39 protein-coding genes, 2 tRNA genes and 2 pseudogenes are annotated in these 41,475 nt (G+C 71.4%); 27 read left to right on the top strand and 16 right to left on the bottom strand.

Going from position 1 to position 41,475, the window contains the following annotated elements; all coding sequences use genetic code 11:
- Positions 1 to 748: 748 nt before the first annotated feature.
- Both ACIBPB_RS32110 and ACIBPB_RS32105 read right to left on the bottom strand, forming a co-directional pair.
- The gene (locus tag ACIBPB_RS32110; protein ID WP_357329298.1) at positions 749 to 1,003 is read right to left on the bottom strand and encodes an SCO4848 family membrane protein; all 255 of its coding nucleotides are present in this window, start codon (positions 1,001 to 1,003) and stop codon (positions 749 to 751) included.
- 281 nt (positions 1,004 to 1,284) lie between these two features.
- Entirely contained in the window at positions 1,285 to 1,752 is a 468-nt protein-coding gene (locus ACIBPB_RS32105) for a hypothetical protein (protein ID WP_396843033.1), read from the bottom strand.
- Positions 1,753 to 2,032: 280 nt separating this feature from the next.
- Here ACIBPB_RS32105 and ACIBPB_RS32100 point away from each other — a divergent pair, with 280 nt between their 5' ends.
- The 10 genes from ACIBPB_RS32100 to ACIBPB_RS32055 all read left to right on the top strand — a co-directional run bounded on the left by ACIBPB_RS32100 (position 2,033) and on the right by ACIBPB_RS32055 (position 12,167).
- Positions 2,033 to 2,473: a PRC-barrel domain-containing protein gene (locus tag ACIBPB_RS32100; protein WP_396843032.1), complete on the top strand. Its 441-nt coding sequence runs from the start codon at positions 2,033 to 2,035 to the stop codon at positions 2,471 to 2,473.
- A 91-nt stretch (positions 2,474 to 2,564) separates the two neighbouring features.
- The gene (locus ACIBPB_RS32095) at positions 2,565 to 2,732 is read left to right on the top strand and encodes a hypothetical protein (RefSeq protein WP_357329304.1); all 168 of its coding nucleotides are present in this window, start codon (positions 2,565 to 2,567) and stop codon (positions 2,730 to 2,732) included.
- 86 nt (positions 2,733 to 2,818) lie between these two features.
- Positions 2,819 to 3,877: a tryptophan--tRNA ligase gene (gene trpS, locus ACIBPB_RS32090; protein WP_396843031.1), complete on the top strand. Its 1,059-nt coding sequence runs from the start codon at positions 2,819 to 2,821 to the stop codon at positions 3,875 to 3,877.
- Between the two features lie 285 nt (positions 3,878 to 4,162).
- Positions 4,163 to 5,881: an arginine--tRNA ligase gene (gene argS / locus ACIBPB_RS32085; protein ID WP_396843030.1), complete on the top strand. Its 1,719-nt coding sequence runs from the start codon at positions 4,163 to 4,165 to the stop codon at positions 5,879 to 5,881.
- 99 nt (positions 5,882 to 5,980) lie between these two features.
- A complete protein-coding gene (locus ACIBPB_RS32080) occupies positions 5,981 to 9,127 on the top strand; it encodes an FG-GAP repeat domain-containing protein (RefSeq protein ID WP_396843029.1) in 3,147 nt (1,048 codons plus the stop codon).
- 185 nt (positions 9,128 to 9,312) lie between these two features.
- Entirely contained in the window at positions 9,313 to 9,720 is a 408-nt protein-coding gene (locus ACIBPB_RS32075; RefSeq protein ID WP_396843028.1) for a YbaB/EbfC family nucleoid-associated protein, read from the top strand.
- A 4-nt stretch (positions 9,721 to 9,724) separates the two neighbouring features.
- The gene (locus tag ACIBPB_RS32070; protein WP_396843027.1) at positions 9,725 to 10,054 is read left to right on the top strand and encodes a type VII secretion target; all 330 of its coding nucleotides are present in this window, start codon (positions 9,725 to 9,727) and stop codon (positions 10,052 to 10,054) included.
- Entirely contained in the window at positions 10,051 to 10,752 is a 702-nt protein-coding gene (locus ACIBPB_RS32065; protein ID WP_396843026.1) for a WXG100 family type VII secretion target, read from the top strand. The genes ACIBPB_RS32070 and ACIBPB_RS32065 overlap by 4 nt, the downstream gene beginning before the upstream one ends.
- Positions 10,753 to 10,758: 6 nt before the next feature.
- The gene (locus ACIBPB_RS32060) at positions 10,759 to 11,568 is read left to right on the top strand and encodes an EndoU domain-containing protein (protein ID WP_396843025.1); all 810 of its coding nucleotides are present in this window, start codon (positions 10,759 to 10,761) and stop codon (positions 11,566 to 11,568) included.
- 5 nt (positions 11,569 to 11,573) lie between these two features.
- Positions 11,574 to 12,167, top strand: coding sequence for a hypothetical protein (locus ACIBPB_RS32055; protein WP_396843024.1), 594 nt, complete (start codon positions 11,574 to 11,576; stop codon positions 12,165 to 12,167).
- 131 nt (positions 12,168 to 12,298) lie between these two features.
- Here the strand turns inward: ACIBPB_RS32055 and ACIBPB_RS32050 are convergent, their stop codons facing one another.
- Complete coding sequence (locus ACIBPB_RS32050) at positions 12,299 to 14,845, bottom strand: hypothetical protein (protein WP_396843023.1); 2,547 nt, start codon at positions 14,843 to 14,845, stop codon at positions 12,299 to 12,301.
- A 20-nt stretch (positions 14,846 to 14,865) separates the two neighbouring features.
- Entirely contained in the window at positions 14,866 to 15,465 is a 600-nt protein-coding gene (locus ACIBPB_RS32045; protein ID WP_396843022.1) for a VanZ family protein, read from the bottom strand.
- Between the two features lie 253 nt (positions 15,466 to 15,718).
- Between ACIBPB_RS32045 and ACIBPB_RS32040 the strand changes: the two genes are divergently transcribed.
- The 4 genes from ACIBPB_RS32040 (at position 15,719) to ACIBPB_RS32025 (ending at position 18,232) form a co-directional block, all read left to right on the top strand.
- On the top strand, positions 15,719 to 16,297 hold the full coding sequence (locus tag ACIBPB_RS32040; protein WP_396843021.1) for an alpha/beta fold hydrolase: 579 nt from the start codon (positions 15,719 to 15,721) through the stop codon (positions 16,295 to 16,297).
- 71 nt (positions 16,298 to 16,368) lie between these two features.
- The gene (locus tag ACIBPB_RS32035) at positions 16,369 to 16,977 is read left to right on the top strand and encodes a hypothetical protein (RefSeq protein ID WP_396843020.1); all 609 of its coding nucleotides are present in this window, start codon (positions 16,369 to 16,371) and stop codon (positions 16,975 to 16,977) included.
- Between the two features lie 103 nt (positions 16,978 to 17,080).
- Complete coding sequence (locus ACIBPB_RS32030) at positions 17,081 to 17,707, top strand: class I SAM-dependent methyltransferase (protein ID WP_396843019.1); 627 nt, start codon at positions 17,081 to 17,083, stop codon at positions 17,705 to 17,707.
- An 84-nt stretch (positions 17,708 to 17,791) separates the two neighbouring features.
- Entirely contained in the window at positions 17,792 to 18,232 is a 441-nt protein-coding gene (locus ACIBPB_RS32025) for a hypothetical protein (RefSeq protein WP_396843018.1), read from the top strand.
- Between the two features lie 42 nt (positions 18,233 to 18,274).
- Here the strand turns inward: ACIBPB_RS32025 and ACIBPB_RS32020 are convergent, their stop codons facing one another.
- Positions 18,275 to 19,000: a hypothetical protein gene (locus tag ACIBPB_RS32020; RefSeq protein WP_396843017.1), complete on the bottom strand. Its 726-nt coding sequence runs from the start codon at positions 18,998 to 19,000 to the stop codon at positions 18,275 to 18,277.
- Positions 19,001 to 19,140: 140 nt separating this feature from the next.
- Here ACIBPB_RS32020 and ACIBPB_RS32015 point away from each other — a divergent pair, with 140 nt between their 5' ends.
- Together ACIBPB_RS32015 and ACIBPB_RS32010 are read left to right on the top strand one after the other, a co-directional pair.
- Complete coding sequence (locus ACIBPB_RS32015) at positions 19,141 to 20,163, top strand: CehA/McbA family metallohydrolase (protein ID WP_396843016.1); 1,023 nt, start codon at positions 19,141 to 19,143, stop codon at positions 20,161 to 20,163.
- A gap of 278 nt (positions 20,164 to 20,441) precedes the next feature.
- Positions 20,442 to 20,978, top strand: coding sequence for an alpha/beta hydrolase (locus ACIBPB_RS32010; protein ID WP_396843015.1), 537 nt, complete (start codon positions 20,442 to 20,444; stop codon positions 20,976 to 20,978).
- 239 nt (positions 20,979 to 21,217) lie between these two features.
- Here ACIBPB_RS32010 and ACIBPB_RS32005 read toward each other — a convergent pair whose 3' ends face one another.
- Positions 21,218 to 22,150, bottom strand: a complete 933-nt coding sequence (locus ACIBPB_RS32005; protein ID WP_396843014.1) for a GNAT family N-acetyltransferase — start codon at positions 22,148 to 22,150, stop codon at positions 21,218 to 21,220.
- 1,319 nt (positions 22,151 to 23,469) lie between these two features.
- On the opposite strand from ACIBPB_RS32005, the gene ACIBPB_RS32000 reads away from it, so the two are divergent.
- The 3 genes and pseudogenes from ACIBPB_RS32000 (at position 23,470) to ACIBPB_RS31990 (ending at position 25,558) form a co-directional block, all read left to right on the top strand.
- On the top strand, positions 23,470 to 24,609 hold the full coding sequence (locus ACIBPB_RS32000; RefSeq protein ID WP_396843013.1) for a BTAD domain-containing putative transcriptional regulator: 1,140 nt from the start codon (positions 23,470 to 23,472) through the stop codon (positions 24,607 to 24,609).
- A gap of 14 nt (positions 24,610 to 24,623) precedes the next feature.
- Positions 24,624 to 25,069 (top strand): annotated as a pseudogene (locus tag ACIBPB_RS31995) (acyl-CoA thioesterase).
- A gap of 3 nt (positions 25,070 to 25,072) precedes the next feature.
- The gene (locus tag ACIBPB_RS31990; RefSeq protein WP_396843012.1) at positions 25,073 to 25,558 is read left to right on the top strand and encodes a LysE family transporter; all 486 of its coding nucleotides are present in this window, start codon (positions 25,073 to 25,075) and stop codon (positions 25,556 to 25,558) included.
- Here the strand turns inward: ACIBPB_RS31990 and ACIBPB_RS31985 are convergent.
- Both ACIBPB_RS31985 and ACIBPB_RS31980 read right to left on the bottom strand, forming a co-directional pair.
- A complete protein-coding gene (locus ACIBPB_RS31985) occupies positions 25,545 to 25,682 on the bottom strand; it encodes a hypothetical protein (protein WP_396843011.1) in 138 nt (45 codons plus the stop codon). The two genes, ACIBPB_RS31990 and ACIBPB_RS31985, sit on opposite strands and share 14 nt — an antisense overlap.
- A gap of 527 nt (positions 25,683 to 26,209) precedes the next feature.
- Complete coding sequence (locus tag ACIBPB_RS31980; protein ID WP_396843010.1) at positions 26,210 to 27,484, bottom strand: O-antigen ligase family protein; 1,275 nt, start codon at positions 27,482 to 27,484, stop codon at positions 26,210 to 26,212.
- 440 nt (positions 27,485 to 27,924) lie between these two features.
- Here ACIBPB_RS31980 and ACIBPB_RS31975 point away from each other — a divergent pair.
- From ACIBPB_RS31975 to ACIBPB_RS31960, 4 genes and pseudogenes are all read left to right on the top strand, one after another.
- Positions 27,925 to 28,074: pseudogene (locus ACIBPB_RS31975) on the top strand (transposase); the annotation flags it as partial.
- 41 nt (positions 28,075 to 28,115) lie between these two features.
- Positions 28,116 to 28,742 carry a transposase gene (locus ACIBPB_RS31970; RefSeq protein WP_396843009.1) on the top strand — a complete coding sequence of 209 codons (627 nt, stop codon included), beginning with the start codon at positions 28,116 to 28,118 and terminating at the stop codon, positions 28,740 to 28,742.
- Positions 28,743 to 28,797: 55 nt separating this feature from the next.
- Positions 28,798 to 28,965: a hypothetical protein gene (locus ACIBPB_RS31965; protein ID WP_396843008.1), complete on the top strand. Its 168-nt coding sequence runs from the start codon at positions 28,798 to 28,800 to the stop codon at positions 28,963 to 28,965.
- Positions 28,966 to 28,967: 2 nt separating this feature from the next.
- On the top strand, positions 28,968 to 29,246 hold the full coding sequence (locus tag ACIBPB_RS31960; RefSeq protein WP_396843007.1) for a hypothetical protein: 279 nt from the start codon (positions 28,968 to 28,970) through the stop codon (positions 29,244 to 29,246).
- A 107-nt stretch (positions 29,247 to 29,353) separates the two neighbouring features.
- On the opposite strand, the gene ACIBPB_RS31955 is transcribed toward ACIBPB_RS31960, so the two are convergent.
- From ACIBPB_RS31955 to ACIBPB_RS31940, 4 genes are all read right to left on the bottom strand, one after another.
- Entirely contained in the window at positions 29,354 to 29,596 is a 243-nt protein-coding gene (locus tag ACIBPB_RS31955; RefSeq protein WP_396843006.1) for a hypothetical protein, read from the bottom strand.
- Between the two features lie 642 nt (positions 29,597 to 30,238).
- Positions 30,239 to 30,311: transfer RNA gene (locus ACIBPB_RS31950), tRNA-Arg, on the bottom strand.
- A 36-nt stretch (positions 30,312 to 30,347) separates the two neighbouring features.
- Positions 30,348 to 30,438, bottom strand: a tRNA-Ser gene (locus ACIBPB_RS31945).
- Positions 30,439 to 30,557: 119 nt separating this feature from the next.
- Positions 30,558 to 31,982, bottom strand: coding sequence for a pentapeptide repeat-containing protein (locus ACIBPB_RS31940; RefSeq protein WP_396843005.1), 1,425 nt, complete (start codon positions 31,980 to 31,982; stop codon positions 30,558 to 30,560).
- On the opposite strand from ACIBPB_RS31940, the gene ACIBPB_RS31935 reads away from it, so the two are divergent.
- Positions 31,896 to 32,573 carry a hypothetical protein gene (locus tag ACIBPB_RS31935; protein WP_396843004.1) on the top strand — a complete coding sequence of 226 codons (678 nt, stop codon included), beginning with the start codon at positions 31,896 to 31,898 and terminating at the stop codon, positions 32,571 to 32,573. The genes ACIBPB_RS31940 and ACIBPB_RS31935 overlap by 87 nt on opposite strands.
- A 9-nt stretch (positions 32,574 to 32,582) precedes the next feature.
- Here the strand turns inward: ACIBPB_RS31935 and ACIBPB_RS31930 are convergent, their stop codons facing one another.
- Positions 32,583 to 33,356 (bottom strand): CPBP family intramembrane glutamic endopeptidase, encoded by a 774-nt coding sequence (locus tag ACIBPB_RS31930; RefSeq protein ID WP_396843003.1) that lies wholly within the window; start codon positions 33,354 to 33,356, stop codon positions 32,583 to 32,585.
- A gap of 145 nt (positions 33,357 to 33,501) precedes the next feature.
- Between ACIBPB_RS31930 and ACIBPB_RS31925 the strand changes: the two genes are divergently transcribed.
- A complete protein-coding gene (locus ACIBPB_RS31925; protein WP_396843002.1) occupies positions 33,502 to 34,623 on the top strand; it encodes a globin domain-containing protein in 1,122 nt (373 codons plus the stop codon).
- Between the two features lie 134 nt (positions 34,624 to 34,757).
- Here the strand turns inward: ACIBPB_RS31925 and ACIBPB_RS31920 are convergent, their stop codons facing one another.
- Positions 34,758 to 36,284 carry a peptide deformylase gene (locus ACIBPB_RS31920; protein ID WP_396843001.1) on the bottom strand — a complete coding sequence of 509 codons (1,527 nt, stop codon included), beginning with the start codon at positions 36,282 to 36,284 and terminating at the stop codon, positions 34,758 to 34,760.
- 319 nt (positions 36,285 to 36,603) lie between these two features.
- Here ACIBPB_RS31920 and ACIBPB_RS31915 point away from each other — a divergent pair, with 319 nt between their 5' ends.
- A complete protein-coding gene (locus ACIBPB_RS31915) occupies positions 36,604 to 37,386 on the top strand; it encodes an IucA/IucC family C-terminal-domain containing protein (protein WP_396843034.1) in 783 nt (260 codons plus the stop codon).
- 75 nt (positions 37,387 to 37,461) lie between these two features.
- Here ACIBPB_RS31915 and ACIBPB_RS31910 read toward each other — a convergent pair whose 3' ends face one another.
- Positions 37,462 to 39,273, bottom strand: coding sequence for a hypothetical protein (locus ACIBPB_RS31910; protein ID WP_396843000.1), 1,812 nt, complete (start codon positions 39,271 to 39,273; stop codon positions 37,462 to 37,464).
- A 210-nt stretch (positions 39,274 to 39,483) separates the two neighbouring features.
- On the opposite strand from ACIBPB_RS31910, the gene ACIBPB_RS31905 reads away from it, so the two are divergent.
- Positions 39,484 to 40,194: a class I SAM-dependent methyltransferase gene (locus tag ACIBPB_RS31905; RefSeq protein ID WP_357329744.1), complete on the top strand. Its 711-nt coding sequence runs from the start codon at positions 39,484 to 39,486 to the stop codon at positions 40,192 to 40,194.
- A 42-nt stretch (positions 40,195 to 40,236) separates the two neighbouring features.
- Here the strand turns inward: ACIBPB_RS31905 and ACIBPB_RS31900 are convergent, their stop codons facing one another.
- A complete protein-coding gene (locus tag ACIBPB_RS31900) occupies positions 40,237 to 40,770 on the bottom strand; it encodes a YbhB/YbcL family Raf kinase inhibitor-like protein (protein WP_396842999.1) in 534 nt (177 codons plus the stop codon).
- Positions 40,771 to 41,475: the final 705 nt, after the last annotated feature.

The following is a 41,475-nucleotide window of genomic DNA, read 5'->3' as shown; positions in this document are numbered from 1 at the left end:
GCCAGCAAAAACTGACCAGTCCGGGGTATAAAACAATTGGCACTGGCTTTACAAGCACCCTGTTGAGTTCTCAAAGAACAACCACACACCATCGGGAAACCCCACACCGTGGAGCCCCCATCCGGGGCAAGCCATTCAACCGCACCCATCCGCTCTCGCGCCGGGCACTTTTACTACGTTACCTCACCGTCTCTGCCGTGTCAAACCGTGTGTCCCGGTCTGTCGTGCTTCATACGGGTTGGCGCCGCTGACCTCGCGCAGCGCTGAACGTTGCGATTGATCATCGGATTTGGCAGGCCGGCCGCTGCGGTTTCCCGCGGCTCGCCCGTGTCCCTGCCGGTCGACAACCTTACCCGGTCGGTTCCGCTCCGCCAAATCCGCCCCTACGGCGTGTTCGGCGGGCCCCGCCCGCTCCGGTGCCTTGCGAGATCTTACCTCTCAAGGTCCCCGGACCATCAGCGGATCGGGCCTCCGGGATCGTCGTCCCGTTTGCCCCGTTCCGCGCTGGCAGAGAGAAAGTTACGCGGCTGTGGGTTTGATCGTCAAATCGGGGGGTAGCGACCCGCCTCACACCCGCTGCGCAACGACGTCTCCCCTGCTCAACCGCCTGACCGCCGGACAAGCCGACCGAGTCTGAGCGCATTGGCCGCCGCTTGACCGTCCGACAGCCCGCCGGAGCCCGAGCGGGCGGCCCGACCATGCCGGGGCGAGCGAACGTGTTGGCGGCCCGCAGCACGGCCAGCTCAACTCAGTTGCTCCGCCGGCGCCGAGCCGCGAGCCAGCCCCGGACGCCGAGGGCGCCGGTGGTCGTACCGATGACGAGCGACGCCACGATGAGCAGCGCGTGCACCCAGAGGAAGCTGGTGGCCGCGCCCTCGCCGACCGTTCCGGTCGACCAGGCCCGCGGGTCGTTCCAGATGGCGACCGCGAACCTGGGCCAGATCACCCAGGTCCAGACGCCGACGCCCACCAGGAAGAGCGACCAGCCGCGGGAGAGCACCATGGCTGGCCAGTATGCCAGCGGGAGCCGGCGGCTCTCCCCGTCCCCGGCCACGCGCGCAGTACAGCTCACATCGGTTCACGGGCTCCCGTCGCCGACCCGGACACCGCCACCGGCCGGCCGCTCCTTGAAGGAAACGGCCGGCCGGCGCACGGCTGGCGAAGGTCGGCACGGCATGAATGACGATGGCTAGCCCGCACACGGATCACGATGGCCAGCCCACGCAGGGGCAGGAAAGAGGGCGGCCGGCCCGGGCACCGAAGAGAACCGCCCCGAGGGCGGGCTCAGAAGCAGGTCACCGCCCCGCCGATCGCCGGGTTCGCCCGGTCGTGGCGGTGCAGGACCCCGGCCGGGTCGGTCATCGCGCCGCCCCAGATGGCGCAGCCGCCGCGGACGTACCCGCGGACCGGGCCGGCGGCCCAGAGCCGGTGGCCCTCGTCGACGACGGGGGTGGTCGCCTCCGGGTCCAGGTAGACCTGGGTCCGGGTGAGCACGCCGGCGTACGCGGACTTCAGGGTGACCGCGCAGCCGTACCCGGTGAACGGGTTGTGCAGCAGGTGGACGGTGCCGAGCAGCCGGCCGGTGGCGGCGTCGTGGATCGGGTCCTGGTCGACGGCGGTGAAGCCCGGTCCGCAGAGCGTCGCCGCGGGGTACGGGTCGGCGGCCGCCGCTCGGGCCCCGCCGGCCGGCGTCCACGTCAGGACCGCCGCCACGGCCGTCGTGAATCCGATTCGTCGAATGGTCCGCCGCATCTGTGCTTCCTTTCCTCGACCCTGTCCGGATGCCCCAGAATGGTCATCGCCGGGCCGGGGAACGAATGTGCGTGGCGGACACCTTGGCCCGGACCGTGGTGTGCCGGACGGCCGGTGGGCCGTCGCTGACCTGGACGGGAGCCCGGCACGGAATCGGATGCCGTCGATTATGAGGTATCTCGCAGAAACGCGTGTCGATGGCCGCTGAATTGCGTCGGTGTTTCCGCCATCGGGCCGAGGGGCACTGTTTCGGGTGCGACCGACACGACGGAGGTGTGCCATGCAGCCGTTCAATCCGTGGACCTGGCGGGATCCGTCCGCCCTCGCCGGCGGCTACGACCAGACCAGCCCGGACGACGTACCCCGGCAGCGGCCGGCGGGTGACGGCGGCGACGGTCCGGACGCGCCGGGCCCGGGCACCCCGATCGACCTGACCGGCTACCGGGTCGAGGCGACCGACGGTCGGATCGGCTCGGTCACCCGCGCCGACACCGGCGCCGGATACCTCGTGATGGAGACCGGGCCGTGGATCTTCGGGAAGACGGTGCTGCTGCCGGCCGGCACGGTGGCCCGGGTCGACCACCTGGACCGGGTCGTGCACGTGGACCGCACCCGCGAGCAGGTCAAGGACTGCCCGGCCGTCGACCCGGAGGACCTCGACCGGGCCGAGTACCGCGACCGGGTGGGCCACTACTACGCCGAGAGCTACCGGCAGGGCTGAGCCGCGCCGCGCGCCGACCACCGGGCCCGGCGCGCGGCGGAGGGCGGCGGAGGACGGCGGGCGGGCCGGGTGGGCGGTTACCCTGTCAGGCATGGTCCGGCCGAGCACCTGCGCCCCGGAGACCGTCGACGGTCTCCCGGTGGCTGCCGCTCCGGTGCTCCCGGCCCGTGCCGACGACGGTCGGGAGCAGATTCTCGACGTACTCCGTGCCGGTGGACTGCGGTTCCGCGCCGGCGGGCGATGGCGGCGCTCGTTCTGACGAGCCGACTGCACTGATCCGGGCACACCCCGGGTCCTTCCGCGCGCCCGCGCGTCCTCAGCCACCCGCACGAAAGGCGTACCACCATGTCCACGACCCGCATGCTCACCGGGGACCGCCCCACCGGGCGGCTGCACCTGGGCCACCACGTCGGCAGCATCGCCAACCGGGTGCGACTGCACCAGCGGTACGAGAGCTTCTTCATCATCGCCGACCTGCACATGCTCACCACGAGGAATACCCGCGAGGACATCGAGCGGGTGTCCCGTAACGCCCGGGAGATGGTCACCGACATCCTCGCCGCCGGCGTCGAGCCGGACCGGGCCACCTTCTACCTGCAGTCGGCGATTCCCGAGGTCGGCGACCTGAACACCCTGTTCCAGAACCTGGTCACGGTGCCCCGGCTGGAGCGCGTCCCGTCGCTGAAGGAGATGAGCCGGGACGCCGGCAAGGAGGAGATGCCGTACGGGCTGCTCGGCTATCCCGTCCTCCAGGCCGCCGACATCCTCTGCGTCAAGGGGCAGGCCGTCCCGGTGGGGAAGGACAACGCCGCACACGTGGAGGTGACCCGGGAGATCGCCCGGCGGTTCAACCACCTCTACGGCGAGGTCTTCCCGGTGCCCGAGCTGATCATGTCGGAGACGCCCACCCTGATCGGCACCGACGGCCGCGGGAAGATGAGCAAGAGCAGGGGGAACGCCATCGCCCTCTCCGACGACGCGGCCACCGTCCGGCGCAAGGTGCTGGGGATGTACACCGACCCGAACCGGGTTCGCGCCGACGTGCCCGGCACGGTGGAGGGCAACCCGGTCTTCGCGTACCACGACGTGTTCAACCCGGACCGGGCGCAGGTCGAGGAGCTGAAGGCGCGGTATCGGGCCGGCCGGGTCGGTGACGTCGAGGTCAAGGAGGCGCTGGCCGGCGCGCTCAACCGGTTCCTCGACCCGATCCGGGAGCGGCGGGCCCGGTTCGAGGGACAGCCCGGCCTGGTCGACGAGCTGATCTTCCAGGGCACCGAACGGACCCGGGCCGAGGTGCACCGCACCCTCGTCGAGGTTCGCCGGGCGATGGGCCTGACCAGCGCGTACACCCAGCTGCGCCGGCGGGCCGAGCGCTACCGCAAGGCGGTCGCCGCGCCGGCCTGAAGTTTCCGGGTACGCCGGCCGGCCGGTCCGGGTACGCGCTTGCGCCACCCCCGGGCCGGCCGGTTAGGCTGCTCCACATGACCAGCTCGCACGCGTTCCCGACGGCGTCCCCCGACGTCCTGTTCGGCGCGCTGCGACGCCGGCGGTCCCGCGACCGCCTGCGCTGAGCATTCCTCACCTGCGACCGGCGGATCGAGCCGCCGGTCATCGCCGATCGTCCTCGGTCCGCCCGCATCCCAAGTCCGTGATCCGCCGGAGGCGGATCCGAGCGAGATCGGCGTACCCATGGATCTGGAGAAATTGCTGACCGACCGGCTCGCGCCGGCCTTCGCGACGGTGGCCGGTGGGCCGGTCGACCCGGTCGTGCGGCGCTCCCAGCGCGCGGACTTCCAGTCCGACGCCGCGCTGGCGCTGGCCCGGCGGCTCGGCCGGCCGCCCCGGACGATCGCCGCGGAGGTGCTGGACCGGGCGGACCTGGCCGACCTCTGCGCGGCGGCCGAGGTGTCCGGACCGGGGTTCCTCAACCTGACCGTCGCCGACGGGGCCCTGGCCGGACTCGTGTCGGGGCTCGCCGCCGACCCGCGGCTCGGCGTGCCGCGGATGGCCACGCCGGACACCGTGGTGATCGACTACTCGGCGCCGAACGTGGCCAAGGAGATGCACGTCGGTCACCTGCGCTCGACCGTGATCGGTGACGCGGCGGCCCGGCTGCTGGAGTGGCTGGGGCACCGGGTGGTGCGGGCCAACCACCTGGGCGACTGGGGGACGCCGTTCGGGATGCTGATCGAGCACCTGGTCGACCTGGGCGGCGCCGAGGCGGCGCACGAGTTGTCGATGGGCGACCTGGACTCGTTCTACAAGACGGCCCGGGCGAAGTTCGACGCCGACGAGGCGTTCCGCGAGCGGTCCCGGCGGCGGGTGGTGGCGTTGCAGGGCGGCGACGAGGCCACGCTGCGGCTGTGGCGGCTCCTGGTCGAGCAGTCCGAACGCTACTTCCTGACCGTGTACGACCTGCTGGACGTCACTCTGACCGAGCGCGACTTCCAGGGGGAGAGCAGCTACAACGACCTGCTCGCCCCGGTGGTGGAGGAGCTGGACCGGCTCGGGCTGCTCCGGACCAGCGACGGTGCGGCCTGCGTCTTCCCGCCCGGGCAGGTGGGCCGGGACGGCGAGCCGCTGCCGCTGATCGTGCGCAAGTCCGACGGCGGGTACGGCTACCCGGCCACCGACCTGGCCGCGATCCGGCACCGGACCGGGACGCTGGGCGCCACCCGGCTGCTCTACGTGGTGGGGCTGCCGCAGCGGCGGCACTTCGAGATGGTGTACGCGGCGGCGGCGCAGGCCGGCTGGCTGGTGGCGCCGGTCCGCGCGGAACACGTCGGGTTCGGCTCGATCCTCGGGCCGGACGGGCGGATGCTGCGCAGCCGGGCCGGCGAGTCGGTGAAGCTGGTGGGCCTGCTCGAGGAGGCGGTGGCCCGGGCGACCGCGCTGGCCCGGGAGCGGAACCCGGAGCTGGGCGAGGCCGAGGCGGCCGAGGTGGGCCGGGCGGTCGGCATCGGCGCGATCAAGTACGCCGACCTTTCCAGCGATCGGCACAAGGACTACGTACTGGACTGGGAGCGGATGCTGTCGCTGGACGGCAACACCGCCCCCTACCTCCAGTACGCGTACTCCCGGATCCGGTCGATCTTCCGGCGGGCCGGGACGGCGGCCCGGCCGGACGCGCCGGTCAGCCTGGCCGAACCGGCCGAGCGGGCGCTCGCGTTCGAGCTGGTCGGCTTCGCCGCCGTGGTGACCGAGGTGGAAGGCAGCCTGGAGTTCCACCACCTGGCCGGCTACCTGTACCGTCTCGCGGCCGCGTTCAGCGCCTTCTACGAGCGCTGCCCGGTGCTGCGGGCGGACGGTCCGGTCCGGGAGAGCCGGCTGGTGCTCTGCGACCTGACCGGGCGGGTGCTGCGGCAGGGCCTGCACCTGCTCGGGATCCGGTCGCCCGAGCGGCTGTAGCGGATCAACCGTTCGGCGGCACCTCCCGTCGAAGATCATCGAGGTACGCTGCCGCTGCTTGCGCTGCGTTCCGCGCGCACCTGTTCCAGGAGGACCTCTTTGGGTCGCAGTCTTCGGGCCGGCTTCCTGGCGAGCACCCTCGCCCTCGGCCTGCTGGTCGTTCCGGCCGCACCGGCCGTCGCCGCCGGCGCCACCGCCACCCCCACCGCCACCGCACCACGTGAGATCGCCGTCTTCCCGGCGAACGAGCCGACCGCGCCGGCTCACGAGGCGATCATCTTCGCCGGGACGACCGGCTTCCTGCGCCGCCACGACGCGTCCACCGACTACCTGTGGACCCGCTACGACACCGGGGCGACGGTGGTCGTCGGGGACCTCGCCGGACTGGCCCCGACCGCCCTGAAGCCGGCGGGCGGGGACCTGATCTCCATCCGCACCCAGGTGCCGGCGAAGCCGGCGCCCGGCCGAGTGAGCGTGCTCGACCTGTCGGACCAGACCTGGCAGCAGTGGGCGGTGCCGACCGGCTCCAACGGCTACACGATCGCCGGCATCTACGGCGACATCATGATCGGCCAGCAGTGGGTGAACGGCGCGCTGGGCGGGCCGCGGCTGCTCACCTTCGCCGCCGACGGCACGATCGCGAGCAGCACGCCGGTCACCGTGCCCGAGGGCGCCCGCCCGAGCAGCGTCAACGTCGCGGTCGCCGGCGACCTGACCTCCGCCGTCGTCGGGTACCAGGACGGCACGGGGAGCCACTGCGGCCTGCTCGACTTCGCCACCGCCCGGATCGTTCCGGTGCCCGGGTCCCCGGCCGCGAACCTCGGCGGCATCGTGTGGCGGCTCACCGGCGACACGCTCGGCTGGGCGTCCTACTCGACCGACGGCGGCAGCTACTCGCTCTACTCCCGCAGCGGCCTGGCGGACGGCACGAACACCGGCGCGCGGACGCTGTCCGCCCCGTACGACACCATCCAACGGTCGGTGATCGTCGGTGACGGCTTGGTCGTCTCGCGATACGCCAGCGGGTGGGGAGCGACGACGGAGCCGGCGGTCGCCGTGCCCGCGGACGGTGGTGCCGGCACGACCGTGCTGCCCCGGGTCGACGCGGAGAACACCGCCCTGGTCCAGGCCCCCGACGGCACGGCCCTGGTCGTGGGCGGCACGGGGCCGCGGGACTGGGCGGTGCGCCGGATCACCGGGCAGCCGGGCGGGACGCCCACCACCACACCGCTGCTGCCGGTGCGCAACCCGGTGACCACCGCCGGCCTGCTCTACCACCAGGGCCTGGTCCGGCACGTGCAGGCTCAGGTCGTGCCGCCGTACACCGCCGCGAGCCAGTACGCGATCTACAACCACCCGATCGTCACGGACCGCTCGATCATGGCCATCGGGACGACGATCCCGCATCCTCCGGCGTCCTGCGCGGCCGCCGCCTCCTGCGTCCGGCTGCTGGAGGGCAACGGGGAGGGTGCGGTCTATCTCGCCTCGGCGAGCGACGGCAGCACGGACAAGCTGTACAGCTTCGAGAACCTTCCGTTCAGTTACAGCACGACCGAGCTGCCCACCCATCGCGGGCAGGTCGTCGACGTCGGCAACCGGCTCATCGTGGTGAACGACGGCACCACCAAGGACCAGTACCTCGTCGACCGGATGTACGGCACGACGACCCGGCTCGGGTCCGTCACCGGTGCCGCCCTCTGGTTCGACACCCTGTGGCGGTCCACCGGCACGGCCGGCCAGCTCACCTCAGTCGACCGGAAAACGCGCGCCGCCCGCACCGTCGCCACCGGCGCGCAGTGCGTGCCCACCGAGTTGCAGACCAGCGTGCACTGGCTCTACTGGTCCTGTGGGGCCACCGGGCCGGCCGGCGTGTACGACCTCGACACCAACCGCAACCTGAGCCTGCCCGCCGGGCCGGTGCTGCTCGGTGACGGCTTCGTGGTCCGGCACGACGGGGCGGGCCTCCAGCTCACCGACTTCCACGACGGCACCGTGCACGCGCCGGTGAAGCTGGCCGACCTTCCCGCCGGCAGCCTGAGCGACGACCGCCGGGTCAGCTGGGCGGTCGACCGGCACGGTTCCGGGGTCGCCTACGCCGACGCCGGCAACGCCGTGCACGTACTCGACACCGGCGTGCCGGCCAGCCGCGTCCGGGTGGGCTCCTTCTTCGTGAACGGCGCCGTCCTGCCGCGCGATCGGACCTCCGGGTTGAACGGTTCGTTCCAGCTGACCCGCCCGATCAACGGATGGCTCCTGACCGTCACCCACAAGTGGAGCCGCAAGGTCGTCTACACCCGCAGCGGCGGCGCGGTCCGGGACCGCCTCGTGGCCGACTGGGACGGCCGGCTCGCGGACGGCACGCCGGCGTTGAACGGCCCCTACCGGTACACGTTGACCGCCACCACGCAACCCGATGCCGGCGCGGTGCTCCTCGCGTCCCGGGGGATCGCCGTCGGCTGCGGCACCTTCCCCTTCCACGGGTACGACTGCTACGGCGGCTCGGCGCTGCTCGCCGTGAAGGCGGACGGCGAGGGTCACTGGTACGGCACGCGGCAGGACGGCGTCGTCCCGGGCCGGTTGAGCGACAACGGCCAAACCGAGACCTGGTGCGTGAGTTGCCGGGGCACGCTCATCGTGCCGTTCGGTGACTACAACGGCGACGCCCTGCCGGACCTGCTGGTCCGCGACGAGAACGGGTACCTGAGGGCGCATCTGGGCATCGGCCAGCTCAGCTTCGGGAGCAGGACGACGAAGAGCCTGGGCAGCGGCTGGGGGTCGTACCGCTCGATCCTGGCGCCCGGTGACGTGAACAGCGACCGCCACGACGACATCCTGGCCATCGACGGGTCCGGCCGGCTCTGGCTCTTCACCACCACCGGCACGGGCGGCTTCGCGGCCCGGGTGCAGGTCGGCTCCGGCTGGGACAGGTACGCGCGGGTGGTCGGCGCGGGCGACCTCAACGGCGACGGCCACGGCGACCTCGTCGCCATCGACGGGACCGGGGTCATGTACCGGTACCTCAGCAACGGCAGGAAGGGCTGGAGCAGCGGGGTACGCGTCTCCAGCGGCTGGAACGGCTACAACGCGGTGATCCCGATCGGCGACCTCAACGAGGACGGCCGCAACGACCTGCTGGCCCGGGACCCGTCCGGCTACCTCTGGCACTACGCCGGCCTCGGCAACGGCACCTTCGCCGCCCGGGTCAAGGTGGGCACCGGCTGGAACATGTACAAGACGATCTTCTGAGGCGGATCGTGCCCGCCGGCATCCCGGACCTCCCGCCGTCCGGGGTGCCGGCGTACGGTCGGTGTCTCACTGATCGATTATGGACAGGAGCCAGGCTGGCAATATGTTAGTCTGCCTCGGCTATTGATGATCACGATTAGTGACCGAGGGGACACATGGCTGCCGGCATTCCAGACGGGGGCGGCTTGCTGGACCCGGACGGCGCCCGGGACCGGCTCGCGGCCTGGAAGGGCCGGATCGACCAGCTCGCGGCCGACACGAAGGCGATGAGCGACCGCCTCCAGGCGCTGCGGGTCACCCACGCCGACGGCAACGGCCTGGCCGAGGTCACCGTCGACTCCGTGGGCGCCCTGGTCGACCTGCGGCTGGGCCCGCGGATCCAGCGGGTCGCGCCGGACGTGGTGGCCCGGACCATCATGGACACCATCCGCGAGGCCAAGCGCCAACTGGCCGACCGCTCGCAGGAGATCATCGCCGACACGGTCGGCACCGATTCGGCGGCCGGGCGGGCGATCGCGGAGCGGGTCGGCCAGCAGTTGCGTACGGAGGACACCGACGCGGCCGGCCCCGACGACCGGTACGGGGGTTGGTGACCGGATGAGTGACGGTTTCGAGGTCGACGCGGAAGAGATCCGCACCCATGCCCGCAACGTCGACGCGGTGCGCAGCGGCTTCGACGCGGTCAAGACCGCCAGCGCGCACATCGCCCAGGACGACTCGGCGTACGGGCTGCTCTGCGGCTGGATCTCCGCCGTGCTGGAGGGCCGGCACAAGCGGCAGGACGAGCTGATCGCGTACGTCGAGGAGAACCTCACGCTGGTCTCGGCCGGCCTGCGGAAGACGGCCGACAACTACGACCACGCCGACAGCCACGCCGACGCGGTCATCCGCAAGGCGGGTGGCGGCCTGACCGGGGTGACGCCGTGACCGACACCTCACTGATCGCCGGCGTCGAGTCGACCCGCAAGCCCTGGACCGGCGCCGCCCTGGCGGACAGCTTCCAGGGCCTGGTCGACGCGATCAAGAGCGAGGGCTGGGTCGACGACCTGATCGCGGGCGCGGCCTTCGGGGTCGAGGTCGCCGCGTCGGTGATGGACCCGTTCAGCGCCCTGCTGGCCAACGGGCTGGGCTGGGCGATGGAATACTTCGAGCCGCTGCGGCAGGTGCTGGACGAGCTGACCGGCATGCCGGACGTGGTCGCCTCGCACGCCGCCACCTGGAACAACATGGCCGGCGCGCTGCAGAGCCTGGCCACCGACCTCAAGTCCTACGTCGACGGCGACATGCCGCACTGGCAGGGGCGGGCCGCCACGGCGTACCACAACCTGATGGAGCACAACGTCGAGGCGATCAACGGCCTCGGCGGCATCTCCGCCGCCATGGCGGTCGCCACCCAGGCCGCCGGGAACCTGGTCATGTTCACCCGGGACATCGTCCGCGACCTGATCGCCGACCTGGTGGCGCGGGTGATCGTCTGGGCGGTGGAGGCGATCTTCGTCGTCACCATCCCGGTCATCGCCTCGCAGATCGCGGCGGCCGTGGTCAAGTGGGCCGGCCGCATCCTGACCTACGTGATGGCCCTGATCACCAGCCTGACCAACCTCTCCGAGCTCCTGGACGGCTGACCCGAGATGGCGAAACCGAAGACCCCGCCCGGGGGCGGGGGAAACCCGCCCAACCCGCACGGTGGTAACGGCGGGAACAGCGGCAACGGGGGCAACGGCGGGAACGGCGGTGGCGGTGGGCGGCCGCACGGGAGTTCCGGCGGCGTACCGCGCAATGTCAGCAGCGCGCAGAACACGGTCGCCGCACAGGCCCAACAGGGCCGCCCGGGCGGTCCGGGGCAGGGCAACACGCCCGGCCGGCCCAACCAGCCGAACCAGCCCGGCCGGCCGAACACGCCGCCCGGGGCCAACGACATCCACCACAGCGACACGTCCCGGGAACACATCCTGCACGGTGACGGTGGCCGCCAGGGCGGTCACCTCGCCGGCACCGGCTTCTCGAAGAAGACGGAGTTCCCCGCGGACTGGGACGAGGCGAAGATCCTCGACGCGGCGCACCAGGTCACCCAGCAGGGCCCACCGTCCAAGGGGCCGTACCTGACCAAGGACGCCAACGGCAATCCCGCCTGGGCGTACGACTACACCGGCCGGGTGGACGGCGTCGAGGTCAAGACGATCGTCCTCGCCAACGGCGAGATCCGCACCGCGTACCCGCCGAACGGCAACGACCCCGGCGTCATCACCAACCCGCCCGCGCCGAACCCGGCGCCGAAGGGCGTCCCGCAGAGCGATCCGCCCCACTACAGTCACCCTGACGTGGGCGGCGACGGCAGCTGGACGTGGGAAGGCCCGAAGGGCAACAAGATCATCAGAGTGGTGCAGGACGCCCAGGGGAACGTCACCACAACCGTGCTCGGCGACTACAAGAAGAGGTGAGCGCCATGGACGCCAAGACCTACGCGGCGGTCACCGACGTGTGCGCGCGGCTCGCCGGCCGCCTGCCCGACGACACCCTCAGCACGCTGCGCGAGCACTACGCCGCGGGCGAGTGGGACCTCGCCGACGGCACGCTCCTGCTCAACCTGGCGTACGAGCACGTGGCGGTCACCCGCGAGGAGCTGGAGCTGATCCGCTCCTTCCTCGGCGACCCGGACAGCCCCGAGCTGAACGGCCTGCTGGTGGTGGCCGAGGCGCCGCTGCCCGCGTACCAGTTCAGCCCGAACGGGCCGGCGGGCGCGGCCGACCCCAGCCGGGCGGACCACCTGCTGGCCGCCGAGGCGCGCGGTTTCGGCGGGCAGGGCCTGCGCCGCACCTGGCGGACCCCCTTCGACGGCGCGCCCGACGGCGCGGCCTGGGTGTACGTGGTCCCGCTGGCCGCGGACGCCGACGAGCTGAAGGCGTACTCCGGGCTCAGTTCCCGGCTCTGGAGCACGCTGCGGGAGAAGTGGCCGATCGAGGTGATCGGCGAGGGGCGGGCCCTGCCGCCGTACCAGGCCGCCGCCCTGGCGGCCGCCCGTCCGGTCCCGGCTGCCTGAACTCACGCAGGCGTACCTGATCTCCGGGCCGTCCCCCGGCGGCACCGCCCGGGTCACCACCACCCGAGCCCAGCGGCTCGCCTGACGCGACGGGGCGCGCCGTCGGGTGGCGGCGCGCCCCGATCCGGGCCCTAACCGACCTTGACGTACGCGGTGCCGCTGGTGACGGGCGCGGCGGTCGAGGAGCCGCCGTAGACGAAGCGCCAGTAGCCGCTCACGGAACTGGTGACCTTCACCGTGGCGGTGCCGTACTGGTCGACCGTGGCGGTCTTGACCGCGACGTAGTCGCTGGTGCCGGCCTTGCGGAACTGCAGCGTCACCACCTGACCGGGGTAGCCGTCGTATCCGCCGGTCTCCCAGTTGCCCTGGGTGAGGGTGCCCTTGACGGTGATCGTCTGGCCCTTGGCGACCGCGCTGGGGGTGGCGCCGGCCGTGAGCTTCGCCTGGCGCCGCACCGGGACGGTCAGCGCCGTGTGCCGATCGGCGAGGCTCTTGCGGTCCTTGCCGAGGGCGCGGATGCCGACCTGCCACTCACCCGCCAGCGCGTTCCGGCCCAGGCTGAGCCGCGGATCGATCCGGAAGGTCACCTGGCAGGTCGTGGTGAGCGTGGTCGCCGGGGTGCATTCCGCGGGGGACTCGCTGACCAGCACCGCCTCCGGGTTGGCGTACGGGCCGCGGTACAGGTAGACGTCCCCACCGGCGACGCCGGCGGTCGTGGTGGCGGTGAACCGGGTGGTGAACTGGCCGGCACCGGACGGGGCCACGGTCAGCGGCGCGCCCCCGTTGACCAGCACCTGAGAGATCTTGATCCCGACGGTCTCGTCGTACTGCGACGCCGGACCGGCGAAGGCCCGCAGCACCGTACGCCGGAGGCTGCCGCCGGAGTCGTCGGCCGCCGTGCCGCGCAACGACACGAAGGCCGCGCCGGCCGGCACCGCCAGCTCGACCGAGGTGCCGTCCGCCGACGCGCCGACCGGCAGCGCGACCCAGGTCCGGCCGTCGTCGGTGGAGTACTCCAGTCCGGTCAGCGTCGGGGTCGCCCCGTAGCGGCGCGAACTGGCCCGGGCGTCGATCCGCACCGGCGCGGACCAGGCGGCGTTCTGGGCGTCCAGGCCGGCCACCGAGAAGTCGATGTCGAGCAGGGGAAGCGGATCCTGGTACCGGATGCCGGCGGAGACGAACTGCCACTCGCTGCGCACCTCGGGGGAGAGCCGCGACCAGGACGAGGCACGGGTGACGGTGTGCGTCAACCGGTAGGTCGCCGACGCGCTCGGCACCGTCGCGTTCACCGACTGGTACGGGGACAGGCCGGTAACCGAGGCGAGGGTCTGCGACCCGGACGTCAGGTTGACGGCGACCGTGGAGCCGTTGTCCAGCCCCAGGTTGCCGGCGGCGTCGCTCAGCGCCGGGTACTCGTAGATCGACATCCGGTTGATGTCCCGGGTGGACGCCGCGGCCGCGGACCGGCGGGGCGCGAAGGGCGCCACGCCGACCGTTTCCCCGGGCGCCTGGCCCGCCGGCAGGGATCTCTGCGTCAGGGTGAGGTCGTGCGTCGGCTGCCGGTAGTGGACGAGGCGCCAGAACGACTGGCTGGGCGTCACGTACTCGGTGACGTTGCTGGGAATCGCCACGGGCGACGGGAGGTACACGCCCGAACTGTCGCTCGTGCTGGGCACGCTCAACAGCCAGCCGTTGGTGGCCCGAGCCTGGCTCCGGATCGAGGTGACCGTCCTGGCCAGGCCGGCCGTGGCGACACTCACCACCGGGTTGCTGGGTACGGTGCCGTCGAAGCTGTGGTAGAGGTCGTACCGGTACGGGCTGCTCGGCACGTGGTCGGAGGTGCCCCGCCGGAGCAGGATCTCGTGCAGGCGCAGCGAGACCCCGGGGAGGGCGAAGGGCGTGACGTACACCTTCTCGGTGCCGCCGCCGGCGAAGCCGGCCAGGTCCCCGCTCGGCACCGAGATCCACACCGCGGAGGTGTAGCGCCCCGCGGTGGTGTCGTCCACGGCGATACGCGTCTCCTTCGCGCTGCTCTGGTCGAACCGGACCGCCGCGCCGCCGTTGGCGATCTGGAAGGTCCGGCTGAGCAGGTAGCTGCCGCCGGCGTACGGGTCGCTGTACAGCGCCACGGCGAAGTAGTCGCCGTTCGGAAGCTGCACGTTGCCGTTCGGGGTGTACTCCTCGTCGGTGACCGGGTGGAAGGTCCACGTCTGGCGGTTCCAGACGTAAAGGATCTTGAAAGCGACCGTGCCCGGGCTGTTGATGGTGAGCCTCACCGGGTAGACGGCGGCGGTGGAGGTCAGGGACGCGCGCTGCGCCCCGCTCCCCGACTCGATCGTCTGGGCCCGGTGTCCCTTGGGCTGCACCGCCAGCGTCCCGCCCACCGACGCGTACGCGTAGCGCCCGGCGCGGGCCGCCTGGCCCGCGGGCAGCACCCGGAACCGCGGACCCGATCCGGTGCCGTCGCGCATCAGGTCGACCCGCTCGCCGGTGGCGAGCCGGACACTCTTCTGCGGGCCGTCACCGGTCCTGGTGGCGACCTGGCCGGCCCGCGGGCCGTCGGCGGCCCGACCGGCGGCCCTGCCGTCCGCGGCGGGGGCCGCCGCGCAGACCGAGCCGGGCAACGCGACGACCAGGGTGGTCAAGAATGTGGTGGCGAGCAGCCGATACGACCGCAAGGAACGCTCCCGTGGGTGATCTACCGGGTACGCGCGCGGAGAGCCCGGCGCGGGGCCTCACCGTAGCATCGATCACCACTCGTAACGTGCCACCAATGACGCGACGCCAGCGCGGCCAGCCCGGCGCCGGCCGCGCTGAGCAGCACATCGTCCACTGAGGACACCCGGTCCAGCCGTAGGACGTACTGCGCGACCTCGACCAGGACGGAGCAGCCCCCCGCGAGCAGCAGGATCCGCGGCACCGACGCCAGCGCCGGAAACCGCAGCGGGACGAGGAACCCCAGGGCCGCGAAGACCAACAGGTTGCCGACGATCTGGACCGCCACGGTCAGCGGCCCGCCGGAAAGGATGGTGAGCAGATCCCGCAGCGGTACCAGGCTCACCCGGCCCGCGACGGCGCCGGCCCGGTCGCCCGGCAACATGATCATCCATACCCAGGGCACCGTCCCGTAGACGATGCCGACCTCGGCCAGCGACACCCGCCACGGCCGGTCGGCGCCGGTGGCCCTCCGACGGCGGGCCAGTACCCAACCGGCCAGCGCGGCCACCGGAAGGGCGGCCAGCGTGCTGAGCGCGACGCCGTTGAACGTGCCGAACCAGCCGTGCCACCCGTGGACCATGCCACCCCCGCCTCCGTCCGACCGCGGAATCTACCGGTCCCGGGCCGGGCGTTCCACGCCCTGCCACCGGCAGGCGAAGCCGCACGGCCGGAAACCGGCACCTTGCGCTTGGCGAGATGCCGTGCCCCCTCACCCGGTCGAGAGCCGCATAGGGTGGAGACACGGCCACGGCCCGGCGGCTGGCCCGGGGCTTCGCACGGGCCGGCAGCGGGTTCCGAACGGCACCGGCACAACGGCGCGAAGGTGGATCGTCATGGCAGGGAGCCGGCAGATCCTGTTCATCCAGGGCGGCGGCGCGGGCGTGCACGACGAGTGGGACGACAAGCTGTGCGACAGCCTGCGGCGGGAACTCGGCGACGGGTACGAGGTCCGCTACCCGCGGATGCCCGCCGAGGACGACCCGAACTACGCCCGGTGGAGCGCGGCCATCCGGCGTGAGCTGACCTCCCTGGACGACGGCGCGGTCGTCGTCGGCCATTCCGTCGGCGGCACCATCCTCGTCAACGCGCTCGCCGAGCGGCCACCCGAGGCGAAGCTCGGCGCGATCGTGCTGATCGCCGCCCCGTTCGTCGGTGCCGGCGGCTGGCCGGGCGACGAGTTCGAGCTGCCGGACGACCTCGGCACGCGGCTGCCGCAAGGCGTGCCGGTGCATGTCTTCCACGGACTCCAGGACGAGACCGCCCCACCCGCGCATGCCGACCGGTACGCTCGCGCCATCCCGCAGGCACACCTGCACCGGCTACCCGGGCGCGATCACCAGCTGGGCAATGACCTGAGCGAAGTGGCCCGGACGATCGGTCCGGACGACCACCGAACCGTCACCCACGGATAGCCGACAGCCGACAGCCCACAGCCGCCGGCGACCGTACCGTCGCAGGCTTCGCCGTCCAGGGGGTGACGCGCGTGCGCAGGACCAGCCGCAAGGTGTGCTGGCCGCTCAGCACCTGCCTGGTGGTGACGCTGGCGGCCTGTACGTCCTCCGGACGGTCCGACCAGGGCGCGGCCCACGAGCCGGGGCCAACCGCGTCGTCGAAGGCCATCCCCAGCGCGCCCCCGTCGATCGACGGCAGCGCCCCGGAGCCCTGCACCGCACCGGTCGACGTGCTGCCGGAACCGCCGGCGGGCTACCGGCTCGTGGGTGAGGACGTCGCGGTACCCGACCGGGCGGTGCTTCAGGCCCAGGAGTCGGGGGAAGCGGATCCGGCAGCCCGGCTGTTCGCCAAATGGGGACTGGTCGTACGCGGCGGGGCAGTGATCGATCTTCGAGTGGCGCCGGGATGGGAGGACCGGGCACGAGTCGGCTGGGGCTCGGCAACGGTGCCGGCGGTGACCGCTCACATACGTGCCTGCGCACCGGTCGGCGCCGAACCTCGGTGGCTGGCCTTTGTCGGCGGCACCTGGGTTGCCCGGGCAGCCTGCCTACCGCTGACAATCCGGTCGCGGGGGCAGGCGGTGCAGGTGCGGCTGGGTGTCGGGATCTCCTGCGAGAGCACCGATCCGCCGCGTTCCTGACCAAGGCTCGCGGGAAGACAGGTCAGAAGCCGAACGAGTTGAACGGTTCGGGATCTCGATAAATGAGTCGGCAGGCGGCACCGGCGCTCGTAGCCTCCGCGGGATGGGCGGCAATGACGAGCGTGACCTGGTCCGACGCGGGTACGACGCGCTCTCCTACCACTATCGATCCGACGATGCCGAGGACGGTCAGTACGGTCCCTGGCTCGCCGGCCTACATCGCCGGCTACCGGCCTCAGCAGCGGTCCTCGACCTCGGATGCGGCTGCGGCGTGCCGGCCGCCCGCTTCCTCGCCGACGCAGGGCACCAGGTCACCGGCGTCGACATCAGTGACGTCCAGATCCAGCGGGCCCGCCGCCTGGTGCCCACCGGCACCTTCCTGCGCGCCGACGCCAGCCAACTCCATCTGCCGCCGGCCTCGTTCGATGCCGTGATCTGCCTCTACGCCCTCATCCACCTGCCGCTGGCCGACCAACCGCGGCTCATCGAGAGCATCGCCGCCTGGCTACGCCCCGGCGGGTGGCTGCTGGCCACCGTGGGCGACAGCGCCTGGACCGGCACCGAGGACAACTGGCTCGGCGGCCCCGCCACCATGTGGTGGAGCCACGCCGACGCCGCCACCTACCGGGCCTGGCTGCAACAGGCGGGACTGACCATCACCGGGGAGGACTTCATCCCGGAAGGCACCAGCGGCCACACCCTCTTCTGGGCGCAGCGCCCAGCGAGCTGACCGTGATCCCTCGGCGCTCCGCCCGGCGGCTCGACGGATGCGACCACCTGGACGCCCGTCGGCGCCCTACCTCATGATCTCCACATGACGATTTTCGCCTGCGTCCGCTGTGCGACCGTGCTCACGAACGACCTGGACGAGGTGCAGTTCGCCGCTCTGCCGGATCCGGTCTCGCCGTCTGATCTCCAACCTGGCGAGACATGTCCCGCGTGGGTGCCGAGCGGGAAGTTCGCGGTCGACGTCGACCCGTTCGGACCGCCCTACGTGCCAAGCGAAACTGAGAGATACGTGGTGTCCGCGGGGCCCCGAAACACCGTCCTGATCGGCCCGGAAGACCTGCTCGTACGCCGCCTGCACGCCGACTACGGACGGCGTAACGGATGCTGCGGCCTGGACGGTGTCGACGGCCCCAACCTGGTGTGCGACTGTGGCGCAGAGGTCGCGACCGAATCCTCTGACTGCTGGACGGCCCAGGTTGTGCGCCTGCAACCGGACGCCGTGGTGCGGATCCGCGGCGGAGCCTGAGCCGTCGGAGCATCCACCTCCGCCGCTTCCGAGACGCCACCCCTACCCTCGGGCTTCGCGCCCGTCGGCGCGCCTTTGATTGATCCGGTCCGCCAGCTCGGCAACCTCAAGAGCTTGGGCCTCATGCTCAGCACCGGTTGCGCCACGCCATACGCCCGTCTGCGGATCCTGTACCAGCATCGGCTGGCGGAGACGCCCATCGAGCCACCGGCTCAGCCACTCGGTGAGGGAGATCCCCTCGGGGAAGAACGACCGCTCAGCCCGGCCCGAGTTCGGATCGAAGCCCCACATCATCGCCGACGTCCCGGAACAGTCGACGTACGAGTAGACCCCACACCCCCAGTAGGCGACGGGAAAAAGGCCGACAGGCTCTCGTGGGTCCAGCCGATCGACCGCCGTCCTTCCCATGTCGTCCGGGTGTCCGCCAGCGACCCCTAGTACGCCGGGCCCGAAGCCGCCATTGGCCACCTCAAGGTAGATACGACGCAGCAACGGCGGCAACGGATGGCCGAGCAGCTGTTCCGCCTCCGCCACGGCATCGACGGAGGCGGGCTCGAGTGGCGGCAGCGGATCCACGGCTCCGGCCGCCTCGGCTGCACGATGTGCCGGCGACCCCCGCTCCTCGATCCACCGGACGTCACCGGCGGAGGGTGTCGGTACCCAGCCGCCGTCCGCATCGAGGTCGCCCGGGCGGACGTAGACCCAGTCGCTGTAGTCGAGAGCAGCCACGCGATCGGCAATCGCCCGGAAGACTTCCTCGTCGCGCATTCGCTGAGTATCCAGGTTCGCGACACCCCTCGCGGGATCGGCGGATCTCCTCGCCGGACAATCATCCAGGTGGAGACGATCCGGCCCTTGCGGCTTCTCTCCAGTTAGTGGTCACGGTTTCCCTTGAGTACCGTGCCGGAATGGCGAGGGACGAGGACGTGCCGGAGGTCGTCGCGCAGGCGCACTTCCCCCCGAGGCAGTTGGCCGGTCGGGGGCACGGCTGGTACCGAGGTGACTGCCATGTGCATTCGTCGCGCTCGAACGGTGGCGAGCTGACGCCGGAGCAACTGGCAGCCGGCGCCCGGAAGTCCGGGCTGGATTTCATCGCCATCACCGAGCACAACGCGTCCGACACCCACGGCGTCTGGGGTGCACTCGCCGGTGACGATCTGCTGGTGATCCTGGGCCAGGAGGTCACCACCCGGACCGGGCACTGGCTCGCGCTCGGGATCGAACCGGGACAGGTGGTCGATTGGCGCTACGGCGTCCGCGACGATGTGATCGACCGGCACCTGGACCAGGTGCATCACGTTGGTGGACTGTGCGTAGCGGCGCACCCGCACGCGCCGTATCCGACTGGCACCTTCATGTACCCGTTCCGGGGATTCGACGTCGTGGAGGTGTGGAACGGGCTGTGGAGCTCCGACCTGCCGTGGAACGCCGACAATGCGGCGGCACTGGCCGAGTGGGGCCGTGGCCTGGCTGCCGACATCCACCGTGGGCAGTGGCGGCCGGCAATTGGCAACAGCGACACGCATCTGGATGACCAGATCGGCATACCCCACACCGTCGTGCTGGCCGACGAGCTGAGCACTGACGCCATCCTCGCCGGTATCCGCGCCGGACACAGCTGGATCACCGATTCGGCAACGACCGAGCCGTCGTTCACCGCCTCCGCCGGGCACCGGACCGCGGGGATCGGCGAACGACTGGAGACCCGCGGCGAGCAGGCTCTGGTACGGGTAGCCGTGCGCGGCGTACCGAGCGGCACCGTCACCGTCCACACCGAGCGAGGCGTGGCGCACCGCGAATCGCTGCCCAGCAGCGGTTCCGGCGTCGTGGAATGTCGCACCAGCGCGGCCGAGTCGGCGTTCGTCCGGGTCGAGGTACGCCACCCGGGTGGCCAGATGGCGGCGCTCACCAACCCGGTCATCCTGGCCTGAACTCCGGCGACGGCCAGCGACGCCCGGTGTGGCTTCCACACCGTTGCGGCCCAGCTATTCACCGGGGCCCCAGCTCGTCCCGGCTCGTCCCTGGCGGCTGCTCCTGGACGATGTCGCCTGAGCGGTGATGGCGTAGCTACTCAGCTACAAGAGCGGATCTCCTCGTCGGGCACTCGTAGACCGTCCAACATCCCCCGGACGGGGACCGATGGCCCGACGATGCCGCCCCTGGCGCACACGGACTACACGCTGGACCCGTCTTGAGTAGGGTCCCCCGCATGGCTGACGCTGTGGTGATTCCCGGCGGGAGGTTCGGACCGGGCGCTCCCCTGCTGATGTACGCCGGCGATGTGGCGGAGCTGCGGGGCGCGACAGTACATCGGCACTCGTGGTCCCGGAGGTGGCCGGCAGCCGGTCAGCCCGAAATCGAGAGCTGGGTCGGCGGTGAGGTGGTTCCGCTGATCGACACCATCGGCGGTCGCCCACTGCTGATCGGCAAGTCACTCGGCACGAACGCGGCGGCGATCGCCGCCGAAAGATCCTTGCCCGCTGTGTGGCTCACGCCCCTGCTCGACCTACCGTGGGTGGCCGATGCGTTGGACCGCGCAACCGCGCCGTTCCTACTGGTGGGTGGCACTGCCGACAAGCGGTGGGACGGTGACATCGCCCGTCGGCTCTCACCCCATGTGCTGGAGGTGGAAGGCGCGGATCACGGTATGTACGTACCCGGCCCGCTTACCGAGTCGATCGCGGTGCTCAGTCGAGTCGTGGTCGCCGTGGAGGAGTTCCTCGACGCTATTGGCTGGCAGGGCTAGTCACCTGGTCCGCATCGCCACTGGTACCTAGAAGCGGATCTCCTCGTCGGGCAGTCGTAGACCGTCCAGCCTTCCGGGACGGGGACAAGGTGGAGCGCCTCACCAGCCGAACGACCTTGGCCCTCCCCGATGACACCACCTTGCGGTCCGTGGATGGCCCGGCCTGCCCTCCAATCCGCAGCTTCGGCGAGGCGGTCCGAGCTCGCGCGCTCCAATGTCGGCAGCGGCCTTTTCCTCGTTTAGGGCTGGACGTCGTTGGAAAGGTTGATCCGGATCCCCGTGTTGCGGTATCCGGCGCGACCGAAAGCGGCCGCCATAGGCGCGTTACCCATGTCAGTGGTGGCGGTGATGCGCGACTCCCCGTTGGTCGCGTGAAGGCGGGTGATCTCGGCGAGCACCTCGTCCACGTAGCCGCGCCCGCGGAACTCCGGCACCACCCCGAGATAGCCGACGTTCACGTTGTACGAGGTCGCGGAGGGAATCGCCATGCCCGCCACCTCACCCTCGCGCGTGTAGGCGATCCGCCACCACTCCCGCTTGCCCGGCGCCCTGAGATAGAAGTCCATCTCTTCGCGCGCGGTCGCGTCCACGCCCTTGGCGGCCAGGTTCGCACGGGTCTGGGCGTCCAGGCTGCCCTCGGCGATTCTCCTGAACACCGTGAGGAACTCCTCGTCGGAGGCCTCGGTGAACCGCAGCATGCCGGCCACGGGGGGCATCCCGTCGGCGGGTGCCCACTCGAACTGCAGCCGCTCCACCTCCCGGGTGAGGCCCGCCGCATGCGCCGCCGCCCGCCGCCACTCCACGGCCGCCGAGGTGGCCGGATCGTCGCGCCAGTCACCGGTGACCTTGATCCTGTACTGCACCGGCTCCGGGAACCCGGCCAGCGCGGCCCTGATTAGCTCGGCGGCGACGGCGGCACGGTCACCCACGACAGGATCCACGTCGAGGCAGTCGAGCGCGACCCGATGCGGGCTGCCCTTCGGCCCCCACCACAATGCCCGTCCCACGACCTGGCCGTCGTGCTCGGCGATCCATGTCCATTCCGGCCGGTACATGTCCTCGGCCAGTTCGGCCAGGTAACGGTCGGCGGGGATCCACCCAACAGGCTCGGTCACGATCCACGGGGTCACGCGGTCGAGGTCTGCGGGGGCGGTAGCGCGGTAGGAGATCACGTGCAGAGGCTACGTCGCGGAGCTCAGCACCATGATCCGCACGGGCCGAGTGGGCTCCTCTCGCTCGGCTACAGCACGACTCCAGTGCCTGCGGCTCAAGTCCCTGCGGACTCAAGCGGATCTCCTCGTCGGGCAGTCGCCAGACCGTCCGGGCTCGGGCACTGGCATCCGCACGAGTTCCGCCATTCCGGGGCCTCATTGATGCTGGCTCAGGGCACCCGCTGCACGTGGTTTCGGGGGTGCTCGGGCACACGTCAATTGCGATCACGAAGGACGTGTACGGGCATTGATGGAAGGCGACCGGCGTTCGGCTGCGGAGGCCATGTCCCGTGCGCTGTTCGGGCAGTGAGGGCACCGTGGCTCCCAGCGTGGCTCCCACGAGCGTCCAGGCGCTGACCTCGGCGGATATGAAAGAACCCCCGACCCTGCCGTTCTGGCTGGTCGGGGGCCTTCTCTTGCTCTGTGCGCCCGAAGGGACTCGAACCCCTAACCTTCTGATCCGTAGTCCGAACCCGTCAGATGCTCCCTACGCTGCGTAACCGCCACTTCGTGCGTATCGCTGAGTGCTGCTGCGTGCCGAAACAAGTGGCTTAGTATCTGCTGGTCAGGGCGATGCCGCCCGCAGAGTGCGACATCCTCCAAGGTGAGGAGCGGCCGCGCAGGCCGCGTTGGGCTGGTTTAGTTCCAACCGTGCTGGTCATGCGCCGAACATCCGAGCACCAACGGACCACCATCACGGCTGGTAACCACCGGCAGCGGGCCACGTCCTTCTACAGCCATATATGGCGTGACGAGGCCCTTCGAGCACCGAGCCACCCAGGTCGACGAAGGGTGGCTCAGACATGTCCTCGCTGGCAGTGGCGCCAGGCTGGTCTCAGGGCACTCCTCCCCCGCTCGCTACTCCTGCCGCCAGGACCGCCGGCTGAGGTAGCGCCGATGCCGCGCGAGACTGCGCGGCGTCCCGGGCTTCGGCGCCTTGGGAGCGATAGGCGGCTTGCTCGCTCCGCGTCGCTTGCGCGGCGGATAGGTACGCCCCGGCCCGCCGCCCGACATCGGGCGGACAGGATCGCCGGGCCGAACGGAACCGCACACAGACTTTTCCAAGATTCACTCCTCCGACATGAGCAACTGCGCCAAGGATCCCCTCAGACGGGGGTTCCCTGCTTGTGGTGATCTTTGCCGACAAAAGTCTGCCACAGCGACCGGCCCGGACGAATCGGAGCGTGAGCGCAGCGTGAGCAGTAAGCCAGAGGGGATGAGAAGCTTCCCTAGCGCAGTGACGTGAGTGCCTGCTCGCAATGAACCGGTGGGAGGGAAACATGCAGTTCGAGCTCTTGGGCGACTTTCACGCCTTCGAGGGCGACCGACGCATTCAGATCAGGTCCATGCAGGTCCGCGCCCTCCTGGCAACCCTTCTGCTCGCGCCCGGGCAACGCGCATCGCACGAGTACATCGCGGACCGCCTCTGGCCAAAGGGCGACTACAATCCGACCAGGGTGCGTTCGTGCTGCCGAAAGCTGCGCAGTTACTTCCCGGACGTCATGCCTGACAGCAATGAGCGGCGCTATTGCAGCCTCCGTGTCGACCGGACTGTTGTTGACTACTTCCGATTCGAGGACAAGCTCGAACTGGCCCGACTTCGGCAGGGCGCGGACCGGATCGGCACCTTGCGCGACGCCCTCGCCGAATGGAGAGGCGAGCCCCTGGGCGAGATCACTGGCGCGGACCTGAGCGACGAGAGGCAGCGCCTCGATCAGAGCCGCCTGCGCGCCACCTTCCTCCTCCTCGATGAGCTGTTGAAGGTCGATACGTCGGGCTTCAACCGTGAGCTGCGGCCAGCACTGCGTCGGTGGCCAGCGGATCAACCGCTACTCAGCCTCGAACTACGGTTCCTTGCCAGCACAGACGGCCCGTCGCGGGTCCGCCAGCGATACCAGGAGTGGACGAAACTGCACGGTGCCCCGGACGCCAAGCTGGAGAGGTACGTCGACCAGCTGACCCGCCGTTCCGTCACCAAGCCGGCGCAACCTGGCGTACCGCGCCAGCTTCCGCCCCACCGGGCACCCCTTGCGGGACGGCAGGCGGAGCTCAGCGCTTTGTCGGAGGCGTTGCTGGCGGACGCCCCGGTGAACACCGGGCTGGCTGTGGTCACCGGGATGGCCGGCGTCGGGAAGACGCAGCTCGCGCAACACTGGGGTGCTTTGTGCTACCCGGAAGGATTGAGGATGGCGGATCGAGCCACGGGGCTGGCTGCTGCGGTCGAGCTGCCGCGCCGCGCACACAACCGTGTGCGCTGCCGTTGGCTCCGCGGGAGGGTTGCACGGGTCGCTTTCCGCGCCTCGACGCGCAGGGCCCCCGCCAGCGTGCTCACGGACCCGGTGGTGTGGCCCTCGATGGACGGACGACCACCGTGCACGACACCACCACCGCCGGCCGAGCGCCATCGGCGTCACACCTGATCCTGGCGCAGATCATGGACCAGCACCACACCAACCTGATGGGCACGGTCCACGGCGGCCGGATCCTCAACCTTATCGACTCCGTCGCCGGGGTGGTCGCCGCCCGGCACTCCGACGGACCGGCCGTCACCGCCGCCATCGACGAGACCGCTTCCTGCGCGCGGTACGCGTCGGCGACGTCGTCCACGTCGACGCGAGGATCACCTGGGCCGGCCGCAGTTCCATGGAGGTCGCGGTCAAGGTCACCGCCGACCGGTGGGACCGGGCCGTACCTCCGGTCGACGTCGCCACCGCCCACCTGGTCATGGTCGCCGTCGACGACGACGGCCAGACCTGGACCGTCCCACCGCTGCTGCCACAGACCGACGGCGACCGGCGCCGCTACCACGAGGCGCAGATCCGCCGACAGCACCGACTCGCCCTGCGCCAGGCCCTGCTCGACGGCGCCGGGGAGCGCTGAACCGTGCTCGGACTGTCCACGGCGACGCTCGCCGGCTACCTCGCCGCGATCGTCGTCCTCATGGTCACCCCCGGCCCGGACATGATGTTCGTCCTGGCCAACGCCACCCGCTACGGCATCGGCGCCGGGGCGGTCGCCGCCCTCGGCGTCGCCCCCGGGGAAACCGTGCACGTCGCGGCGGTCGTCGCCGGCCTCGCCGCCGTGATCTCGGCCTCGCCGGTGCTGTTCACCGCCATCTGGTGGGCCGGCGCGGCGTACAGCTACCGCACCGGCATCAAGCGAGACGCTCGGCCAACTCGCCAGCCGCTCGTTCGGGAGGACGTTCTTGACATACGTCTTGAAGTAGACCCGGTCGACCCGCCCCAGGCCAACCCGGTACACGAGGATGCCGCTTGGCAGCTTGGAGTTGGTGCCGTCGGTGCTGCAACCCCTTGGTCCGCTTGGCTCAGCAACTCGGATGAGGCGTTGTTGTTCTTCAGGGTGGCTTGAGGTCGCCCTTGGCGCCGGCTGCGAAATCCTGGCTGGCACCGGCGAAGTTGCTGTTGAAATAGACCCGCACCGTCACGCCGGGCGGTTCCACACCGATGCTGCGTTGTTCTTCACGACCGATCATGCGGGCTACTCTGGCCGATCATCCGTTTGCAGGAAGGGTTGGTCAATGGCAACGGGTAGTCTTGCGATCGCAGAACCTGGCTCTCCCACCGCAAGGTGATCGGGTTATTGAACAGGACGGACGCGCCGGAGGCGGTCGCGAGCACAGCGGCGGGTAGCGGTTGGTGGGCCAGGTGCGTGAATGAGCTGGCCATCGCTGGGCTGACATCTCGGGGTCAGTCCCCGCATCGGTCTGGCCGAAGAGCCGGACGCGTCTGCGCGCTGGGGATCTCATCGACCTCGACAAGAGACGATCGGCGGCTTTGCCGCGGTAGAGCTCGTGAACGAGGCCGGGATGTCGGCTCGTCCGGTGTGCGCGTCGGAGCACGGGAGCTGGCCGCCGCGATCGGTCTGCAGGCGCCGCTGCAGCGGGGCCTCTCGATTTCTGGTGGTTCACGCTGGCCCTCGCTGAGACGGCAGAAGCACCGTGTCCGACGGCAGCGTCGATTCGAATGGACGACTTTGCGGAAGGCCGCGTGGGCTTGCTGGTCAGCCGGTCGCGGGGGCGGGCATGGCGGGCTTGCGTGCGAGGGTTGGCGGCTGGCGGTTGATGGGGCCGTCGAGGGCGGCGATGGCGAGGGCGAAGGCGTAGAACATCAGGGAAAGGTTGACGTCGGTGTAGCCGTAGAACGGGGTGATCACCAGGGCGATCATCGGGACGGCGCTGAGCCATTTGCCGGGGGTGCTAACCGCGGCGGTGGTGCGCCAGGCGATCAGCGCGAGGAAGGCGAGCAGGAGTAGCAGGGCGGGGATGCCGTAGCTGTAGATAATCAGCCACAGCTGGCCTTGGGTGCCGAGCGGCTCGGTGGCCTGGGTGGTGTCGACCATGCGGGGTCCGCCGTAGCCCAGCAGCGGTGAGCGCCAGACGGCCTGCAGGGTCTGCACGTACAGGTCGGCCCGGTCGGTGGTGGAGTCGGTGTTGTTCACCCGGTTGGAGATCAACGCGCCGACTGGGATGAGCAGGGTGGCGATCCAGATCAGGACCGCGACCGCGGTAAGGGACAGGATCAGCCGGACGTCGCCGCGCAGCAGTGCGCGCAGGGCGAGGTAGAGCAGTCCGCCGCCGAGGCCGATGAACATGCCCCGGTTGAGGGTCATGAATGCCGGTACCAGCGCGAACGGCAGGGAGACGAGCACCGCGGTGCGCAGCGTCCCAATACGTACCGAGGTAAGGTAGGCCATCATGCAGGGGGTCAGGACGGCGAACGCCGTGCCCCAGTTGTTGGTGTACGGGTACGGGGCGGCGGTCCGGTAGTACGGGTTGCGGCTGAGCGGGTTGTACTCGGTGGCGTGGCTGTGCACCAGGGCCCGCAGTCCGCGGTTGCCGACGATGGCGTCGGGCAGGGCAATCTCGGTCGGTGTGGTGATCGCGAACGTCGGCTTGACCACACCGATCCAGCCCAGCGCGATCATGCCGAGCCAGTACAGGGCCAACGGCGCGCACAGCCGCTGCCAGGCAGCGCCCTCGCAGGCGGCGGTGTAGACGTACAGGTACACGATCAGTGCGGTGGTCAGAAACCCGAGCCGCAGGAGGGCCATCGGCAGACCGCTGACCCGGTCCAGCCGCACCACGCTGATGACCACGATCGACAGCAGCAGCAGCCAGAGGCCCGCTCCGGTCGGTAGCCGGACGCGGCCGCGGCTGAGCAGCACCACGCCCAAGATCAGGCCGCCCGCAGGCCACATCAGGTGCAGGCCGCCGAGCAGCCACCACAGCGGCATCAGCCCGAAGACCGCGGCGAGCGGCCACAGCGGCAACCGCATCCCGGTGGGGCGGGTAATCCGCTGCGCCGGGACCGTCGCGACGCCGATCCATCGGTGGGCGCGCAGTGCAGCGAGACGAACCCGACCGATTGCCGGTCGGGGCGCGCTGCTCGGCGTCATCGGCACGACCCAGTACCTTACCGGGCCCAGCGGAAACGGCTAACTTGAACTTCAACCTGCTGGGCGGCGGCATCGACCCCAGCTGATCATGGGGACAGCCCTTGATCGATCATTCCTCTTGTCTGGGGAAGAAGATCGCGAACCAAGGGCTGTCTGATGATCAGAGTGCACGATTGTCGGGACGAGCGACGAGGTCGGGCGGCTTGCCGCGTTCCGGCGCGAGTTCCACCGCTGTGACCGCTCGCGGGGACATTGTTCGAGCTGGCCGACGCGCTGCTGTGCGGTGACGCGCCGGTGCGATCTCTGGTGGAGATGTCGCTGTGGGCGAGCACCGGCGCGGTCACGGCTCGTCGCACACGGCGTTGAAGCGCGGCCGGATCGACATCGCGCGGCTGCGGACCACGGTGGCGGTGGTGCCGCTGCCGCGGGCCGCGGACGGGCGGGTCGTCCTGGCGGCGGATGTGACCTGCTCGCTGCGGCCGGAGGCGCACACCTGCCCGCAGCGGGTGGGTTGCCATACCTCCGGGGGTGCGGCAACGACACCCACATCGGGTTTGCGGGCTGGCCGTACTCGTTCGTCACCGCCCTGGAGACCGGGCGCACCTCCTGGACCACACCGTTGCACGCCCGCCGGCTGGCGCCCGACAACGCCGCCACGGTCACCGCCGGCCAGTTGCGCGACGTGGTGCAGCAGCTGATCGCTGCCGGACAGTGGCAGCCAGACGATCCGGACATGTGGATCGTCGCGGACGCCGGCTACGACGGGCCCCGGCTGGCGTTCCTGCTGGCCGACCTTCCCGTTCAGGTTCTGGTGCGGATGCGTTCCGACCGGCTGCTGCGCCGGCCCGCGCCACCCCGGCTACCCGGCACCACCGGCCGACCACGACGCCATGGCGGCGAGTTCATTTTCGGTGACCCGGGCAGCTGGACCGCCCCCGATGCGGCCACGACCACCGACATCCGTCTCTACGGCACCGTCACCGCGCGGGCCTGGCACAGGCTGCACCCCAGGCTGACCCACCGCACCGCCTGGACCGCCCAGCACGGCCCGCTGCCGATCATCGAGGGCACCGTGATCCTGCTCCAGGTCGACCGGCTGCCCAGCGGCGCCACCGCGAAACCGGTCTGGCTCTGGTAGTCGCAGGCGACCGCGACCGACCGCGGTGCAGATCGTGCACAAGCGAGGCCGACGGGTGCTGAGCATCGAGCACATCGGCTCGGCCCATACCGACGATGAGTTGGCGCTGCTGCTGCAGGTCGCCGAGAAACGCCGTCATGCTGGGCAGTTGGTCCTGGACCTGGACGACGCCGGGGCAAGCGCGGCCGGGACATCCGCGGTGGTCGTGGGCACGTCCTGCTGATCTTGTGGGAGGTCCTGAACGGCCTGTACGACGACCTCGGCCTGGATCGTCTCGGCGATAACGCGTTCCGGGCGCTGGTGCTGGCTCGGGTGATCGAGCGGACCAGCAAGGCGGACACCGTGCGTGTGCTGACCGAGATCGGGGTCGCCTCACCGCATCGGGTGACGTTCATGCGCTGCCTCAAGCGCGTGGTCGAGCGTGACTACCGAACCGTGATCGCGCAGGCCTGTCACCGGCACGCCACCCAGGGTGGAGCTTGGCGATCGTGCTCTACCACGTGACCACGCTGCACTTCGAGGTCGAAGGTGAGGACAAAACGCGCGTCCCTCTACCGCCAGCCTCGTCCTGATCGCCGCCACCGTGTGGCTTCCTTATCACATCGACTGCCCTATGCGGCCACCTGACGAGAGCTGACGAACCACGTATCCGATCCCACAACAATCGGCTCGTCGACCCAAGGCTGCACGATCGCAGCGATCTCTGCCGTCATCGGCCACATGTCCATGACCCAACCCTCCGGCGTCACGTCGACGTGGGCGCGTAGTGGCCCTACGACGTCTGATGGCAGACCCCAGGACCGCTCCAGGAAGCCGTCCGCGCCGAACTTCTCCACCATGTTGACCACGACCACGGCCGAACCCCAGCTGCAGTCTCAACGCAGATACCTCAAGATCGGCAGGACAGAGCCCAGCCGGCCCCAAGGCCTCAGCCCGACCGGCCCATACGGTCGGCCGCGCCGTGTCGCGTGCCAACGTCACCGCATGCGCGGGCCTCGATCAAGCAACCGGCTCGCCGTGACGCGGGTGGCTTCGGCTGCCGTGCCACCGTTCAACCTTCCCGGTCGGACGCCTCGTCCCTACCACGCCGCCAGATCACCCGCGCCGCAATCAGATGCGCGCGGACGACACGATCGTCACCACCAACCACCCGCCCCCAGCCGACCGCGCCGCCCCGCCCACGCCACGGGACCGACCCAGCTCAGCACCGAACCGCGACGCCCCGAAGCAACCGCCACCACTAAGATCCACACGGCCGATCACAGTGGACACCCGTCCACGATCAGCCGACGAGCGCCTCAGCCATGATCCAGACGGGGCGGCACGCACCCGCACTGGCCAACACCCACGCGCACGAACCGCCCCTCGGACGGCACCCAAACTTTGAAGCACCAACGGAGCACCACCCTCCCACATGGTGGAAGATCACGTCATATGCTGGGAGAGATTCAAGGCCATGACCGGCGTTTTGCCTGGTCACGGCCTTGATCACGTTGCGCGCCCGAAGGGACTCGAACCCCTAACCTTCTGATCCGTAGTCAGATGCTCTATCCATTGAGCTACGGGCGCTTGTTGCTCGGCCAGTCTACACACCCGGCTTTCGCGCGGAGACTCCGGGATTCGAACCCGGGAGGGGCTTTAAGACCCCAACCGCATTAGCAGTGCGGCGCCATAGACCAGACTAGGCGAAGTCTCCTCGGTGGCCCGGAGACCACCGCGCCCGAGGATACAGGTCCGCCCCCACCCGGGGCAAAGCGACTACCGGTCCGCCGCTCAGCCGCTGCGTTTCCGTCGTGTGCGACGTCACGTCCGCGACTACGCTCCATCGATATGCAGGAGCAGCCGCCGAGCGATCCGCCCCGTCGCGAGCCCGCCGCCGACGCCCGGCGGAGCCGCTCCACCAAGCCGACCTTCACTCCGCCCCCGGCACCCGAGGCCCCTGCGGACCCGGTGCCAGCGGAGCGGGCGACGCCGCCCCGCCCCCGGCGGGCCCGGACCGCCCCCACCGTGCTCTTCCAGCCGCCCGACCCGGCCCGGGCCAGCACCCCCGCGCCGGCCGCCACGCCGCCATCCCCTCCGCCCGCCCGGACGGCCGGCGAGGACCCCTCCGGTGCCGTGCGGACCGGCGACGACGCACCTGGTGGCGCGCGGGCCGTAGGTGGTGCCGGTTCCGCTGACGCCCGGACCGGCGGCGACGATGCTTCCGATCAGGTCCGGGCCGCCGGCGATGCGTCGCTCGGCGAGGCGGGGGACGCCCCCGATTCGGCTGTCGGGGCGGTGAGCCCTGACCAGCGGCCGGGTCCGGCCGCCACCGGACCGGCTGTCGAGGGTGCCCCGAAGCGGCCCCGCCGCACGCCCGCCGCCCGGACGGCACAAGCGACGAGCAGCGCCCCGGCGAAGAAGGCACCGCCCGCGAAGAAGGCGACGCCGTCGACCAGCACGCCGACCGAGGGGATGGTCCAAGCCGAGGCGGCGGAGCCGGGCCAGCCGGAGCCCGCGGTGGACGAGACCGAGGCGACGATCCGGACCGAGACAATCGGCCCGGCCGGTACCGCGACTCCGGCTGAGGGGGCACCGCCGGCCGAAGAGGCGGCCCCGGCTCAGGAGACGGCCCTGGCCCAGGAGGCCACCCCGACGGATACGCGAGAGTCGGCCGAGGCGGCGGCGCCAGCGGCGCCGAGGCCGGCCCGAAAGGCCACGAAGGCCACCAAAAGAGCGCCCCGGAAGGCCGCCACGACCCCGCCCGAGGTCCCGGACGAGCCGCAGACCCCACCCCCCGCCCGCCGGGTGACGAAGGCCCCGAAGGCGACCGCCGCCCCGGCCCGGAAGACCGCTACCGCGCGGCAGTCGGTACCCCCCGCGCAGCCGGCCGATGCGCAGCTCGTCACCGGGCCCGCGCCCGTCCCGACCGGCCAGCTCGACACCGCTCAGGACCAGGGCAGCCCAGCGCCCGATCCGTCGATCGCGGCCGTCGAGCCCGCCAGCACCGCGATGCCGGAGCCGGCAGCCCCCGAACCGGCAGCCCCCGAACCGGCAGCCCCCGAGCCGGCAGCCCCCGAGCCGGCAGCCCCCGAGCCGGCAGCGCCGGAGCCGGCAGCGCCGGAGCCGGCAGCGCCGGAGCCGGCAGCCGCCGGGCAGCCGGACCGGCGGGAGGTGGTCACCGTCCCGCTGAGCGAGGTCACGTCGAGGCGTACCGCTGGGGAGGGCTGGCGGGCCGTCGGCGCGCGCCTGCTCGATCATCCGGGCTTCGCCCCGGAGTTGCTGGCCATCGCGGCGGTGGACGCGCTGGGGCCGCGCGCCGCCGACTGGGTACGGCGGACCCGCGAGGCCTACCCGGCGGCGGACGCCGACGGGCTGGCCCGGCTGGCCACCCGGCGGTTCGTCCGGCTGGCCGGCGCGGGTGGGGCGCTCGCCGCGGGCGCGGGGCTGCTCGCGCCGGCGGTGGAGCTGACGGCGGTGCTCTGGACCCAGGCCAACCTGGTGCTGCACCTGGCCGCCGTGCACGGCCATGATCCGGCCGACCCGGACCGGGTGGCCGAACTGCTGGTGCTGACGCAGGTGCATCCCGACGTGGGCACCGCCCGGGCGGCCCTGGCGGCGGTCCGGTCGGTGGGTCCGTCGACGGACGGGCCGTGGCCGCGGGCGGCCGAGGCGGCGTGGCGGCTGGCGACGCCGCTCGCGGCGCAGGCCGGCGGCTGGTTGGGGTTGCGGCTGGCGTCCCGGCTGCTGCCGGGCGCGGCGGTGCTCACCGCCGCGGCGGGCGACGCGGCCGCGGCGCAGCGGCTGGCCGCCCGGGCCATCGCCCGCTACCGGCCGGCCCGTGGTCGCTGAGCGCCCCGGTCAGAGCCAGTCGAACCAGGAGCGGGGCAGCGCCGCGTAGCCGACGAAGGCGACCACGTCGAGCAGGGTGTGCGCGACGATCAACGGGGCGACCCGGCGGGTACGCAGGAAGAACAGGCTGAAGATCACGCCCATCACCGCATTGCCGACGAACGCGCCGAAGCCCTGGTAGAGGTGGTACGAGCCGCGCAGCACCGCGCTGGCGGCGACCACGGCGGCGATCCGCCAGCGCAGCTGCCCCAGCCGGGTGACCAGGTAGCCGACCACGATCACCTCCTCCAGCACGGCGTTCTGCACGGCGGCGAGGATCAGCACCGGGACCGCCCACCAGAGGTGCGGCAGGGCGGCCGGCACCAGGGTGGCGTTGACGCCGAGCTGCGCGGCCGCCCAGAACAGCGCCAGCCCGGGCAGGCCGATGAGGGCGGCGAGCCCGGCGCCGCGGGCCAGGTCCGAACCGGGCCGGCGCAGGTCCACCCCGAGGGTCCGGGCCGGGTCGCCGGGATCCCGGGCCAGCAGGTGTACGGCGAGCAGCACCGGCAGCAGCGCGAAGCCGATCCCGAGGAGCTGGTAGGTGAGGTCGAGGTACGGCCGGGCCGAGGCTGAGGTGTTCAGCGCCGCGGTCTGCTTCGACAGCCCGCCCGCGGCGGTCAGCTTGGCGATCAGCGAGACCAGGGCGTACACCGCCGACTGGCCGAGGGAGAGACCGAGCACCAGCAGCGTCTCGGTGCCCAGCGTCCGGCGGGACACCGGGCGGGTGAGCTCGTCAACCGTCACCGGACCACTGTGCCGCACGCGGCGGCCGGCCGGCACCGCCTCCGGCAGGGGATGAATCGATCGCACATTGTGTGCGACCGGTGTGCACGCTCCGTGGAGATTCTATGGGGGCCGATCCGGCCGTCAGGAGAAGGAGCGTGCCCCCGTGGAGAACTTCGCGCGGCTGTTGAAGGAGAGCTGGACCCTGGTCGAGGAAGACCGGGAGCGGCTGAGCGGTCACTTCTACGCCCGGCTGTTCCTCCTCGACCCGGAGCTGCGCAAGCTCTTCCCGGTGCAGATGAACGGGCAGGGCGACCGGATCCTGGAGGCGATCGTCACCGCGACCCAGACGGTCGACGACCCGGAGAGCTTCGACGAGTACCTGCGGGCGTTGGGCCGGGACCACCGCAAGTACCACGTCGAGGCGGGGCACTACGCGACCATGGGCGTCGCCCTGCTGGACGCGCTGCGCAGCACCGCCGGGGACGGCTGGAACCTGGAGTTCGACCAGGCGTGGCGGGAGGCGTACGCGAGCATCACCGAGCGGATGCTCGCCGGGGCGGCCGCGGACGGGAACCCGCCGTTCTGGCACGCCGAGGTGCTGACCCACGAGCGGCACGGGCCGGACACCGCGGTGCTGACCGTCCGGGCCCTTCAGCACCCGTTGACCTGGCAGGCCGGGCAGTACGTCAGCGTCGAGGTGCCCCGCTACCACCCGCGGGTGTGGCGGACGTACTCGGTGGCGAACGCCCCGAACGACGACAACGTGCTGGAGTTCCACGTCCGGACGCCGGCCGGCGCGGCGGGTTGGGTGTCCGGGGCGCTGGTCCGCCGGACCAGGCCGGGTGACCTGCTGCGGGTGGCCGCTCCGATGGGGTCGATGACGCTGGACCGGTCGTCGACCCGGGACGTCCTCTGCGTGGCCGGCGGGGTGGGGCTGGCGCCGGTCAAGGCACTGGTGGAGGAGCTGACCAAGGTCAACCGGACCCGTTGGGTGCACGTCTTCTACGGCGCCCGCCGTCCGGCGGAGCTGTACGGGCTGACCGGCCTGGAGGAACTGGTCGCCGCCCATCCGTGGCTGTCAGTCACCCCGGCGTGCAGCGAGGATCCGGACTTCGACGGCGAGCTGGGCGACATCTCCGACGTGGTGACCCGGTACGGCCCGTGGACCACGCACGACTGTTACGTCTCCGGCTCGGCCCCGATGGTCCGGGCCACCCTGCGCGCGCTCGCCGCCGACGACGTGCCGCCGGATCACATCCGCTACGACACCTTCGCCGCCCGATAGCCGTTCCTCCCCCCCGAGCCGGGTCGCGTGCCCCTGCCCCCTGGGGCACGCGACCCGGCACCCCGTACTCCGGTGCGTGGGCCGGGCCGGCAACCGGCCCCCGCACCGGGGGCCGGCGGCGGTGCCGGGAGGGGTCAGTAGCGCCAGGGGTGGCCGGTGTCGCGGTACTCCTCGACCGGCACCAGCGGCACACCGGGGATCATCCGGTCCACGTAGAGGTGTCCCTCCAGGTGGTCGATCTCGTGGGCGACCAGCCGGGCCATCGCGTACTCGAAGGACGTGATCACGCGGCTGCCGTCCCACTGGGCGTGTTCCACGTCGATCCGCAGCGGCCGGGGCACCAGGCCGCGGTGGTCGAAGAAGGAGAGGCAGCCCTCGTACTGCTCGTCGGTCTCCGCGGCGCTGTCGACGATCCGGGGGTTGAGCAGGACGACCGGTTCGGCGGCCCGGTCGGCGGGGCGGACCAGGGCGGCGGCCCAGCCGAGGCCGAGCTGCGGCGCGGCGATCCCGACCCCCTTGCTGAACGGGTGCAACTCGTCGAGGCGGACCAGGACGGCGGAGAGCCGGTCGACGACGTCCCGGGCGATCCGTTCCTGGCGCGGCAGGTCGAACTGGCGGGCGGGCTGCCGGAGCAGGTCGTCGCCGCGCTGGACGATGCCGATGCCGCGCATCCGGTCGCTGGCCCGGACCCGGCCGTCCGGGCCGGTGCCGTCCGGTTCGGCGTCCGGCGGCAGGCTGCGGAAGCGCCACTGGAGCCGGTAGCGGGCGTTCAACGGCGGGTCGTCGGTGGCCCACTCGTAGATCGCCCGGCCGTCCCGGTCGTGCCGCTGCACCGGGGTACGCAGCGGCCCCTCCTCGGACGAGAGGGAGGTTTCCGCCCCCCACACCTTGGGATCGAGCTCCGCCGGCAGGTCGAGCTGGACGGAGAGGTGCCGGGTGGGCAGGCGTACGGCCCGCTGGAACCAGGGGCCCCACTTGTCCCGCCCGACCCGGTAGGCGTACTCGATGGTCACCCGGTCGCCGGGGTAGAGCGGGAAGCGGCCCTCGGCGTTCTCGAACAGCAGCCAGATCTCCTTGAACGCGTCCCGGTCGTGCTTGGCCCGCCAGTGCATCGGCTCGCGCCCGCCGCCGTCGTCCCGGTACGCCTCGAGTTGCAGCTCGGCGAAGGTGAGCGGGTGCTCCCGGTGGTGGCGGTTGGAGCGGCCGGGGTCGTTGGGGTAGCGGTCGACGGCGACCCGGACCAGGTAGCGGGTGACCGGTTCGGTGCCGGCGTTGTAGAGCTCCCGCCGGATCACGCAGTGGTAGCCCTCGTCGCTGTGGGTGAGGGTGGCGGATTCCCGCTCGACCACGAGGCCGGTGCCGGGTGGCAGCCACTGCCCGGGGACCGGCGGGTCGCGGTGCGCGCCGGAGCGCCCGTGCCGCAGTTCGTCGTACTCCCGGTAGCGCTGCCAGATCGCGCCGCTGGCCTCCAGGACGGCCTCGGCCCGCCGGGCGAAGTCCTCGGTGGGCCGGTGCCGGCGCCCCTCGACGTGGCTGACGTACGACGGGTCGAAGCCCATCAGGGTCGCCAACTGCTTCTTGGACAGCCCTCGGCCGGTGCGGTGCCGGGCGAGCTCAGCCGCGAACGAGTCGGCGGCACGCTCGATGGGGGAGGTCGACATCGGCTTCCTCGTACGCGGGAGCACCATTTTCACGTCTGGTGGCCGAACGTGTACGGAAAGTGACTCATATTCGACATTCACCTTGACAATTCAGCGGTGGGCGTCGATTCTTGCGCCGTCTCCCCACCCGCCCGCCGGCGTTTCCGGCCGGTGCGACCGGGTAGTACCCGGCGCGGGACGTGACCGGCACCTCTTCTCCGGACCCCTGAGTCGACTTCCCCCGGACCCCCAGCTGTGGTTAGGCTAGCCTTAGCTGCCGGATGACGGATGTCGAGTGGTGGGGACACCAGACAGGGGACCGATCAAGGTGACAGCGGTGCTGCCGTCGCGGGACGCCGCCGCGCCGCTCGCCCCGGTGACCGCCGCCCTGCGCGCCATGTTCGGCACCGACGACGTGCCCGGGCTCGCGCCCGGCCTCCTGGTCGACACCGACGAGCCCCGCTGGTTCCCGGCGGCCCGGCTGATCGACGGCACCCGGCTGCCCGAGTTCCTGGCCGCCGCCGGCCGGCGCTTCGGCGGTACGCCGCACGCCTGCGCCGCGCTGGCCTGGAAGTCGTACAGCTACTGGACCGCGCTGCCGGTGGTGCTGGGCTGGGCCTCGGCCCGGCGGGTGCCGCTGCCCGACCCGGCCGACGTCCTGCTCCACTTCGCGGACCCGGGCCAGCTGTTCACCCTGGGGCTGCGCCGCTCGACCACGGTCGCGGTGCTGCCCGGTGACCCGCTGGCGCTCGCCGGCCACCCGGACGTCCGGGTGGTCGCCGACGAGGCGGCGCTGCTGGACACGCTGCGCGGCACGCTGCTCGACGCCCACTTCGCGCCGCTGATCGCGGCGCTGCAGACCGAGGTCCGGCTCGGCACCCGTACGCTGCTCGGCTCGGTCGCCTCCGGCATCGCGCACGGCCTGCTGCGCGCCTCGGACGCGCTGCCCGGCTCGGCCGCCGCGAGCGTCAGCACGCTGCTCGCCGCGCTCGACCTGGCCGACCTGGTGGAACTGGTTCCCGGCCCGGCCGGCGAGCCGACGGTGCAGCGGCGCACCTGCTGCCTGGCCTTCACCCTGCCCCGGCCGAAGATCTGCCAGGGCTGCTGCCTGCGGCCGTCCTGACCCGGCGGGCGGCCCGACCCCGGACGCCCCGGGCCACGAGCAGCCCGGTACGCGGGCGGGGGCCGTGGCCGGCGCTCAGTCGACCAGCGGCCGGACGTCCCAGAGCCACACCCCACCGGTGAACGTCGGCGTGATGCCGGTCAGCTCGGTCATCCCTCGGTGGAGCGCGCCGGCCTGGTGCAGCCGGGGGTCGAGGAGCACCACGCCGGCCCGCCAGTAGCGCAGGTCGTCCACGGCGGCCACCCGGTCCTGCGGGGTGATCGGCGGCACCGCGTCGGTCTTCCGGATCTGGGTGAAGAAGCTGCTGGTCGGGCGGGGCGGGGCGGTGAAGAGCGCCTGCCGGCCGGCCCCGGGCCGGGTGTCGGGATAGAGAAAGTAGCCCCGGGCCAGCGGCATCTCCAGCCGGGTCTCGGCGGACCAACGCAGCGGGACGGCGTACGTGGTGTCCGGCAGCGGCAGCGTGACGAGGCTGTGCCCGCCGGCCAGGTAGGGACGCCAGGCCCTGGAGGTGATGAAGGTGGGGGTCGGTTCCCGGCGTACCGCGGGCAGCGGGGTGGGCAGGAGCGGCAGCAGCGCCATGGTCAGCACGGTGGTGGTGGCGAACCGGATCTGCCCACGGGCGGCCGGGTGGCGCCGGGCCAGCCGGCGGGCGTGCTCCGCGCCGAGCGCCAGCAGGATCCCCACGATCGGGGTGAGCGCGAGCGACCAGCGGGTGGGCACCACGGAGTGCAGGATCGGCAGGTCCTCCAGCGCGGCCCAGGGACCGGGGACACCGGTGTCCCGCCCGTCGAAGCGGATCTCCCGGCCGAGGGAGAAGAGGACGAACACGGCGCCGACCGCGGCCAGACCGAGCACCACGACGTTGCGCCGTAGCCACCAGAGCAGCGCCACCGCGAGCACGGCGAGCGGCCAGCCGAAGAAGGCGTTCTCCTCGGTGGCGTTCTTGACCAGCCACACGCTGCCCCGGGCGTCCCCGGCCAGCGACTCCCTGGACCAGGCGACGTACGAGGCCAGGTCGGTGCGGTAACCGCGGATCAGCTCCGACAGCCCCTGGTACGCCCCGGGCCCGAAGAACTGCACGTGGAGCGGGTACGCGAGCAGCACCAGCGCGACCAGGGCGGCCACGGCCAGACCGGCGAAGAAGGTGCGGGCGGACCGGCGGGTCTCCGGGCGGCCGAGGGCGAGGGCGAGCACCACCACCCCGAGCCCGATCGCCGTCATCAGCAGGATCTCCAAGTTGAGGAAGGACTGCCAGACCACCACCAGCCCGAGCAGCACCCCGTTGCGCGCCCAGCGGCCGGGCTCGGTCAGGCGCAGCGTCCGCCAGATGATCAGGGGCACCACGAACTGGCTCACGATGTTGGGGTGGGCGTTGGCGTGCGAGATCATCGCGGGCGCGAAGGCGCAGAAGCCGGCCCCGAGCCAGGCCGGGCCCCGGGACCCGATCAGCACTCGGGAAAGGACGAAGTACCAGGCCACGCCGGTGGCGGCCATGCCCAGGGTGAGGAAGAGCAGGAATGCGGTACGCGGCCCGAAGAGGAGGGTGATCGGCGTCATTGGCAATGAAACGGATAATACGGACGTATTTGCCATCAGATTGACGCCGTCCGGCACATTCATCCGGTCCGACGTGAACGGATAGGCAAAATCGGTCAGGACGCGCGCGCCGTGCGCCATCATCCACTCGAACTGGGCCTGATCGGTGCGGTTGTCCCGGACCTCCGCGGCGGGATCCAGCCAGAGCCGGGCGGTCACCCAGAAGGCGAGCAGGACGAAGCTGAGCACGGCGGCGAGGTCGATCCACCGCCCCTGCCGCAGCCGTTCGCCCTCGCCGGGCCCGTCCTCGGCGGCGCCATCGGGAGCAGCGTCCGATTCAGGAGTAGTCATGACAATTCAGAGCGTAGTCAGGGTATGGCAGGGCCGTGACATGTTTCGGGGTACTGGCGTACTATGTGCCGGGTTCGCCAACCGCCGATCACGTGCCCTCCCCCGACCGCAATTCGGCCACCCCCGGTGCCCCGATTCCCTCGCCATCCATCCGGATGGTTGACTTTGTCGGTCCAGGCGCGGGTCAGTCATATCGTGAGGAATCGACGCATGGCAGAAATCACTGGGGATCAGGCCGTCCAGTCGGAGGTTCTCGAGGGCTTGGCGACGGCCGTCAACCACCGTAGGTGGTTCGTCGAACTGGCGGTGCCATACCTCGGTGACAACCCCATCGAGATCGGCAGCGGCCTGGGCGACTACGCGCTGGAATGGTCCGCGCAGCTGCCCCGGATCACCGCCACCGAGGCGGACCCCGACCGGCTCGTCCGGCTCAAGGAGCGGCTCGCCGACCGTCCAGGCGTCGAGGTCCGCCAGATGCTGCTGCCGCACTCCGAGCGCGGCGACTACAGCGCCGCGGTGTCGTACAACGTGCTGGAGCACATCGAGGACCACGTGGGCGCGCTGCGCAGCATGCGCGAGCTGGTCCGGCCCGGCGGCGCCGTGATCATCATCGTGCCGGCGTTCCAGTTCGCGATGAGCCCCGCGGACATCGCCACCGGCCACGTCCGGCGCTACACCAAGAAGAGCCTCGCCGCGGCGATGACCGAGGCCGGGCTCACCGTGGAGAAGATCCACTACGCGAACGCGCTCGGCCTGATCGGCTACTTCATGGCCACCAAGGTCTTCCGGCTGATGCCGAAGGAGGGCCCGATGGTGAAGGTCTACGACACCCTGGTGCTGCCCGCCACCAAGGCCGCCGAGCAGCGGATCCGGCCGCCGTTCGGGCAGTCCGTCTTCGCCGTCGCCCGCGTCCCCGAGTGACCCGGCGGGGAGGGGGCCCGGTCGGCCCCTCCCCGCCCCGGCTCACTCCTTGATCTGGTACGTGGGGCGGATGACCGCCCGGGCCAGGGTGTGGAACGCCAGGTTGAATCCGACGTACGCCGGGCTGGCCCCCGGGCCGACGTCGAGCCGCTCCACGTCGACCGCGTGCACCGCGAAGACGTAGCGGTGCGGCCGGTCGCCGGGCGGCGGGGCGGCGCCGCCGAAGCCGGTGTCGCCGTAGTCGTTGCGGATGCTGAACACCCCGCCCAGCTCGCTCTCCCGCACGCCGGTGGGCAGCTCGGTCACCGCGGCCGGCAGGTCCACCAGCACCCAGTGCCAGAAGCCGCTACCGGTCGGGGCGTCCGGGTCGAAGCAGGTCACCACGAAACTCTTCGTCTCGTCCGGGAAGCCCGACCAGGACAGGTGCGGGGAGACATTCTCGCCGCCGGCGCTGCCGTGCGCGTGCCGCGCGTCCATCGGCTCACCGTTGTGCACGTCGTCGCTGGTGAGGTTGAACGACGGCACCGTCGGCAGCAGCTCGTACGGGTCCGGGGCGATCGGTCGTTCCAGGGTCATCGAAACGGTCCTTCCGGGTGCGCGCGAATGTCCTGCGCCCCTTCATACCCCTTCGCCGGTCCCGATCGAACCGGAAGGGGCGGTCCGGCCTGCTCGCGCGGCGGCGGGACGTCGGACGCGGCCGGGGCGTGCCGGGCCGACCAGCGGCGCCGAAACTTCCGGTGACGCCTCCGCAAGTCTCGGTCGCCACTCCGGCGGCCGGTGGGCGCATCCTCGAACCGATCGAGTAAGCCGCCAGATATCGGCAGCTCAACATGGGTGAGTGCCCAATCTCGACCGGAGACCCTTCCCGTGGGCTTCCGGAAGTTGTTGACAGCGCGGGGAGGCCGATCGATGATGCAAGCATCGATGAACCTCAGCGGCTACCGATCCGGGCTGCGGTAGCGAGCTGGTTCCTCGGTCGTCATAGACCACGAGCGGCGCCGCCGCGACGTGGTCCGGCGCTGTCCGTGGCGGCCGCGTCCCGCGGCCGACGACGGCGTCGAGTCGTGTCTTGCCGCCCGGGTTCCTCGGGCTGCCCCACGAGAGGGATGCACGCCGTGAAAAACCACCCCGTCCTACCCGAGCGCCGCGGGCGTACCCGGATCAGGCTGCTCGCCGCCGCCGCCAGCGCCGTCCTGCTGGCTGCCGTCTCGGCCACCATGACCGGCGTCGCGCACGCCGAGGCCGACCGCACCGTCACCTCGAACACCACCGGCACCCATA

Source organism: Micromonospora sp. NPDC049836, assembly GCF_044465125.1.
Taxonomy (GTDB): domain Bacteria; phylum Actinomycetota; class Actinomycetes; order Mycobacteriales; family Micromonosporaceae; genus Micromonospora.
Note: the sequence above shows the minus strand (reverse complement) of the source record. Positions and strands in the feature narration are given on the sequence as shown.

Excerpts from the sequence above, each read along its gene's own strand:
- ACIBPB_RS31940 (WP_396843005.1), bottom strand. The coding sequence starts at position 31,982 with ATGATCGAGCAGGCGCGCGCCGACGGCCCGCCAGCCCTCCCCAGCGGT.
- ACIBPB_RS31900 (WP_396842999.1), bottom strand. The coding sequence starts at position 40,770 with ATGACCCTGGAACGACCGATCGCCCCGGACCCGTACGAGCTGCTGCCG.
- ACIBPB_RS32025 (WP_396843018.1), top strand. The coding sequence starts at position 17,792 with ATGACGATTTTCGCCTGCGTCCGCTGTGCGACCGTGCTCACGAACGAC.
- ACIBPB_RS32100 (WP_396843032.1), top strand. The coding sequence starts at position 2,033 with ATGCAGCCGTTCAATCCGTGGACCTGGCGGGATCCGTCCGCCCTCGCC.
- ACIBPB_RS32110 (WP_357329298.1), bottom strand. The coding sequence starts at position 1,003 with ATGGTGCTCTCCCGCGGCTGGTCGCTCTTCCTGGTGGGCGTCGGCGTC.
- ACIBPB_RS32000 (WP_396843013.1), top strand. The coding sequence starts at position 23,470 with ATGCAGTTCGAGCTCTTGGGCGACTTTCACGCCTTCGAGGGCGACCGA.
- ACIBPB_RS31980 (WP_396843010.1), bottom strand. The coding sequence starts at position 27,484 with ATGCGGTTGCCGCTGTGGCCGCTCGCCGCGGTCTTCGGGCTGATGCCG.
- ACIBPB_RS32015 (WP_396843016.1), top strand. The coding sequence starts at position 19,141 with ATGGCGAGGGACGAGGACGTGCCGGAGGTCGTCGCGCAGGCGCACTTC.
- ACIBPB_RS31985 (WP_396843011.1), bottom strand. The coding sequence starts at position 25,682 with ATGATCGGTCGTGAAGAACAACGCAGCATCGGTGTGGAACCGCCCGGC.
- ACIBPB_RS32020 (WP_396843017.1), bottom strand. The coding sequence starts at position 19,000 with ATGCGCGACGAGGAAGTCTTCCGGGCGATTGCCGATCGCGTGGCTGCT.
- ACIBPB_RS32045 (WP_396843022.1), bottom strand. The coding sequence starts at position 15,465 with ATGGTCCACGGGTGGCACGGCTGGTTCGGCACGTTCAACGGCGTCGCG.
- ACIBPB_RS32030 (WP_396843019.1), top strand. The coding sequence starts at position 17,081 with ATGGGCGGCAATGACGAGCGTGACCTGGTCCGACGCGGGTACGACGCG.
- argS (WP_396843030.1), top strand. The coding sequence starts at position 4,163 with ATGGATCTGGAGAAATTGCTGACCGACCGGCTCGCGCCGGCCTTCGCG.
- ACIBPB_RS31905 (WP_357329744.1), top strand. The coding sequence starts at position 39,484 with ATGGCAGAAATCACTGGGGATCAGGCCGTCCAGTCGGAGGTTCTCGAG.
- ACIBPB_RS32055 (WP_396843024.1), top strand. The coding sequence starts at position 11,574 with ATGGACGCCAAGACCTACGCGGCGGTCACCGACGTGTGCGCGCGGCTC.
- ACIBPB_RS32060 (WP_396843025.1), top strand. The coding sequence starts at position 10,759 with ATGGCGAAACCGAAGACCCCGCCCGGGGGCGGGGGAAACCCGCCCAAC.
- ACIBPB_RS32010 (WP_396843015.1), top strand. The coding sequence starts at position 20,442 with ATGGCTGACGCTGTGGTGATTCCCGGCGGGAGGTTCGGACCGGGCGCT.
- ACIBPB_RS32105 (WP_396843033.1), bottom strand. The coding sequence starts at position 1,752 with ATGCGGCGGACCATTCGACGAATCGGATTCACGACGGCCGTGGCGGCG.
- ACIBPB_RS32095 (WP_357329304.1), top strand. The coding sequence starts at position 2,565 with ATGGTCCGGCCGAGCACCTGCGCCCCGGAGACCGTCGACGGTCTCCCG.
- ACIBPB_RS32040 (WP_396843021.1), top strand. The coding sequence starts at position 15,719 with ATGGCAGGGAGCCGGCAGATCCTGTTCATCCAGGGCGGCGGCGCGGGC.
- ACIBPB_RS31910 (WP_396843000.1), bottom strand. The coding sequence starts at position 39,273 with ATGACTACTCCTGAATCGGACGCTGCTCCCGATGGCGCCGCCGAGGAC.
- trpS (WP_396843031.1), top strand. The coding sequence starts at position 2,819 with ATGTCCACGACCCGCATGCTCACCGGGGACCGCCCCACCGGGCGGCTG.
- ACIBPB_RS32070 (WP_396843027.1), top strand. The coding sequence starts at position 9,725 with ATGAGTGACGGTTTCGAGGTCGACGCGGAAGAGATCCGCACCCATGCC.
- ACIBPB_RS31920 (WP_396843001.1), bottom strand. The coding sequence starts at position 36,284 with ATGTCGACCTCCCCCATCGAGCGTGCCGCCGACTCGTTCGCGGCTGAG.